This is a genomic window from Komagataeibacter sp. NFXK3, from assembly GCF_054182245.1.
Genome location: NZ_JAPIVJ010000008.1, coordinates 113995 through 170873, shown reverse-complemented (window position 1 = coordinate 170873; position 56879 = coordinate 113995). Strand labels below are relative to the sequence as shown.

The following is a 56879-nucleotide window of genomic DNA, read 5'->3' as shown; positions in this document are numbered from 1 at the left end:
CGCATCTATTCCACCAAGGCCAAGAACGCGCAGGAAGCCCATGAGGCCATCCGCCCGACCGACGTGCGCCGCACGCCAGCCGACATGGCGCGTTACCTCTCGCCCGAGCAGAAGAAGCTGTATGACCTGGTGTGGAAGCGCTCGGTCGCCAGCCAGATGCAGTCCGCCGAGCTTGACCAGGTGGCGGTTGACATCGTGGACCGGCAAAAGCGCGTGACCCTGCGCGCCACGGGTTCCATGATCGCGTTTGACGGCTTTCTCAAACTCTACAGCGAAGGCCGCGACGACTCGCCCGCCAAGGCGGAGGACGAGCAGGACCGCATGCTGCCCTCCATAAAGGAGCACGACGCCATCGGGCGCGGCGAGGTCACGGCGGACCAGCACTTCACCCAGCCGCCGCCGCGTTATTCGGAGGCCTCGCTGGTCAAGAAGATGGAAGAGATCGGCATTGGCCGCCCCTCCACCTACGCCTCCATCCTGACCGTGCTGCGCGACCGCAATTACGTGCAGCTTGAAAACCGCCGCTTCATCCCCGAGGATCGCGGGCGGCTGGTCACGGCCTTCCTCACCTCGTTCTTCGAGCGGTACGTGGACACGCAGTTCACCGCAGGGCTTGAGGAACAGCTTGATGACATTTCAGGCGGGCGGGCCAACTGGCGCGATGTGATGTCCGCCTTCTGGTCCGACTTTTCGCACGCGGTGGACCAGACGAAGGACCTCAAGATATCCGACGTCATCACGGCGCTGGACGCGGACCTTTCGCCCTATTTCTTCCCCGCGCGGGAGGACGGGCAGGATCCGCGCCTGTGCACGGCGTGCAACACCGGCAGGCTGGGGCTCAAGCTGGGGCGCTATGGCGCGTTCATCGGCTGCTCGAACTACCCCACGTGCCAGTACACCCGCAAACTCGTGGCCGACCCGAAGGAAGGCGATGACGCCGCCGCCCTGAAGGACGGCATGCGCGTGCTGGGCACGGCCCCCACGGGCGAGGACGTGACCGTGCGCCGTGGCCCGTGGGGGCTGTACGTGCAGCAGGGCGAACCCGACCCCGAGGACAAGAAGGCCAAGCCGAAACGCGCCACCATTCCGCGCGGGCTCGATGGCGACAAGATCACGCTCGAGCAGGCGGTGGGCCTGCTGTCGCTGCCGCGCATCGTGGGCATTCACCCCGAGCTGGGCGAGCCGATCGAGGCGGGGCTGGGCCGGTTTGGGCCATATGTGAAGATGGGCGCGGTCTATGGCTCGCTGGACAAGGATGACGATGTCCTGACCGTGGGGCTGAACCGCGCGGTCGATGCGCTGGCCAAGAAGCTGGCCTCGATCCGCACCATCGGCCCGCACCCCAAGGATGGCGAGCCGGTCATGGTGCGCAAGGGCCGCTTTGGCCCGTATGTCCAGCACGGCTCCATCGTGGCCACCGTGCCACGCGGGCAGGACATGAACGACGTGACCATGGAGGAAGCCCTGACGCTGCTGAGCGAAAAGGGCAAGCCGCTCAAGGCCAAGGGCAAGAAGGCCACCACCGCCCGCAAGCCCGCAGTCCGCAAGACAAAGGCCAAGGCGGCGGAAGGCGAGGAAGCAGCCCCCAAGAAGGCTGCGCCCAAGAAAAAGGCCGCTCCGAAAAAGACGGCAGCCAAGCCAGCCGCCAAAAAGACCACCACCACCCGCAAGAAGGCCGCCCCGGCCAAGACTGAAAGCGAGACGGACTGATCATGAAGCGGCAGCGTCCAGCAACTCCCGAGATGCCGGACCGCCAGCCCACGGGCACGCCGCCAGCCCGTACGGGTGGCCTGCCCGATCGTGAGCAGCTTCGTGCGTTTATCGAAGGGGCGACAGGGCGCATCGGCAAGCGCGAGATCAGCCGCGAATTCGGTCTTGGGCCGGAGCACAAGGCGGCGTTGCGCCAGATGCTGCGCGACATGGCGCTTGATGGCACGCTGGCCCCTGCTGGCGCACGGCGCTTTCGTGTATCGGACCGGCTGCCCGAATCCATGGTGGTGCAGGTCACCGGCACCGATGCCGATGGCGACCCCATCGCCCGGCCCGTACAGTGGGATGGAGAAGGCCCCTCCCCCACCGTGTTCATGCACCCCGAACTGCGCGGCCGCGCCGCCCTTGCCCCGGGCGAGCGCGTGGTGGCCCGCCTGCGCCGGGTGGGGCCAGGCAGATATGAAGGCCGCACGCTGCGCCGCGTGAGTGATGCGCCCACCCAGATCGTGGGCCTGTTCCGCACCCTGCCGCCTGATGACCCGACAGCCAGCACCCCGGCCCGATTCCGCCCCGCTGGCCGCCTCACCCCCGCTGACCGGCGCGCCAAGGCCGAATGGGTCATCCCCACGGGCGAGGATGACGGCACGCCGGATAACGAGATTGTCATCGCCACCCCCCTGCCCCAGTCCGGGCCGGGGCTGCACCCCGCGCGCATCATCGAGCGGCTTGGCCCGCAGGGCGATGCGCGCACCATCAGCATGGTGTCCGTCGCCATGCTGGGCATTCCCCACGTCTTCCCCACAGAGGCGCTGGCCCAGGCAAAGGCCGCCCGTGGCGTTGCCCCCGCAGGCCGCACCGACCTGCGCGACATGCCGCTGGTCACGATCGATGGCGCAGACGCACGCGATTTTGATGATGCCATCTACGCCGAACCCGATGGCGAAGGGTTTCGCATCACCATCGCCATTGCCGATGTGGCCTGGTACGTGCGCCCCGGCACGGCACTCGACCGCGATGCCCGGCTGCGCGGCAATTCGGTCTATTTCCCTGACCGGGTGATCCCGATGCTGCCCGAGGATCTCTCGAACGGCTGGTGCTCGCTCCGCCCCGATGAGGAGCGGGGCTGCCTGTTCGTGACCATGAACGTGGCGCCCGATGGCATGACCAGCAACGCGCGCTTTGGCCGGGGCATCATGCGCAGTGCCGGCCGCCTGACCTACGAGCAGGTACAGGCCGCGCGCGATGGCACGCCCGACACCACCATGCAGGCCCTGCCGCCGGGGCTGCTCGACAGCCTGTTTGGCGCGTGGACCTGCCTCACCCATGCCCGGCGCGCGCGCGGCACGCTGGACCTCGACCTGCCCGAGCGGCTGGTGCGGCTGGGGGATGAGGGCCAGATCACGGCCATTGCGCCGCGAATCCGCCTCGACAGCCACAGGCTGGTCGAGGAATTCATGATCGCGGCCAATGTCGCCGCCGCCCGCTGCCTTGAAGCACGGCATATTCCCTGCCTGTACCGAATCCACGCCCCGCCAACCCCCGAGCGGCTGGAAAGCCTGCGCCGCACGCTCGACCTGATGGGCCTGAAGCTGCCGCCCGTGGGCAGCCTGCGTGCCGCCGACCTGGATCGCGTGCTGGACAGCGTGCGCGACACCGATCAGGCCGCCCTGGTCAATGAACTGATCCTGCGCGCGCAGAACCAGGCGGAATACAGCCCCGAGCCGGTCGGTCATTTCGGCCTCTCGCTTGCGGCCTACGCGCATTTCACCAGCCCCATCCGCCGCTATGCCGACCTGCTGACCCACCGCGCCCTGCTCGTCGCCACCGGGCTCGAGCCCGGCCCGGCACCCGGCCACGAGGCGCTGGAAGAAGTAGGCGAGGCCATCACCCGCACCGAGCGCCGCGCGGCCCAGGCCGAGCGCGAGACGCTGGAGCGCTACGCCGCGACCTGGCTTGAGGCGCGGATCGGCACCGAGATGGACGGGCATATTTCCAGCCTGTCCCGATTCGGTATTTTTGTAGTGCTGGATGCAACAGGAACCTCCGCCCTGCTGCCCATGTCTGCCCTGCCGGAAGATCAATGGCATCACGATGAAAAAACGCAGACATTGCATGCACGCGACACGACCATGGCATTCCGCCCCGGTCAGGCTCTGCGCGTACGGATCGAAGAAGCATGCGCCATCCGGGGCACCGTCCTTCTGGCCCTGCCCGACGTGGCACCCCGCCTGCGGAAACGCAGGCCGTGAAACGCGCCCTGTTTCCCGTCATCATCGCCCGGCCCATGAAGCCGTGCGGCGACGGGACGGGCACGTGGCGGCGGCGCATGTCCACGCTGGGCCATCTCCCGCGTGATACGTTCATCCTGCTGCTCATCATTGCCCGGCTGACCACCGCCGCCTGCGCCGATGACCTGCCCGCCACCCCGCGCACGCCCACCCCGCAGCCACCGCTGCATGAGGACAGCGTGGAAAACCCGGACATGCCCGGTATGGACCTGGCCGTGCTGTCCTCCGTCATGCAGGCGAGTCTGGCCTTTTTGCAGCCCCGCACGCTCGAAAGCCACGCGATTCACGATTTTGCCCTGTGGGGGCTGAACGGGCTGAGCGCGCTCGACCCCTCGCTCAGCATTGATGAGCAGCACGGCTTCCTGCAACTTGCCGCCACCCAGAAGACCGTGCTCGCCCTGCCCGTGCCCCCGCCCGATGACGTGGCGGGATGGAGTGCTGCCATCACCCGCATCCTCGATGTGGCGTGGCGGCATTCGCCCACCATGCGCAACACCGGGCAGGACGGGGTGCTGCAGGGCTTCTTCGATGAGCTGTTCAATCATCTTGATCCCTATTCACGCTATGTCCCGCCCGGCGCCGCCGTATCGGACCGCAGCACCCGCACCGGGGGCGAGGCCACGGCGGGGCTGACGCTGGGGCTGGACCACCACACAATCAAGATCACGGCGGTCAACGCCAACGGTCCCGCCTGGCCCACCAGCCTGGCGGCGGGGCAGATCGTGCGCGCGGTCAATGGCCGCTCCACCGAGTCCCGCACGGTCGATACCGTAACCTCGTGGCTCAATGGCCCCGCTGGCAGCCTCGTGCGCATCACAGTGGAAGCGAAGGGGCGGCAGACCACGGTCACCCTGCATCGCGCCTCCACCCCGCCCGAGACGGTGTTCGCCTATACCAGCGGCAAGCATGTGGTGCTGCACATCACCGCCTTCTCCGCCAACACGGCGGAGGAAATGAGCCAGTACCTCGATGAGGCCATGAACGTGCCCGGCATTGCGGGCCTGATCCTCGACCTGCGCGGCAACAGGGGCGGCGTGCTGCAGCAGGCCGTGACCACGTCGGCCCTCATGCTCGACCACGGGGTGGCCGCCATTACGCAGGGGCGCGACCCGCAGGCCAACCATGTCTGGGCCGTGCAGGGCGGCGACATGACCAATGGCCTGCCCATTATCGTGCTGGTCGATGGCCGGACCGCGAGTGCCGCCGAGATTCTCGCCGCCGCCCTGTCGGACCAGAAGCGCGGCGTGGTGATTGGCAGCGCCACGCTGGGCAAGGGGCTGGTACAGACCATCGGCCAGATGCCCAACGGGGCCGAGCTGTTTGTTACATGGAGTCGCGTGCTCGCGCCGCTGGGCTGGCCGCTGCAGGGGCTGGGCGTCATGCCGCAGGTCTGCACCAGCCGGGGCGAAAGCGAACTCGAGCGCCAGTTGCAGAACCTGGCCGAAGGCACGGCAGACAGCGCACAGTGGGTGATGGCGGCGCGCCAGGTGCGCTCGCCTGCCGACCTGTCGCACATCCTGGCCATCCGCAAGGCCTGCCCTGCCGCCATTGGCACCGATAGCGACCTTGATGCCGCCCATTCCCTGCTCGACAACCCCGAGGAATACCGCGCCGCCCTGTCGGCCATACCGGAAGAGGACACGGCCCCCCCAAACGGGGGGTGAGCAGCCCGCGCGGGTTGAAACTGTGCTATTCCTGCATGCCACCCTCTGTTTTTATGCATTACCGGAGAGATCAGACCCCATGGAAGAACCCCGCCTGAAAACCGGCCTGTGGGTCCGGGCAATGCTGCGCCAAGCTGGACAGAAGGGAAATCCGGGCATGGTGCTGCACCATGGCGATGACGATGCGGGCGGCGTGCTGGCCGTGCTTCTGGGGCGGCAGGGGCGGATGTGCGTGCTGGCCCAGACCCGTACCCCCGATGGACGCCGGGCATGGTTCCGCGCTACAGGGGAGACGGATGGTGATCAGGCCGGTGTTGACGCCTATGTCACACGGCAGATGGAACGCGACCCTGACTTGTGGGTTGTTGAATTCGATGCCCCTGATCTGGCGCCGCCGTTTGAAGCAAGATTGATATGAAAGACGTGATTCCACGGGTTTGAAAGCAGGGAAACCGATCCGGCCAGCAAGGTGTGGCATCTGGCACACACTCAGCCATGCCAGTGGGCCACACACCCCCGAGCGGCGGGTTAAGGTGGTGGCAAGGATTGTCAGGGGCGGTTTCTTTCAGCAAAAGAATGCGGATGCTGATCAGTCCAGGGAATATGGCACGTGCACCCGACCGGGCCTGTATGCCGGAAGAGGCCCGTCGAAGGGAGAAGAAGAGTATGAATCTGCGGTACGGATTGCTTGCAGGGTCTTTATTGGCTGCCTCGGTTACCCTGGGCCCCGTGCTGATCTCCGCTCCGGTATTCGCCCAGCCTGTCCAGGGCCTGTACATGAGCGGTGAAGGTGGCGCGACCTTCAATCAGGGCCAGGTCATACGGCATTCTTCGGCACGTGATCAGTTTCGCACCGGCGCCATCGGCCTCGGCGCGATCGGCTGGGGGCTTGGCAATGGCTTCCGCGTCGAGCTTGAGGGCCATTACCGCAATAACGACCTCAAGACGGTGGGCGGCAATGCCGCCTATCATGCCCATGCCGATGGCCGGCAGCAGGAATCCGGGCTGATGGCCAATGCGCTGTTTGACCTTGATATCGGCAAAAGCTGGCTGTTCCCGTATTTTGGCGCGGGTATCGGCTATGGCTGGCAGAACATGAACACCACCATCACGGGCAACGTGAACGGGGCGAACTACAGCCAGCATGTGAGCGGCAGCTACGGCAACTTCGCCTATCAGGGCATATTCGGCCTCTCCTTCCCCATGCCGTGGGTCGTGGGCCTGTCGGCTACGGCGGAATACCGGTTCTGGACCATGCTGGGCCCGCAGTCGCACCATTCCGTGGTGACAGGCAGCGCCACCACGCTGGCCGCCATGAACAATGATTTCGGCTTCCGCAACGGCAACCGCGACAGCCGCACCGACTTCAACCATTCGCTGATGCTCGGCCTGCGCTACGAGTTCAACCCCGCCCCGCCGCCGCCGCCACCGCCTTCAACCAACGCCGTGCCCGCCCCGGCCGAGAACCGGACCTATCTCGTGTTCTTTGACTGGGACCGCAGCGACCTGACCGACCGCGCCCGCGCCATCGTGGCGGTGGCCGCGCAGGCCTCGACCAATACCCAGACCACGCGCATCGAGGTCAATGGCTATACCGACAACTCGGCGGCCCGGCCCGGCCCGCAGGGGGAAAAGTATAACCAGGCCCTCTCGCTCAAGCGCGCGCAGGTCATCAAGGCCGAACTGGTGCGTGACGGCGTGCCTGGCCCCGCCATCGACATCCACGGCTATGGCGATGCCAACCCGCTGGTGCAGACCGCCGCCAACACGCGCGAGGCCCAGAACCGCCGGGTGGAAATCATCCTGCACTGACCGCCCTTTCACATTCGGGCATGGAAAAGAAAAAAGCGGCACCGCAAGGGAGCCGCTTTTTCCATATGGAACTGTCGGGACGCCGCCTTTTTTTACACAAAGGCGGCGTCCTGAAGCGCTAGACCAGCCCGGTGAACAGGGACGTGGACAGGTAGCGCTCGGCAAAAGAGGGTGCGATGGTCACGATGGTCTTGCCTGCGTTCTCGGGCCGTCCCGCCAGCTGTATGGCAGCATGCAGCGCCGCCCCCGATGAGATGCCCACCGGCACCCCGTCCAGCCGTGCGCAGCGCCGGGCGGCAGCAATGGCCTCGCGCTCCGATACCGGCAGCACGCCCGCCAGCGCCGCAAGGTCGAGCGTGCGGGGGCAGAAGCCCGGCCCGATTCCCTGAATGCCGTGCGGCCCCGGCTCATCGCCGTTGAGAATGGCGCTTTCCATCGGCTCCACGCCATAGACCTCTATGCCCGGCTTGCGGGGCTTGAGCCCATGCGCAATGCCACTCGCCGTGCCACCCGTGCCCAGGCCCGCCACCACGATATCAACCGCGCCTGCCGTATCGACCCAGATCTCCTCCGCCGTGGTGGCGGCATGGATGGCGGGGTTGGCGGGGTTGTCGAACTGGCGCGGCATCCAGGCATTGGGGGTTTTTTGCAGGATTTCCTCGGCCCGCGCGATGGCGCCCGCCATGCCCAGGCGCGAGGGGGTTAGCTCAAGCTGCGCATCAAGCAGGCGCAGCATCTTGCGCCGCTCGATCGAGGCCCCCTCCGGCATGGTCACGATCAGCCTGTAGCCCCGTGCGGCCGCCACAAAAGCCAGCGAAATGCCGGTATTGCCCGAGGTCGGTTCCACCAGCGTGGTCTTGCCGGGATGGATCTCGCCGCGCGCCTCGGCATCCTCGATCATGGCAGCGCCAATGCGGTCCTTGACCGAGGCGAGCGGATTGAAAAACTCCAGCTTCATCAGCACGCGGGCGGCAAGGCCATCCTCGCGGGTCAGATGTGGCAGCGCCACGAGCGGCGTGCCCCCCACGGTCTCGACAATGGAGTCGTATATCCGCCCGCGCGGGGCGGCAAAACCGTACGTGCGATCGGGCGGGGTGGTTTTCGTCATCCGGTATCACTCCTTGGTGCGGCAATGGCCTATTCACGCGTGCAGTCTGACATAATCCAGCATCCTCCTGAACAGAAGCGTGGAACATTCGACCAATTACTGGTAAATGGGGGAAACCGGTTTTTTCATCCAGGCAAGGCGAGGCTGAACGATATGCTGCTGCGGCGTGACAGGACCATGATCGCCATACTGATCATGCTTGACGTGGCCTTTCACGCGGGGCGGAACGGCACCATCAGCGCTGCCGACATCGCCGAGCGCGCGGGCCTGGCCCGGCGCGGGATCGAGCCCCTGCTCCAGACCCTGTCACGCTCGGGCCTGCTTGAAAGCGTGCGCGGCCCCCGTGGCGGCTACCGCCTGGGCCGCCCGCGACGCGATATCCTGCTGGCGGATATCCTTGCGGTCATCACGGCGGAGGACAACACGGATGACGGCCCGATTGGCGGCCTGTTCCAGAAGGTTGTCGAGCCGTGCTGGCAGGAATTCGACACGATGATCGATGAACAGTGCCGCAAGATCAGCCTTGATGACCTTGTACGCCGGGCCGAGCATGCCGGCATGCGCCGCCCGCTGCCCGAGCCGATCACGTTTTCGATCTGACCTGACCCCACCTGCCAGCCCTGCCGCAGCAGGGCCGACAGGCCGCCGGGTTATTTCGCGGCGGTGACGGTGGTGGTCACGTCCATGTATTCACGCGGCTTGCCCCCACCGGGAATCAGCACGACACGGAACTTGTCCGGGCCGGAATAGGCGGTGCTGGCCGTGTACGTCACATAAGTGTGATCATTATAATTATAGATGAACACCTTGCCGTGATCGGGCGCCGGAGAGACGCCAAACGAGGCATAGGGGTGGCCTGCCGAGGCCCGCGTCTCGATGGCGCAATAGCCATCATCGCTACGCACCTGCATGGTGGTGGACTTCGTGTTCTTGCCCGCATCGGCAAGGCTGCCCACCTGACACTGGCCGGAGGCCTTCATGTAGTTGTAGGGATTGGGGGTTCCGGCAATGCCACCAAGGTTTACCGCCGGTTTGTTGTCACATCCGGCGAGCAGAATGCCCGTCGTCATCATGATTGCAGACAGTCGCAGTCGCACTCGTCAGCTCCGCTGTGTTTGATACATCACCCGTTAAGGACCATTGCGCCTGCGCCGCCCCGTAACGGTCAGGGCTGGCGCACGGGCCAACCACCGTGGCATACGCTGTAGAACAACGCACCAAGGCGGGAAAGCCCCAGCCGCCAGCTTTTGCGCAGGCATGCATGCCCTGCCCGTGTGGCATACCCGGCCCACGGGGCGCTGTCATCCCATCGTGCATTCATAACGCATCTTTTTGAACGCGGGCCTGCCGCGCGCCCTTTTGGCCACAGACTGTTTGCGCTATAGACCTGATCCGGATTTCATCGTGCCGGAATATGCGGGGTCCGTGCATTACCCCCATTGGCATCCGCCCCACTACCTCTGGAGAACCCGTCCTGATGTCCATGTCGATCTGGCGCGCTGGCGCTGCAGCTCTTGCCCTTGTGGGGCTGGTTAATGGCGGGCAGGCACTGGCTGCCGGTCCGTGCTCCCCCTCGCCCGCGCATGAGGCGTTTGACGTGCAGGGGCTGAAGAGCCAGCTCATGGTCACCGCGCTCTCCTGTGGCGTGCAGGACAAGTACAACAACTTCGTTGGCAAGTTCCGCCCCAAGCTCGCGGCCGAGGAGCATGTGCTCAACGGGTATTTCTCCTCCACCTATGGCCGCAACGCCCAGCGCCAGCATGATGACTACATCACGCAGCTCGCCAACGTGCAGTCCGAGCGCGGCCTGCAGGCGGGCACGGCATTCTGCCAGCAGCATGTCTCCATGTTCGACGAGGTGCAGGAACTCGAAAGCACCGCCGACCTGTCCGCCTACGCCCAGGCCAAGGACATCATCCAGCCTGCCTCCTACCTGACCTGCACGGCCCCCAACCGCCCGGCCGCAGCCCCCGCCCGCCCGCGCACGCCCGCACGCCGCACGGTGCGGAGCTGACCCGCGCCAGCCTGCGCAGCAGAGAGTTGAAGAAAAATCGGGGCCGGGCTTTGTCCGGCCTTTTTCATGCCTGCAAGTGCGGGCATAGTCAGCGCAAGGAGACAGGCCGCGCAGCTTGACAGGACGTGACCTGACAGAACAAAGAACGCTTCATGAACGACGATCTTTTTTCCACGCCTGCGCCGCCTGCCCGGCCCACCCCGCACAAGGTTCCCCCCGCCACCATGCCAGATCCCGCAAAAAACGGTCCCGATTCCTATGACGCCAGCGCCATCGAGGTGCTGGAAGGACTTGAGCCCGTGCGGCGGCGGCCGGGCATGTATATCGGCGGCACGGACGAGACGGCGTATCATCACCTCGCCTCCGAGATCCTCGACAACGCGATGGACGAGGCCGTGGCCGGCCACGCCACCACCATCGATGTCACCCTCGAGGCCGGGGATTACCTGACCATCCGCGACAACGGGCGCGGCATTCCGGTGGATGCGCATCCGCGCTTTCCCGACCGCTCAGCGCTGGAAGTGATCCTGACCACGCTGCATGCGGGCGGCAAGTTCTCGGGCAAGGCCTATGCCACGTCGGGCGGGCTGCACGGGGTTGGCTCATCGGTCGTCAACGCGCTGGCGTCGCGCATGGAAGTCGAGATCGCGCGCGATCGCGCCCTGTGGCGGCAGGTCTATGAGCGCGGTCGCCCGCTTTCGGGGGTGGAAAAAGTCGGCCCGGTCAACAACCGGCGCGGCACCCAGATCCGTTTCACGCCTGATCCCGAGATTTTCGGGCGGCTGCATTTCTCGCCCGCACGACTGTACCGGCTGTGCCGCTCCAAGGCGTTCCTGTTCCGTGGCGTAACCATCCGCTGGTCGTGCGATCCGGCGCTGATCAAGGACCACGACATTCCCGCCGAGGCGGTGCTGCACTTCCCCGGCGGGCTGGCTGACAGCCTGCGCGATGAACTGGGCGAGAAAGCCGCCCTGCTGACCGACCTGTGGGCCGGTGACGCCGACCTGCCCACCGGCCCCGATGGCGCGGATACGGGGCGCATGGAATGGGCCATCGCCTTCCTCGAGCAGGGGCCTGCGGCGCTGGCGTCCTACTGCAACACCATTCCCACCCCCAATGGCGGCACGCACGAGACCGGGTTCCGCAACGCACTGGTCAAGGGCCTGCGCAACTGGGGCGAGCAGCGTGCCAACAAGCGCGCGGCCAACATTACCGCCGATGACATCATGGGCTGCATCGCCGCCAAGCTCTCGGTGTTCATCCGCGACCCGCAGTTCCAGGGCCAGACCAAGGAGAAGCTGACCAGCGGCGAGGCCAGCAAGCTGGTCGAGACCGCATTGCGCGACCGCTTCGACCACTGGCTGGCAGGCAACCCGCCGCAGGCCGACAACCTGCTGGCCTTCGTGGTCGAACGCGCGGAAGAGCGCCTGCGCCGCAAGGAGCAGAAGGACACGCCGCGCAAGAGTGCGACCCGCCGCCTGCGCCTGCCCGGCAAGCTGACCGACTGCACGCGCGAGAACGCGGCCGAGACCGAGATCTTCCTTGTCGAGGGCGATTCGGCTGGCGGCTCCGCCAAGCAGGCCCGCAACCGCGAGACACAGGCCGTGCTGCCGCTACGGGGCAAGATCCTGAACGTGGCCAGCGCCTCGAATGAGAAACTGCGTGGCAACCAGGAACTGCGCGACCTGGTCGAGGCACTGGGCTGCGGCACGGGCGAGCGCTTTGATGCCAGCAAGCTGCGTTATGGCCGCATCATCATCATGACCGATGCCGATGTGGATGGCGCGCATATCGCCTCCCTGCTCATGACGTTCTTCTACCGCGAACTGCCCGGCCTGATCCGGGGCGGGCATCTGTACCTGGCCCAGCCGCCGCTCTACCGCCTGACACAGGGCAGCAAGAGCATTTACGCCATGGATGACGCCGATCGCGAGCGCAAGCTGAAGAAGGTGTTCAAGCCCAACAGCAAGGTCGAGGTCTCGCGCTTCAAGGGCCTGGGTGAAATGCCGCCTGCCGACCTCAAGCAGACCACGATGGACCCCAGACACCGCACGCTGCTCAAGGTCATCACCCCGCCCGAGGACCGGGCATTTACGCTTGAACGCGTGGAGCACCTGATGGGCCGCAAGGCGGAGCTGCGCTTCCGCTTCATTCAGGAACACGCCAATCAGGTCGATAACCTCGACGTATGAAAAAACCCGGCCTCCAGATGGAGGCCGGGCTTTAAAAGCAGAAGTTTTTGGTGAAGCTTTTTTCAAAAAGCTTCAGAAGAACGCCGCCTTGTGAAAAAGGCGGCACCCAGACCTTTTATCCCGCCACGTACGTGATCTGCGTGGGCTCGACTGCCGCCACGGTAGCCAGCGGGTGCAGCAGGTAGGTCACGGCGGGGTCGAACACGCGCAGGAAAGAGTTGGGGTGCACCCCCATCCACACCGTGACGATGGCCAGCGGCACCAGCACGGCCAGTTCCTGCCCGGTCAGGTCGCGCAGCAGGGCCACGATGCCGCCCCGATCCGCGCCAAACAGCACGCGGCGGTAAAGCACCAGCATATAGACCGCGCCCAGGATCATGCTCGTGCCGCCGAGGAAAGCCAGCCAGAACGAAACATGCAGCGCGCCGACCATGACCAGGAATTCACCCACGAAGGCCCCCGTGCCCGGCAGGCCGATATTGGCCATGACAAACAGCATGGCCAGCGTGGCCAGCACCGGCATCTTGTGGGCGACACCGGAGAATGCGCTGATCTCGCGCGTTTCCGCCCGCCACGACACGGCCGAGACACAGAAGAAAAGCGCCGCGATCACGATGCCATGCGACAGCATCTGGAAAATCGCACCATCAATCCCCTCTGGTGTCAGCGTAAACAGCCCGATGGCGATCACCCCCATATGCGAGAACGAGGAATAGGCAATCACGCGCTTCATGTCGGTCTGCGCCAGCGCGATGATGGCGGCATAGATCACCGCGATCACGCCCAGCGTCAGCACCACGGGGGCGAACAGCCGGGCCGCATCGGGGAACATCATCACGCCAAAGCGCAGCAGCCCGTACGCCCCCGCCTTTGACAGCACGCCAGACAGCATGACCGAGGCCGGGGTCGGTGCCTCCGTGTAGGCATCGGGCAGCCACGCATGCAGCGGGAAAAGCGGCAGCTTGACGCCAAAGGCAATGATGAAGCCCGCCAGCAGCCAGCACTGCATGCCATGGCCAAAGCCATGGTGCTGCAGGGCCACGATGTCGGTGGTGCCGGTGGCGTTCCACATGGCCAGCAGTGCGAGCAGCATGAACAGCGACCCGCCAAAGGTGAACAGGAAGAACTGCAGCGACGCCCACACCCGGCGCGGGCCACCCCATACACCAATCATCAGGCTGGCAGGCAGCAGTGTCGCTTCATAGAACACATAGAACAGCACCAGATCGAGTGCCGAGAACAGGCCGATCAGCGTGGTTTCCAGCACCAGCATGGCCACCATGTAGTCGCGCACCCGCCCCGTGACCTGCCGCCACCCGCCAATGATGGCCAAGGGCGTGAGGAAGGCGGAAAGCAGCACGAACATGAGGCTGATGCCATCAACCCCCACATGGTAGGAGATGCCCGCGCCACTGGCCCAGCCCACCTGCTGCTCGAACTGGATGCCGGGCTGCATGGGGTTGAACTGCGCCCACATGACAACAGCCAGCACGAACACGATGCCGCTGGTCCACAACGCCACCCAGCGCGCGGCGGTCTCGATGGTCCGGGCCGTGCCGCGCGTGAGCATGATGGCCGCTGCACCCGCAAGGGGCAGATACGTAACTAGGGAGAGCAGGATCGGATGCACATTCGGTCTCACATCATCCATGAATGATGCGCTGACCCTAGGAGCGTTGGATGAAAAGAATCCAGCCACGCCCCGCTCACATTATGCAGAGGAACCCCGGCATGCCGCAGCCATCGCACCCTGCCCCATGCCCTTGCAGCCCCCGGCGCGGGGCCTAGCGGCGGCCGAACATCCGCTCAAGATCGGCCTTTTCCAGCTTCAGCCAGGTGGGGCGGCCATGCGAGCAGGTGCCCGCGCGCGGGGTGCGTTCCATGTCGCGCAGCAGGGCGTTCATTTCCTCGTGTGTGAGCCTGCGGCCCGCCCGCACGCTGCCGTGGCAGGCCATGCGGGCAATGATCGCATCCATGCGGCTGTCCAGCGCATCGGCCTGGGCCGGGGTGGCAAGCTCGTCGGCCTCCAGTTCCTCGGCCAGGTCGCGCAGCATGGAAGCCGGGTTTTCCTTGCCCAGCAAAGCAGGCAGGGCGCGCACCAGCACGGACGTGCCGCCAAAGGGTTCGATCTCGATGCCCAGCCGCGCCAGCGCGGGCGCGAAAGGCAGCAGCACCGCCACCTGCCGGGCGGGCAGGTCCACCACCTCGGGCAGCAGGAGGCGCTGGGCGCGGATCTCGCCGTCCAGATACTGCGCGCGCAGGATCTCATGCGTCAGGCGCTCATGGGCGGCGTGCTGGTCCACCAGCACCAGCGCGCCATCCGCCGTCTGTGACAGGATATAGGTGCCCAGCACCTGCGCCACCGCAGCCCCCAGCGGGTGAGCCATGGCGGCAGCGGTATCGGCATGCTCCAGCACGGCTTCAGGCACGGCCTTGCGGGCTGCGGGCATAGCCGCGAGCGGCAGCGACGACTCGGCAAAACCGGGGGGCAGGCCCGGATCGGCTGGTGGGGCTGGCGCCAGTGGCTCTGCCATGCGGGTGGACAGGCCTGCCGCGTCATTCCCGCGCTCGGGCGGGTACCAGATGCGGGCGGAGGATGGCCCGCGCGACTGGAGCAGGTCGGGCCGCACGCCCGCCACACCGGCCCCGGTGCCAAGGGCACGGCCCAGCGCGCCAATCACCAGCGCGCGCACCGCAGCCGAGTCGGCATAGCGCAGCTCGGTCTTGGCGGGGTGCACGTTCACATCCACCTGCTCTGGCGGGATTTCAAGCGACAGCGCCACCACCGCATGTCGCCCGTGCTCCATCACGTTGCGATAGGCCACCCGCACCGCCGTGCGCAGCACGGGATCGACCACCGGCCGCCCGTTGACCAGCAGCATCTGCCCGTTGGCCGTGGCCCGGTGCACCGAGGGCGCGCAGATATAGCCACTCAGCTTCAGGTCGCCGCGCTGGCCTTCAACCAATAGCAGGCCATCGGCCTGACCGGCCTCGAGAATGGCCGCGACCCGGGCGGCCCGGTCCTGCGCGGGCAGGTCAAGGACCACGCGCTGGTCAAATTCCAGCCGGAACGCCACATGCGGGGCAGCCAGGGCCAGCCTGCGCACCACGTTCTCGGCATGGCCGGATTCAACGCGGGGGCTTTTGAGGAATTTGCGCCGCGCGGGTGTGGCAAAGAACAGGTCCTCCACCAGCACGCGGGTGCCCACAGGCCCGGCGCAGGGTTCAGGCTGCCCCACTGCGCCGCCTTCCACGCGGATGGACCACGCCGAATCCATCCCCCGCTGCCGCGACATGACCGTAAGCCGCGCCGCAGCCCCGATGGAGGGCAGCGCCTCGCCCCTGAAGCCAAGGGTGGAAATGCGCACCAGCGTCTCGTCACGCAGTTTGGAGGTGCAGTGCCGCTCGACTGCGAGGCACAGGTCATCGGGCGACATGCCGCAGCCGTCATCGGTCACCTCGATACGGTCGATCCCGCCCCGGTCGAGGCGGATACCGATGCGCCTTGCCCCCGAATCCAGCGCGTTTTCCACCAGTTCCTTCAGGGCTGCGGCCGGGCGCTCGATCACCTCGCCCGCGGCAATGCGATTGACCACCTGCTCCGACAGGCGACGGATAACCGGCTGTTCAGGCGTGGAAGACGTGTTCATGCGGATAAACCGGCGGTTGGGGCGGCAGGCTGCCGCCCATGCAGCGCCAGGCCCTTATTTGGCCGGGCCGCTTACGGTGGGCGTTGCCCCCTGGGTCAGGTTGCGGCCAAGGGCCGAATCCTCGCGCAGGCGGGCATTTTCAGCCTTGCCGTTGACCAGGTTCCCCGCCCCGCCGCCATGCCAGAACATCAGCTTGTCCACAAAGCTGGTATCGGCCCGGCCCATCTCGCCCTTGTCGGGCTCGTTCGCGGCTTCCTGCGCGGCACCCACGAGCGCGGTCTGCCCTGTGCTGCCCGGGCCATCGGCCCCCTGCAGCGCCACGTTGGGCGAGAGGGTTTCAAGCGCCTGCATGCGCGGATTGGTATCCTGCGCGCGCTGGACCGCGTTGCTGTTGGGCGCGCCGAGTTCATCCGATGGTGGCATGGACAGCGGTGCGCGGGTGGTGACGGTGTATTCGTCGGGCAGGCTGCGCTCGAGCCCGAAGGCGCGCGAAACATCGGCACCCGTGCACCCCGAGAGCATGAAGCCGCTCGAGACAAGCAATGCACACGAAAGGGGTCTGAGAGCTGAAATCGCCATATCTCGCCTATTACCGTTAGTGGAACGGTTCGGCAAGCATGTGCACGCCGCGCCTCCCCTAGTTTGCATCGCGATCACGCAGGTTGTCGATAATCAGGATCGCGACGCCACAATCTATCAGCGCATCGGCGATGTTGAACACCGGCCATGACCAGCCATGGGCATGGACATGGATGAAATCGACCACCGCGCCAAAACGCAGCCGGTCGATCACGTTGCCAATCGCGCCCCCCATGACCATGCCCAGCGCCACCGCCACCCAGTGCCGCCGGGTGCGCGCCATCCATACGCCCAGCCCCGCCACGATCAGCAGGGCTGCAACCGAGAAGATGATGCGGCCAGCAGACCCCGCGCCCCCCAGCATGCCGAAGGTGATGGCGTGGTTCCACACCATGGTCAGGTTCAGGCCCGGCAGCACCGGCACGCTTTCACGCGCCGGCAGGCCATAGATGTTGAGGATCCAGTATTTGCTGGCCTGGTCGGCCACCAGCGCGCCGAGCAGGCAGGCGGCACCCAGAACGCGGTTGTTCATCGCGGCTATGCCTTGCCCTGCACCACATCGACACAGCGCAGGCACAGCTCGGGGTGGGTGGCATCCTGCCCCACCTCCTCGAGCACCTTCCAGCAGCGCGCGCATTTATGGCCCGTGGCCACGCTGATGGTGGGAATGCCGTGGGGCGTGCCTTCCTGCGCCTCGTCCTCGCCCAGATAGATCGAGCCGCTGCCCGCCACCACGGTCACATCCGCCTGCGAGACAATGCTCAGCTCCGCCCAGTCCACACCCGCGAAGCGCGCGGCTTCCGCCTCCGACAGGGGCAGTTCAAGGGCTGCCTGCAACGAGGACTTGACCAGCCCGTCACGCCGCGCGGTCTCGATCTCGGTGGTGATGACGCGACGCACGGCGCGCAGCATGGCCCAGCGTTCGCCCAGTTCGGGGTCGTTCCACTCGGTTGGCAGGTCCGCGAAGGATTGCAGGTGCACGCTCTCGGTATTGCCGGGGCGGGCCAGCCAGGCTTCCTCCGCCGTAAACACCAGCACCGGGGCCAGCCATGCGCACAGGTTGCGGTGCAGGTGGTCGAGCACGGTGCGGGCCGCGCGGCGCTTGAGGCTGTGGGGGCCATCGCAGTAGATGGTGTCCTTGCGCACGTCGAAGTAGAAGGCCGACAGGTCGGCGGCACAGAAGCCGTGCAGCGCGGGATAGACACCCACCCATTCATGCGTTTCCACCGCGCGGGCCACGAGGCCGCCGAGTTCGGTCATGCGGTGCAGCACCCAGCGCTCCAGCTCGGGCAGCTCGGCATAAGGCACGCGCTCGGCCTCGGTAAAGCCATCCAGCGCGCCCAGCAGCCAGCGCAGCGTGTTGCGCAGGCGGCGGTACAGCTCGCCCTGCTGCTTGAGGATTTCCTTGCCGATGCGCAGGTCCTCGTTGGTGTCCGAGTTCATGACCCACAGGCGCAGGATATCGGCGCCAAGGCTGTCATTGACATCCTGCGGGGCGATGACGTTGCCCAGCGATTTCGACATCTTGCGGCCCTGATCATCGAGCACGAAGCCGTTGGTCACCAGCGCCTTGTAGGGGGCTACGCCGCGCGTGCCGACACTTTCGAGCAGCGAGGACTGGAACCAGCCGCGATGCTGGTCCGAGCCTTCAAGATACAGGTCGGCGGGGAAAGGCATGTCGCCATGGCCCAGCACGAAGGCATGGGTCGAGCCACTCTCGAACCATACATCGACAATGTCGAACACCTGCTCGTAATCATCGGGGTTGCGGCCTTCGCCAAGGAAGCGCGAGGCGGGCGAACTGTACCACGCATCCGCCCCTTCGGCGCGGAAGGCGGCAATGATGCGCTCCATCACCTCTTTATCGCGCAGCACTTCGCCGGTGCGCTTTTCCACGAACACGGCAATGGGCACGCCCCAGGCACGCTGGCGGCTGATGCACCAGTCGGGCCGGCCCGCCACCATCGAGGTCAGGCGGTTACGCGCCTGCGCGGGCACGAAGGTCACCTTCTCCAGCGCCGCGAGCGCCCGGTCGCGCAGGTGGCCCTCGCCATCCATGCGGATGAACCATTGCGGCGTGGCGCGATAGATGATCGGCGCGCGCGAGCGCCATGAATGCGGGTAGGAATGCACCAGCACCGCCCGCGCCACCAGCCCGCTGGGCGCGGTGCCCGCGCTTACCGCACGCTGCATGGCCTCAAGCAGGGCCTGGCACACCGGCTCGGCGGCCTTGAACACATGGCCACCGGCAAAAAGCGGCACATAATCGGCGTAGCGGCCATCATCCATCACCAGTTCGGTGATTTCCAGGCCATAGGCGCGGCCAAGGCTGAAGTCGTCCTCGCCATGGGCAGGGGCGGTGTGCACCAGCCCGGTGCCCGCCTCGGTGGTCACGTGGTCGCCGGGCAGCAGCGGCACGTCGAAATCATAGCCCTGCCCGCGCAGCGGATGGGCACAGATCGCACCTTCGAGCGCGCTGCCGGGCAGGGTGTAGAGAACGTGGTGGGCGGTAATGCCCGCCGCCTCGCAGAACGGCGCGATCAGGTCCTCGGCCACCAGCACCTTCGCTTCGGGCTCCAGCAGCGCGTTCTCACTCACGCCATCAACCCGCACCACGGCATAGGTGATGTCGGGACCGTACGCGATGGCGCGGTTGGCGGGGATGGTCCACGGCGTGGTGGTCCAGATCACGGCGGCCACGTCTTCAAGTGCCTTCGCTGGCGTCGGGTCGGTCACGAAGGGGAAGGCCACGTGGATGGCGGTGGATTCATGATCGCGATATTCGATCTCGGCCTCGGCCAGCGCGGTCTTTTCAACCGGGCTCCACATGACCGGACGCAGGCCACGGTACAGCAGGCCGTTGAGCAGGAACTTGCCGATCTCGCCCGCGATTGCCGCCTCCGAGGAGAAATCCATGGTGGCATAGCGGTTCGCCCATTCCGCCTGCACGCCCAGCCTGCGGAACTCGGCTGCCTGCGTGTCGAGCCATTTCTGGGCATAGGCGCGGCACTCGGCGCGGAACTGCAGCACTGGCACGCTGTCCTTGTCCTGCCCGCGCTTGCGGTATTCCTCCTCGATCTTCCATTCGATCGGCAGGCCGTGGCAGTCCCAGCCCGGCACGTAATGGATGCCGTACCCCGCCATGCGGTGGGCACGGTTGATCACGTCCTTGAGGATCTTGTTCAGCGCGTGGCCGATATGCAGGTGGCCGTTGGCGTAAGGCGGGCCGTCATGGAGCATGAACACGTCACGCCCCTTCGCCTGCTCGAACAGGCGCGCATCGAGCTTCTCGCCTTCCCACCCCGCCAGAATCTCGGGTTCCCGCCGGGGCAGGTTGCCGCGCATGGGGAAGGAGGTCGTCGGCAGGAAGACCGTCTCCCGATAGAGATCCTGTGGTTTTGACTCGGACATGGCCTGTTCTGTTCTTCTGGCAGGGGAAAGTTCAGCTGGCCCCGGAGAATGCACGCTCAGGGGGCGCAACCTTATGGGTGCGGCGGCGCGGCGCGGTCAAGCCTTGGCGGGCGGGCTTGCCGACTGGCGCGCGGCAAGCCAGGCACTGGCCTGCGCGGAATCACGCGCGATCTGCGCCTTGAGCGCATCGAGCCCGTCAAACCGGCGCTCGGCGCGCAGCAGCGTGTGCAGCGCGACCGACAGGGTCTGGCCATACAGGTCGCCATCAAAGCCAAGCAGGTGCACTTCCAACCGGCTTTCCTGCCCGTCATTGATGGTGGGCCTGCGGCCGATATTGGCAACGCCGGGGCAGACCCGGCCATCGGGCAGGCGCACGCTCACGGCATAGACCCCGCGCGCGGGCTCGAGGTGGCGGCCAAGGGCGATGTTGGCGGTGGGGAAGCCAAGCAGACGGCCGCGCTTGTCGCCATGCTGCACCACGCCGCGAATCGACCACGGGCGCCCGAGTTCCTCCGCTGCGCGCTCGGGGTAGCCATCCTGCAACAGCCTGCGGATGCGGCTTGAGGAATACGGGCCCAGCGAATCGGATAGCGGGGGCACCACCGTCAGCCCGATGCCCAGCGCCTCGGTCTGCTCGGTCAGGAAATCGACATTGCCCTGCCTGCGGTGGCCAAAGGCGAAGTCCATACCGCAGGCCACGTGGCGCAGGCCAAGCCCTTCATGCAGCACGCGGGTCACGAAATGCTCGGCCCCCATGGCGCTGAATTCGGGGTCGAACCCGATCTGGAACACATGCCTGACCCCAAGGGCGGCAAGCGCTGCAAAGCGCTCCTCGGGCAGGGTGAGGCGAAAGGGCGGATCCTGCGGGCGGAAGAGTTCGCGCGGGTGCGGCTCGAAGGTCACCACCGCCAGTTCACGCTCGGGGCGGGCGGCGTGCAGCGCATGGACCAGATGGGCATGGCCCAGATGCACGCCGTCAAAATTGCCCAGCGCCGCCACGCATCCCCGCGCGCTATCGGGGATATGCCGCCAGTCGGTATGCAGCCGGGCCTTCATGCCACCTCCGGGTGGGGCAGGCCGAAACGCTGCGCCACCTCGGCCAGCGAGCCTGCCACCGGGTGCGTGGTGCCGGGCTGCGTGCCGTCCTGCGCATGCACGATCTGGCAGGTGCGCAGGCCCGCTTCCGCCGCCGCGTCAAGCTCGGCCACCACATCGGACAGGAACAGCACGTCGCCCGCCTGCCAGCGCGCGGCATCAAGGATGTGGCGGTAGCTTTCGGCATCGCGCTTGCCGCCCATCTGCAGGTCGTAAAACCCTACGAACACGTTGCTCAGGTCGCCTTCGGTCGTGTGGCCATAGATCAGCTTCTGCGCCGCCACCGAGCCGGAGGAGTAGACTGCGAGCGACAGCCCCGCCGCCGCCCAGCAACGCAGCGCGGGCACCACGTCAGGGTAAAGGGCGGCCTTGAGCACGCCCTCGGCATAGCCCTGCGCCCAGACCATGCCCTGCAGCGCCTTGAGGGGGGCGACCTTGGCATCCGCGTCCATCCATGCCTCAAGCTGGTGCAGGGGGGGCACGCCGGGGGCAAGACGCGCGATTTCCGCGATCTGGGCCTTGACCGCGGGGTCATCCGCATGGGTGCGCAGCAGGGCGGGCAGCGCCTTGCGGGCATAGGGGAACAGGGTCGCATGGACGAAGGAAACCGGAATGGTCGTCCCCTCGATATCCAGCAGCACCGCGCGTACTGGCGGCTGCGTGGCCTGGGTCACGGTCTTGTTCTCCTTCGGTGCGGCTCAGGCTTCGGCGGGGAAGCTGGCGGCGATGTCACTGCCGGTATAGCGCGCGATCCAGCCATCGGGGTTGGTGAAGATGCGCAGCGTCACGAAATCGGGCGTCTCGCCGCCATCAAACCAGTGCGGCGTGCCCGCGGGCACCGAGATCAGGTCGCCCGCCGTGCAGCGCACGTCATACACGCGGCCCTTCACATGCAGGATGAAGTCACCCTGCCCATGCACGAAAAACCGCACCTCGTCCTCGCCATGCGTGTGCTCGGACAGGTATTTGCGCCGCGCCTCCGCCCAGCCCTGCGTATCGGGGCCCACGCGCAGCACATCGGCCGAACCCGCTCCCGTCTCGCCCATAAGCTGGTCGAGATAGGGGCGGTAGGCGGCCAGCACCTCGGCCTCGGGGGCCGCGCGGTCGGGGGTGACCGGGCTGTTCCACCGCTCGAAGCGCACGCCGATGGGCGCGAGTTCGGATGCGATGCGGGCGGGATCGGTCAGGTGGATGATGGGCGTGCCGGGATTGTTGTCGGCATAGACATTGAGGCGGCTCATGGGAGCTTCCTTTTTTCCAGTTCGCAGGCGAGCAGGAACTCGAGCCCCTCCAGCCGCGCAAGGGCCATGTCCATGTCAGCCCCCCACACATACACCCCGTGGCCACGGATGATGTAGCCCGCGCGCATGCCATCAAGGTGCGGGGCCACCACGCGCGCGAGGCGGGCGATGTCCTGGTCGTTGTCGAATATGGGCACATGTACGCGGGCGGCATGCGTGTCCTGCCCGGCGAAGACCTTCTGCACCTCGTAGCCTTCAAGCACCAGCGCGTCGCCGCCGGCCATCGACAGCACGGTGGAGGCGACGGAGTGGCCATGCAGCACGGCCCCTGCCGCCGGGTCATGCGCATAGACCTGGCAGTGCAGCAGTGTCTCGGCGCTGGGCCGGTCGCCCCGGGCAAGCGGGCGCCCCTGCGGATCGACGCAGATCACCCCGTCGGACCCAAGCAGCCCCTTGTGGCCGCCCGAGCGCGTGATGGCGAGATTGCCATCAGGCAGGCGGATGCTGATATTGCCCGCCGTGGCGGGCACCCAGCCAAAACGGTCCATGCGCTGGCCCGCGGCGATGATCCGCTCCACCGCGCGGCAATACGCCCCTGCGGGAAAAACTGCCTGCGTCATGATTTAACGTGGCCCGTACGCACGCTCGAAAAGCCGCGTCATTTCACGTTATTGGCGGAAGGCTGCGGCGCTTCGGTAAAGGAGGCGTCCTTTTCCTTGGCCGCCCCCGGGAGCTGGCCGGAGACCGCGGTTTCGTGCGGTTCCTCATCGGCCATGTTCTTCTTGAACGACTTGATCCCGCGCGCCATGTCACCCATGAGCGAACTGATCTTGCCGCCGCCGCCAAACAGTACCAGCACCACCGCCAGTACGATCAGCCAATGTCCCCAGCTCAAGCTACCCATCGCATCCCTCGATCCGCGTCCATGACGCAAAATGCCGTGTTGGCCGCCCTCCCGCATGGGAGCGGCCTGCCCTCTCCGCCTATGTGAGGGGAGAGCGCATGATATGCAAGCACCCCTGCCGCACGCCACTCAGCCCCGTGGCAGGATGAACCCATAGGCAGGATAGACGGTTTTGCCCATGCCGTGAATGGGGGACCACCATACCTTGACCTGCGACCAGTCATTGCGCCCCGATACATCGACCACCGGCTCGCCGTGGCCCACCCTTCCCGGCACCCAGTTGGCCTGGTCCACCAGCACCTCACGCGGGCTGCGCACCTGCCGCACGACCGAGACATGCCCGTCAGGCAGGCGGCCCGTGGCCCTGAACACCAGTACCGCCCCCGCATGGGGCACATGCGTGCGGGGGTAATGCCCCTGCGCCTGCCCCCACCATGAGGCCGCATCGCCGCGCAGCTGCACATGCGTGACCTCCCGCGCATAGGGCGCGCACTGCACGGCGCCATGCCAGCCCCGCCCGCTGCCCCCGGCACACGCCGCAAGCGACAGGAGCGCAAGCCCTGCCGCCCCCCGCGCCAGCACGCGCCTCACGCCATCCTCATACGCATGATCCTGTCCTCCGCCTCGTCACGCTCCATGTCCAGCGCCGCGCGCGCCGTATCGCGCGCAAAGCCCGCGCGCGCCATGGCATCCATCGCGCGGCGGTAGCGCAGGGCGGCCTCCGCCTCATCCGCATCGGCCCGCAGGAAAGGCCCCGCCCGGCGCTTGCGGATGAAGACGAGCGCCGCCGCCAGTTCGGTCTCGCGCCCCTCGCCATCACGCGCGCCCAGCGCTTCCTCCACCGCAACGCCTGCCGTTGCCTCATCCACGCCGCGCGCGCTCAGATGCGCTGCCACCATGCGGCGCGAGCGCCCGGCGCGGGCCAGCGAACGGGCCCGGAATTCGGCAAAGCGGGCATCATCGACGGCTCCCAACCCTTCCATGTCGGCCACGATGCGCCCGATCAGCGCGCGGGCGGGCTGCACGGCGCGGGCCGCCTCCTCGCCGTCCATCCCGCCATCAACCGCGCGTCGCGCCCAGCGCTCGACATGGCGGGTCAGCACCCGCGTCACCCCCGCCCGCGTGGCCGAGAAGCGGGCCAGATAGGCCAGCGCCACCGCGCGCAGCGCCGCGCCATCAGGCGCGGGCGGCAACGGGCGGGGAGCGGAACGGGAAGGACGGGCCACCATAATGTACGCAGTGTGCCACAATCAGCCCCCGCGCGCCTATGGCTGTATGGCAGGCATGGCCGGAACGCGGGGTGGAAATGGCGCTGAAGGTTGCATTTCGGCCCGGCGCGCCATATTCTTCCGCTTTTCCGGCTCCCGGCTGGCATGGGCGAAAGCCCCGCATGAGGGCCGGGAAAGGCAGGACCGAAAAGAGGCCCACCCCGAGCGGTGGGTTGTTTTCGTTTCTGGACCATCATTCTTTTTTCTTTGAACCGAAATCGCAAGGCCATTCCATGATTTCCGCCCTGATGCCGAATTACAATCGCGCCGACCTCGCTTTCGAGCGTGGCGAAGGTGCCTGGCTGTACACGGTGGACGGGCGACGATTCCTCGATTTCGGCTCCGGCATCGCCACCTCCTCGGTCGGGCACAACAATCCCCATCTGGTGCAGGCCATCGCGCAGCAGGCGCAGCGTGTCATGCATGTCTCCAACCTGTATCGCGTGCCGCAGGCAGAGCAGCTGGCCGAGCGGCTGGTGGCCAACAGCTTTGCCGACAGCGCCTTCTTCTGCAATTCGGGCGCGGAAGCCAACGAGGGCATGATCAAGATGATCCGCCGCGCGCAGGCCAAGTCCGGCCACCCCGAGCGCACGCGCATCATCTGCTTCAACGGCGCCTTTCACGGGCGCACGCTGGCAACCCTGTCGGCCACCGGCAACGCCAAATACCTCGATGGCTTCGGCCCCCGGGTGGAAGGCTTCGACCATGTGCCGCTCAACAACATGAACGCCGTGCGCGACGCCATTGGCGCCGAGACGGCAGGCATCATGATCGAGCCGGTGCAGGGCGAGAGCGGCATCCATGTGGCCGACCCGCGCTTCATGCGCGAATTGCGGGCCGCGTGCGATGAATACGGCCTGTTTCTGGGCATGGACGAGGTACAGTGCGGCATGGGCCGCACCGGCCGCCTGTTCGCCTATGAATGGTCGGACATAACCCCTGACATCCTGTCCACCGCCAAGGGCATTGCGGGCGGCTTCCCCATGGGGGCGGTGCTGACCACCGAGACCATTGCAAGGCACATGACCCCGGGCAGCCACGGCACCACCTTTGGCGGCAGCCCGCTGGCCTGCGCCGCCGCCAACGCCGTGCTCGACATCATCCTCGCCCCCGGCTTCCTTGAAGGCGTGCGTGCGCGCGCGGCACAGCTTGACGCAGGCTTTGACCAGCTGATCGCAACCCATCCCGGCATCTTCACCGCCCATCGCGGCCTCGGGCTGCTCATTGGCCTCAAGTGCAGGCCCGACGTGGCGCTGGTGCAGAATGCGGCGGTGGGCGAAGGCATGCTGTGCGTGACGGCGGGCGACAACGTGCTGCGCCTCCTCCCCCCCCTGACCGTGACCGAGGCCGACTGCGCCGAGGCCCTGTCCATGCTGGACCGGGCGGCTGCGCGCGTGCAGGCCCACCTCGCGGCCACCAATGCGGAGACCGTGGCATGAACGCGCTGCGCACCCCCACCCATGTCACGCCCCGCCATTTCCTTGACCTCAAGGAAATCGACGCCGCAACGCTGCGCGCCATCCTTGACGTGGCCAGCGGCATCAAGCGCATGCAGGACCACCGGGCGCGCCCGATGCACCCGGCCCTGCCGCTGCGTGGCCGCGCACTGGGGCTGATGCTCTCCAAGCCTTCCACGCGCACCCGCGTGTCGTTTGAAGTGGGCATGCAGCAGCTTGGCGGCAACGTGGTGCTGCTTGCGCCATCCGACATGCAGCTCGGCCGCGGCGAGAGCATTGCCGACACGGCGCGCGTGCTCTCGCGCTTTGTCGATGCCATCGTGCTGCGCACCGGCAGGACCGAGAACCTGCGCGAGCTGGCGCGGTGGAGCAGCGTGCCGGTCATCAACGGCCTGACGCCGGATTCGCACCCCGTGCAGATCATGGCCGACATCATGACGTTCGAGGAACATCGCGGCCCGATCAAAGGCCGCACGCTGGCCTGGGTGGGTGATGGCAACAATGTCGCCACCTCCTTCATCGAGGCGGCCGCCCTGTTCGGCTTCCACCTGCGGCTGGCAACGCCGCCCACCCATGCGCCCTCGGTCGCGGCAGTAGCCTGGGCACGCGAACATGGCGCCGACATCACGGTCACGACCGACCCGACTGTGGCGGTAAAAGGCGCTGATGCGATCATTACCGATACCTGGGTCAGCATGTCCGACAAGGCATCCGACCAGCGGGTGAGCGCGTTCGAGCCCTACCGGGTTGACGCGGCGCTGATGGCGCATGCCGCCCCCGATGCCCTTTTCCTGCACTGCCTGCCTGCCCATATCGGGGAGGAAGTGACCGAAGACGTGTTTGAAGGCCCCCGCTCCGTCGTGTTCGATGAGGCGGAGAACCGCCTGCACGCGCAAAAGGGCATTCTGGTCTGGGCACTGTGTGGCGCGGACTGGCAGCAATATGGAAAGGAACCCAACCCATGACCGGCCCCGCCGAACAGCCTGCCCTGCCCACCGGCACCGAAGACACGCCCGAGGTGCCCGGCTGGGCGGAAAAGAGCGCGCGCGACATTTTCGCGGCCCTGCCGGTGCATGACGCCCGGCTTGACGCCATCCGCGATGCCTATCTGGACTGCCTTGCCGGTGCGGGCCGCACGCAGGACCTGGACATGGAGCATGACCGCTGCCGCCAGCAGGCCCTCAGCGCCGTGGAAAACACGGGCCTGCTGCCTGCCGCCAGGCTTGAAGACCTCGACCAGCGCCTTGAAGCGCTGGAGGCGGATATTACCGCCAACCTCTGATTTCCCAGCGCCCCGCTGCCATGGCGGGGCGTGATGCAGCGGGTTTGTGCCATGACCTCCAATATTTCCTCCCCCGCCTTTCTCGACACCAGCCGCCCCGACACGCCCGATCTGGTCGTGCCGCAGGGCGTGGTGCCGTTCTATCTTGACAACCGGCCCGTGCGCGGCCGCCTCGTGCGGCCGGGCGTGCTGACCGATATGCTGCTGACCCGTCACGACAACCCCGACTGCGTGCTCAGGCTGGCAGGCGAGGCTCTGGCGCTGGTGGCGGCCCTGGCCTCGGCGCTCAAATTTCAGGGGTCGTTCTCGCTACAGGCCAAGGGCGATGGCCCGTTGAGCCTGCTGCTGGCCGACTGCACCGATGCAGGCGCGCTGCGCTTTCATGCCCGCTCGGATGACGAGGCGGTGGCCGAACTGCTCAAGGCCAACCCCAACCCGACAGCGAGCGACCTGCTGGGCAAGGGCTATATTGCCTTCAGCGTGGACCAGGGGCCCGATACCGACATCCATCAGGGCATTGTCGAGATCAGCGGGGAGAGCCTGTCGGAAATGGCGGCGCACTACTTCGCCACCTCCGAGCAGCATGCCTGCTGGGTCAAGCTGTTCTGTGACAAGACGGAAGCTGGCTGGCGCGCGGGCGCGCTGGTGATGGAAAAGATCGCCATGGGCGGCGGCATCGAATCCGGCGTAACGCCGGAGGAAGGCGAGGATGCGTGGGAGACCGCCATCACGCTCGCCACAACACTCACCGCGCGCGAAGTGCTCGATGACCGGTTTGGCTCGGCCGACCTGCTGTACCGCCTGTTCCATGCCGAGGGGCTGATTACGGGCCAGCCCCGCGCGCTGGCCTTTGGCTGCCGCTGCTCGCGCGCCCGCCTGTCGAGCCTGCTGGAAACCTTTTCGCTCGATGACCTCGACCATATTGCCAAGGACGGCACGATCACCATGAACTGCCAGTTCTGCAACCATGACTTCCACTTCCAGCGCAGCGAGATCAGCGGCAAGACCGCCTGACACAGCCCCCTATCCACCCGGCGCGGGACATGGCACGATCACATTCCTGATCGACCGACCGCGCCGCGTGCGCCAGCCGTTATCGGGATATATCCATGCGACCGAACCGTTCGCCGCTTAGCACCCTGTCGTTCCGCCGCAGCCTGCGCGTGGTGCTGGCCGCAGGCCTGCCCCTCATTGCGCTCACTGCGGTCAGCGCGCCCGCCTACAGCCGCCACCACCATGACGAGCCGACCACCTTCGCCGGGCCGCAATATGGCGATGAGCCGCCGCTGAGCCTGAATGTGGCCACCATATCGGTGGTGGACCGGGGCGGGCCGGGCCTGGTGCCAGGCGACCTGTCGGGCCGCGCGCCCAACCCGCCCGATGACCTGCTCAAGCAGCTGGCGCATGACCGGCTGCTGGCCGCAGGCAGCGGCGGCAGCGGCACGTTCACCATCGACCGCGTTTCCATCCTGCATGAGCCGGGCGGCATCCTTGACGGGCAGCTGAACGTGCATCTGGACGTGACCTCCGCCGATGGCCGCCGCACCGGCTATGCCGTGGCCCAGGTCACCCGCTCGTTCGACCCCAAGAAGAAGCACGGCAACAGCGACACGCCCGAGAACCTGAACACCCTGACCAACCTCATGCTGCAGGACATGAACCAGGAACTGGCAAGCCAGATCCGCACCAACCTGGGCAACTGGCTGGTCACACCGCAGGCGCCGGGCAGCGTGGCCGCCCAGCCGCTTGATGGCGATACGCCCGCCGTCACCACCTCCCCCGCCAGCCCGGCCACCGGGGCGGATACCATGACCATCGGCGGCGGCCCGACCGATGACCACCCGGAGGCCGCCACCACCCCGGCGGCAACCGCCGCACCCGCGCGGCCCAAGGCCATCCATGAGGAACCGGATGCGATTTTCCCCGAAGGGTATTCATCCGAAGGCAGCGATACCGCCGCACCAACCCCGCAGTTGCGCTCACCGCCGCCGGGCACCCTGAGCCTGCCGGGCGGCACGGGCCAGTAAGAAACGTTTCAGGGCACCGCCTTTTTTAAAAAGACGGTGTTCTTTCAAAGCTTTTTGAAAAAAGCTTTACCAAAAACTTTTCTCTGTTCTGCCTGTGCAGGTCATTTACCCGCAGGCGCAATCGTGTCCAGCACGATGGCGGGGGTGAGGATTTCGGGCAGGATCACTTCCTCCCCATGAGCCGGGTAATAGGCGTAAAACGGCACCCCATCGCGCCCGTGGGCCTGCAAAAAGGCGGTAATGGCCGCATCGCGCAGGGTCCAGTCGCCTTTCATGTAGATAATGCCGCGCTGGGCAAAGGCCTTCTGCACGCTCTGGCTCGACAGGGCCACGCGCTCATTGACCAGGCATGAAATGCACCACGCCGCCGTCATGTCCACAAAGACGGGCCGCCCCTGCCTGCGCAATTCGGCCAGGCGGGTGGGGGAATAGGCGGAACTGCCATCGGCCACCCGCGCAGTGCCCCGGTCATGCAGCGTGGCGGGCGGCAGCACCGCGCCGCCAATGAAGGCCGCCAGCAGGCTCAATGTGGCCACCGCGCGGTACAGCCCGGCCCGGCCCTCCATGGCATCACGCAGGTCCAGCCGGTTGGCGCACCGCAGGCTCCAGCAGCCAATGCCAACAAGCACCAGCCCCGCGCCCAGCAGGGTGAGGGCATCCATGCCGCCTTCCAGCTTCGCCACCCAGCCCAGCCACACGCAGGTGGCCAGCACCGGCAGGGCCAGCAGGGTGCGCACCGTTTCCATCCACCGGCCCGGCCTGGGCAGCCACGCCAGCAGGCCCGGCATGGCGGCCAGCACAAGGTAAGGTGCGGCCAGCCCCAGCCCGAGGGCGGCAAAAACCACCACGCCCACCACGGGCGAGGCCGCAAGGGCGGCAGCCACCGCCGCCCCCATGAACGGTGCCGTGCACGGCGAGGCCAGCACCACCGCCAGCACTCCGGTCAGGAAATCACCGGCATGGGCGGGCAGGCTGCTCCCCACCCCCATCAGCCGCAACCCGATGGTGAATACGCCAAGCAGGTTGAGGGCCACGGCAAACAGCAGCAGGCAGATGCCGGTCACGAACCCCACGGACTGGAACTGGAACCCCCACCCCGCCTGATGGCCCGCCACCCGCAATGCCGCAATAACGCCGCCAAGGGCCACAAAGGACACCACCACGCCCGCGCCATAGGCCGCCGCCCCCGCCAGCGCCGCGCCCCGCGCCCCGCGCGCCATGCGCTCAAGGGCGAGGATCTTCATGGCCAGCACGGGAAAGACGCAGGGCATGAGGTTCAGGATCACGCCGCCCGCAAACGCCATGAGCAGCAGCACGCCCACATTGGCGCGTGCATCTGGCACTGCCACGGGCGCGGCAAGAACGCTTACCGTTCCCGGTTCCGGCCTGACCTGCAACCCGCGCTCGCGCCCCATGCCGTCACGCAGCACCACGATGCCGGACAGGTTGGCGCCCCCATGAAATTCCGGCCCCGGATGGAGCGCAAGCTGCACCACGCCATCGCGCACCGTTACCACCTGCGCGGCGTCCTGATCGATCGCGCCCGCCACCTCGGGCATGAACCAGGCATCGCGCACGCTGTCGGGCGAAAGTTCGCGCCCGCGCAACTGCATGATCCCTTCCGGCGAGAGCCTGGCCGCAAAGGGCGAGGCCACGGGCCGGGCCGCCGCCGCCTGTGCAAAGACTGCGGCCTGCGCCGAGGGTTGGGCCGCCCCGCGCGGCAGGCTCAGGCTGAACGTGCCGTGCTCGGGCACGCAGACCTCGGCACAGACCAGCCACTCCGCCACGGCATTGAGCGTAAGCGGCCCCTCGCCTTCGCCCGCCACGGGGGTGAGCGTGACGGGCAGCAGCACGTCGCCGGTATAGGCATAGGATGTCAGCGGCCCCTCATGCAGCACGCGCGGCGTGGGCCATTCAATGGTGCTGGCCCGCCCGGTGGCCCCGCCCTGCGCGTTCACCACAAGGGTGGGCGCATCGCCCGCATCGCCGGGGTTGAGCCAGTAGGTGTGCCAGCCGGGGGCAAGCTGCAGGCGCAGCCCCACATGCAGGGCGCGGCCGGGGCTGTAGGTGTCATCATCCGTGACCAGCGTGGCGGTGGCGCGGGTCGAGGTTACGGGGTCGCTCTGGGCTGCGCGGGCAACCGGCAGGGCCGTGACCAGCATGCACAGGATCGACACAAGCCACAGAAAGGGCACGGACAGTACTCCACCAGAAAACAGGGGATAAGGAAAAACGCAGCCACACGGCACGGCAAGGATTGCCCCGCCACCATGCCCGACGCCATAAGATGAAGATATGGCTTTCGACCCGACCTTGCAAAACCGGCTGCATGCGCTTGTAGCCCAGAACGCTGCCGCCCTGCCCGTAGCCGATGCCCTGCCCGCCCTTCAGGCCGCGCTGGCGCACGCATCCAATGCCGTTCTGGTCGCCCCGCCGGGTGCGGGCAAGACCACGCTGGTGCCGCTAGCCCTGCTTGATGCGCCATGGCGTGGCGAGGGGCGCATCCTCATGCTCGAGCCGCGCAGGCTGGCCACGCGGGCGGCGGCCACCCGCATGGCGGAACTGGTGGGTGAGCCGGTTGGCGGGCTGGTGGGCTACCGCACCCGGCTTGATGGCGCGACCTCGGAGCGCACCCGCATTGAGGTGATAACCGAGGGGCTGCTGGTGCGCCGCCTGCTGTCCGACCCCACGCTTGATGGCGTGGCCTGCGTGATCTTTGATGAAATCCATGAACGCTCGGTCGATGCCGATGCAGCCCTTGCATTCTGCCTAGACCTGCAGCGCAGCCTGCGGCCGGAACTGAAGCTGGTGGCCATGTCCGCCACCATGGATGGCGCGGCGCTGGCAAAACGCATGAACGCCGGACTGGTGGAAAGCGAAGGCCGGATGTTCCCTGTGGAAATCCGCCACGCCACGCGCGACCTCGTGCACCGCCGCGACCTGCCCGATGCCATGGCCGCAGCCATCCGCACCGCCATTGCGCAGGATGAAGGCGACGTGCTGGCCTTCCTGCCCGGCGTGGCCGAGATCCACCGCGCACGCACGGCCCTTGCGGGCATCGATGCCGATGTGCTGCCGCTTTATGGCGAACTCCCCCCCGCCGAGCAGGACCTGGCGCTTACGCCCCACCCCGCCGGGCGCAGGCGGGTGATCCTGTCCACCTCCATTGCCGAGACCTCGCTCACCGTGCCGGGCGTGCGCATTGTGGTTGATGGCGGGTTCCGCCGCGTGCCCCGGCTGGACGTGGGCACGGGGCTGACGCGACTCGATACGGTGCGCATCTCGCGCGCGGCCGCCCGGCAGCGCGCGGGCCGTGCGGGCCGCGTGGCGCCCGGCATCGCCATAAGGTTGTGGACGGAAATGACCACCCGCGCCATGCCGCCGCATGACCAGCCGGAAATGATGGAGGCCGAACTGACCGGCCTGCGGCTTGATGCCGCTGCCTGGCAGGAGGCCATGGGCACCGCGCCCGCTGACCTGCCCTTTCCCGATACGCCCCCCAATGGCGCGTTCGAGGCCGGGCGCACCCTGCTTGAAGCCCTTGGCGCGCTTGATGAGGCGGGCCGGATCACGGCCGAGGGCACGCGCATGGCGGCCCTTGGCGCGCACCCCCGCCTGGCCGCGATGATGCTGGCCGCCCGCACGCCCGCCGAACGCGCCATGGCCGCCGATATCGCCGCCCTGCTGGAGGAACGCGACCCGCTGCGCCCGCGTCGCCCCGCAGGTGGCAGCCGGGGTGCGCCACCCGCAGCGCCTGCCGATATCCGCCTGCGCCTGGACCTGATCGCGGGCGGCGACCACCCCGATGCCGACCGCGCGGCTCTCTCGCGCATCCGCCACGCCGCCCGGCAGTATCGCAGGCGGCTGGGGCTGGGCCGCGACATCGAGGCGGCGGGCGATCCTGCCGCCCTGATTGCCGCCGCCTTCCCCGACCGGGTGGCGCAGGCGCGGGGTGATGTCGGCTCCTTCCGGCTGGCGGGCGGTGGCAGCGCACGGCTTGCCAAGACTGACGAACTGGCGCGCAGCACCCTGCTGGCGGTGGCGGGCATGCATGTGCGCAAGGCCGCCGAGATCTGCCTTGCCGCCCCGCTGGAGCGCGACAACCTGCCGCAAATCCTGCTGGCGCGTGCGAAGGAACAGGTGGAAACCACGCTCGACACCACCACGGGCAGCGTAATGGCGCGGCGCAGGCTGCGGCTGGGCACCCTCGTGCTGCGCGACCGCACGGTCACCGCCAGCGCCGATGAGGTCTGCGCCCTGCTGTGCGCGCAGGCAGCGCAGAACCTTGCCGCCACGCTCACATGGTCCGATGCGTGCCGCCAGCTTCAGGCGCGGGTGGAGACCGCCCGCACGCAGCTTGACCGCCCCGACCTGCCTGACCTGTCGGATGCAGCACTCGCCACCACCACCGAAACATGGCTTGCCCCGTGGCTTGCCGGGGTCAACCGCCTGTCCGCCCTGGCGGAGATGGACCTGCTGGCCATGCTGCGCGCCACCATGGACCATGCCAGCCTGAAATGGCTGGACCGCATGCTGCCCACCCATCTTGACCTGCCCGGCGGGCGCGCCGCGATCGACTACCTGCAACCCGTGCCGGTTGCCGCCGCGCGCGCCCAGACCTTCTATGGCGTGACCCAGACCCCGCGCCTGGCCGATGGCAGGCTCGACCTGCGCATCGCCCTGCTTTCACCCGCGGGCAGGCCGCAGGCGATCACGGCGGACCTTGCCGGGTTCTGGGCCGGGTCATGGGCGGACATGCGGCGCGACATGCGCGGGCGCTACCCCCGCCACGACTGGCCCGAGAACCCGGCAACAGCCAGCCCTCCGCCGCCACGCCCGCGCCGGGGAACGTAGGAACCAGATTAAAATAATAAAAGATTCCAGCTGCCGCCTTTCCCCAAGAAAGCAGTATCGTTTCAAAGCTTTTTAAAAAAATCTTCACCCCGGACGCCTTGTGGTTTTCAGCCCGTGGGGTGCGGTCTTCGCAGACAGCCCCGAAAAACGCATGCATCTGCACCTACCATGCCATGCAGACATGGCATTGCCGCTTTTTTCGGATAACATGCGTCATCATGAACGCATTCCTCCACCCACCGGCATGACATGGATCGCCACGGCCCGTCCGGCTTCACGCCTGTTCCCGGTCCTGCTGCTGGGCATGACCGGCGCGGGAACGGAGGCGCTTGCGCAGGACGTGGCGGCACCGGCACCCGCCGTGGCCGCCAATCCCTCGCTATTCGCGCCCCCCGTGCCGCCGGTGGTGCAGACCGGGCCGCTCACCTTCGCCCCCCTGGTGCGCCAGGTTGGCCCCGCCGTGGTGAACATCGCCGTATCGCAGGCGCAGGACAGCCACCAGGCCGCAACCCGCCAGCCCCTGCCACCAAGCGTGAAGGGCACGCCGTTCGAGCATAAGTTCCGCGAACGCATGCGCGCCCATGGCGAGGAAATGCTGGGCGCGGGCTCGGGCTTCCTGATCGACCCCGGCGGCGTGATCGTGACCAACGCGCATGTGGTGGGCGGCGCTGACCAGATTACCGTCTCGCTCTCCGATGGCACCGAGTTCCCCGCCCGCCTGGTGGGCAGCGACGACCTGACCGATATCGCGGTGATCCAGATCCATGCCGCCCATCCCATGCCCTTCGTGCCGTGGGGCGACAGCAGGCTGGTCAATATCGGTGACTGGATCATGGCGGCGGGCAACCCGTTCGGGCTGGGCTCGAGTGTGACCGCGGGCATCGTATCGGCGCGGGGGCGTGATATCGGCACCAGCCCCTTCGATGATTTTTTCCAGATCGACGCGCCCATCAATCCCGGCAATTCCGGCGGGCCGTCCTTCAATCTGGGCGGGCAGGTGGTGGCGGTGAACACGGCCATCGTCTCGCCCACCGGCGGCTCGGTGGGCATCGGCTTTGGCCTGCCATCGGAGATCGTGGCCCCGATTGTGGAAGAACTGCGCCATAACGGGCATATAGACCGTGGCTGGCTTGGTGTTACACTGGCCGACGGCGCGGGTCATGGCGGCGTGCAGATCGTGGGGATAGACCGCGACGGCCCGGCCATGAAGGCGCACCTGCGTATTGGCGATGTCATTACGGCGGTAAATGACGAGCCGATCGACACCGCGCGCATGCTGATCCGCTCGATCGCGGCGAAGCGGCCTGCCTCTACCGTAACACTGCACATCCGCCGCCGCCACGATACCATGAGCCTGGAGGCCTGCGTGGGCCACCGCCCCGACGAAGACATGGACGACTGACCGACCCCGCCCCAACCGACACGAGGCCGTTTTGCATATTCTTGTTGTTGAAGATGACCCCACCGTCCGCTCCTTCGTGGCCAAGGGCCTGAAGGAGGCAGGCCACCTGGTCGAAATGACCGATAACGGCAAGGACGGCCTGTTCATGGCCGTGAGCGAAAAGTTCGACCTGATCATACTCGATCGCATGCTGCCCGGCGGCATTGATGGCGTGCGCCTGCTCGAGACCATCCGCGCGCAGAACAACACCACCCCCGTGCTGCTGCTCTCGGCGCTGGCCGATGTGGATGACCGCGTGCAGGGCCTCAAGGCGGGCGGCGATGACTATGTGACCAAGCCGTTCGCCTTCAGCGAGCTGCTGGCCCGCGTCGAGGCCCTTGGCCGCCGGGGGCGCACCGAGACCGCGCCCCAGACCAAGCTGGAAGTGGCCGACCTCGAGATCGACCTGCTCTCGCGCACGGTGCGCCGGGCGGGGCAGAAGATCGACCTCCAGCCGCGTGAATTCCGCCTTTTGGAATATCTCGCCCGCCACGCAGGCCAGGTCGTGACCCGCACCATGCTGCTCGAGGGCGTGTGGGACTACCATTTCGACCCGCAGACCAACGTGATCGACGTGCATGTCTCGCGCCTGCGCCAGAAGGTGGACAAGCCCTTCGGCACCCCCCTCATCCATACCATCCGCAATGCGGGGTACATGCTGCGTGCCGAGTAACAGGCCGCACCTTCCACACCACGGGGGCAGCCGCGCGCCCTCTCAGGCGCAGGGCAGCCCGGCCCATGCCCGGTGGCACCTGCATGGGGGGGGCCTGCATGGATGCCCCCTTCACGGGTGGCCATGACAACGCCCGCCTTTTCCACCCCCACCCTGCCGCGCCGCTCGCGCTGGCGGGCGTGGCGGTCGGCCAGCCTGCGCTTTTCGCTGGCCTATGGCACGATGTTCGCGCTGTCTTCCATCCTGTTCATGTCGTTCATGTGGTGGGGCACGATCGGGTTCCTTGAGCGCCAGGTGGAAACCGCCATCAACGCCGATGCACGCGGCCTGGCCGAGCGCTGGATGATGGGCGGCCTGCCCACGCTGGCCCTGACCATCGAGGACCGGCTTGAACAGAACCTTGATGATGACGCGATCTACCTGGTCATTGACCCGCAGGGCAATTACCTGACCGGCAACGTCTCCGCCTGGCCCGCCCGGGTGGAGCATACCGACCGGTGGTACAACCTGCCCGATACCCGCGCCGGGCTGCGCGGCATGGCCCAGCTCCATGGCTATAACCTGCCCGGCACGGCGCAGACCCATACCGAAGGCCAGCTGGACAGCGGCTACCGCCTGCTGGTGGGGCGCGATGTGCGCGCGCGCGGCATCCTGCGCCACCTGCTGACCGATTCGCTGCTCTGGGCGTGGGTCATGGTCACGCTGCTGGCCATAAGTGGGGCGGTGCTGGTGCACCGCATCTTCCGCCGCATGGTCAAGACCGTGGCGCGCACCACCTCCGCCATTGCGCATGGCGACCTGAGCCGCCGCATGCCGCTAGTCGGCAATGGCGACGAGATGGACCAGGTGGCCGAGGCCATCAATGAAATGCTCGACCGGATCGTGCGCCTGATGGATGGCGTGCGGCAGGTGTCAAACGCCATTGCCCATGACTTGCGCACCCCCATCGCCCGCGCCCGCACCCAGCTTGAAGATGCCGCCCTCCATGCCAGCACGCCCGATGAACTGCGTGGCGCGATCGAGCGCGCGGTGGGCGACCTTGATAACGTGACCGCCGTGTTCGAGGCCCTGCTGCGCATTGCCCAGATCGAGGCCGGCGCGCGCCGCTCGGCGTTCATGACCTTTGACCTCGTGCCCGTGCTGCGCGACGTGGCCGACCTGTATGAAGCCGTGGCCGAGGAGCATGGCATTGCCCTCGCACTCGACCTGCCCGCCCGCCTGTTCTTTTACGGCGACCGCTCTCTGGTGCAGCAGGCGGTGGCCAACATGCTTGATAACGCCATCAAGTTCTCGCCCCCCGGCGGCACGGTCTTCGTGCGCGCGCAGTTGCGCGAGAGCGCGCCGGGGCGCCTGGCCGGCCCCACGGGCGAGGGCATGCTCGACCTTTCGGTCAGTGACGAGGGCATCGGCATGAGCGAGGCGGACATGGCGCGCGCGACCGAGCGCTTCTTCCGCGCGGAGAAGGCCCGCCACACGCCCGGCTCGGGGCTGGGGCTTTCCATGGTAAGGGCCATCGTGCAGCTGCATGGGGGGCAGATGCATCTCTCCTCACATGCGCCGGGGCTTACGGTTTCACTCGCCCTGCCCGTGGCCGCGAGCGCCCTGGCCAAAGCGGAGGAGGACCCGTCCTCATCGACGCACATACCAGACATGACTCAAACGTCACCTTTACCCCATCAGCACGACACGAACAGTAGCGTAGAGTAACACGATGAGCCTGCAATCCTCCGTGACGCCCGCCATCGTCGTGATGAGTTTCTGTCTGTGCGGCGCAGCACCCGCGCCGATCGCGCCGCCGGAGGGCACGCCCCAGATCATGACCGCGCGTGATGGCGGAAGCGACAAGCCGGTGATCATTACCAGCGACACCAAGGCCTATTGCACCCGGCTGCTCAACATCATCGATGCCTATGGCCCCGCCCTGCCGCAGGATGTGGACAGCCTGCGCATGCAGGGCGCTGACATGTGCCGCGAGGGGCATATCCGCTCGGGCATCGTACGGCTGCGTCGCGCGTTGGTTGAACTCAAGGAGACCACGCATTCATGATCAGATCGCGTTTTTCATTTCCCGCCCGCGCCAGCCAGAGGGTGGCGCTGTGCGGCCTGCTCGCGGTGGCAGGGCTGCACCCGGCAGCAGGCATGGCCCAGACCTCCGACTCCACCCGTCCCGATGGCACCGAGCTCGAACTGAGTGCCTCCGGCACCGTGCAGGCCCCGCCTGATGAACTGACCGCCACCTTCACCGCCGAGGCGCAGGCCGATACCGCCGCCGCTGCCCAGGCGCAGCTCAATGCGCTCATCAGCAAGGCCATCGCCGCCACTGCCCATACGGACGGGCTGGTGATCAATGCCGAATCCTATTTCGTGCATCATGATGAAGGCGATGTGCACCAGAACCGCAAGCCGCAATGGGTGGCACGGCAGGGCCTGCGCCTGACGGCAGCCGACGGCAAGGTGCTGCTGCCGCTCGTGGGCCGCATCCAGGCCGAGAACCTGGCGCTGACCCGGCTGGACTGGTCGCTTTCACGCACCAGGCGCGCGGAACTGACCCGCAAGGCCGAAACGCTGGCGCTGGAAGACATGCAGGCCCGCGCGCAGGCGGCGGCGGCGACGCTGAAGCTCAGGGTGGCCTCCATCCGTTCGGTCGCGCTGGAGGAGCAGAACTTCCCCCGCCCCATGCCCATGATGATGATGGCCCGCATGGTCCCGGCCGATGCAGCCGCCCCCGAAGCCCCCACCGGCCAGCAGGATGTCACCGCGACAGTGCGGGCGACGGTGATCCTGAAGCCCTGAAAAGTTTTGGGTGCCGCCCTTTTTTCAAGAAGGCGGCATTCTTCTGAAGCTTTTATCCATAAAAAAAAGCCCGGAGGGTGATCCCTCCGGGCTTTTGCGTCCTGCACCCCTGAAGGGGGATCAACGCGGTGCCAGCACCATGATCATCTGGCGGTTTTCAAGCTTGGGCATATGCTCAACCTTGGCCAGTTCATCCATCTCGGCGCGGATACGTTCGAGAACCTTCACACCCAGATCCTGATGCGCCATTTCGCGGCCACGGAAGCGAAGGGTCACCTTCACCTTGTCGCCCTCGCCGATGAAGGTCTTCATCGCGCGCATTTTCACCTGATAGTCATTTTCATCAATGTTCGGGCGAACCTTGACTTCCTTGATTTCAATGACTTTCTGCTTCTTGCGCGCTTCGTTGCGCTTCTTCTGCTGCTCGTATTTGAACTTGCCGTAATCGAGCACCTTGGCCACCGGCGGCTCGGCGTTCGGGCTGATTTCAAGCAGGTCAAGACCGGCGGCATAGGCGCGTGCCAGCGCATCACGCGTGGACATGATGCCGAGCATCTCGCCCTCTTCATCGATCAGACGCACCTGCGGCACGCGGATCTCTTCATTGACGCGGGGGCCCTCTCGATTTGGCGGAGTGGGCATCGGGGGTCTGGCTATGGTCAGCTCCTGTAACTGTTGCATTCAAACGGCAGGCAAGGCCATTCCCGCTGCCTACGCGCCGTGGGCAAAGCCACGAAAAAACACGCGGGCAAGGAATGACCTTACATTATGGAAAGATATGTGACGCAAAGACGCGCCCCAGATCAAGTACTGTCTTGTCCCGTGCCCGCGAAAACAGCCATGCAGTTCCGGCACGGGACAGGGATAATCAGCCGCGCTTGCGACGGATATCGGGTGGCAGGACCTCATATGCAAGGGCCGAGACCGCTTCTTCCAGCGGCAGCACCTCCTGCGTCTTGCCGCCAAGGCGGCGCATGGCCACGGTGTTTTCCTCCGCCTCCTTGCGGCCCACCACCAGGATGACCGGCACGCGCGCCAGGCTGTGCTCGCGAATCTTGGCGTTGATCTTCTCGTTGCGCAGGTCGGCTTCCACCACCAGCCCCGCCGCCCGCAGGCTGTCGGTCACGTGCTGGGCATAATCGGCCGCATCGGTCACGATCGAGGCCACGACCACCTGGGTCGGCGCCAGCCAAAGCGGGAAGCGCCCGGCATGCTGCTCGATCAGGATGCCAAGGAATCGCTCGAACGAGCCCAGGATGGCCCGGTGCAGCATGACAGGGCGATGGCGCGCGCTGTCCTCGCCCACATAGGAGGCATCGAGCCGCTCGGGCAGCACGTAATCGACCTGCAGCGTGCCGCACTGCCAGTCACGGCCAATGGCATCACGCAGCACGAATTCCAGCTTGGGGCCATAGAAGGCCCCTTCGCCCGGATTGTGCTCGTAGGTGACGCCCGCCATGTCGCAGGCCACTTTCAGGGCGTTCTCGGCACGGTCCCATGTCGCGTCATCGCCCGCGCGCTGCTCGGGGCGATCGGCGAATTTGACCCGGAAATGCTCGAAGCCAAGGTCCTGGTACACATCGGCCAGCATCCGCACGAAACGCGCGGTCTCATCGGCGATCTGGTCCTCGGTGCAGAAGATATGCGCGTCATCCTGCGTAAAGCCGCGCACGCGCATGATGCCGTGCAGCGCACCCGAGGGTTCATAACGGTGGCAGGCCCCAAATTCCGCCATGCGCAGCGGCAGTTCACGATACGAGCGCAGCCCGTGGCGGAAGATCTGCACATGGCACGGGCAGTTCATCGGCTTGAGGGCGAGGGTCTTGTCCTCGTCCTCCACGGTGGCGATGAACATGTGCTCGCGGTATTTGTCCCAGTGGCCGGATGCCTCCCACAGGGCGCGGTCAACGAGCTGGGGGGTGCGGACTTCCTGGTAGCCGTTGCCGTCCTGCGCACGGCGCATGTAGTCCTGCAGCACGGTGTACAGCCGCCAGCCCTTGGGGTGCCAGAAGATCTGGCCCACGGCTTCTTCCTGAATGTGGAACAGGTCCATCTCGCGGCCAATGCGGCGGTGGTCGCGGCGCTCGGCTTCCTCAAGCTGGTGCAGGTGGGCCTCAAGCTCCTTGCGGTCGCGCCAGGCGGTGCCGTAGATGCGCGTGAGCATGGGGTTGCGGTGGTCGCCGCGCCAGTAGGCGCCCGCCACCTTCATCAGCTTGAAGGCATGGCCCACATCGGCCGTGCCGCGCAAATGCGGGCCACGGCACAGGTCCAGCCATTCGCCCTGGCGGTAGATCGAGATTTCCTCATCCGCCGGCAGGTCGCGGATCAGCTCGGCCTTGAAGCGCTCGCCCTTGTTCTCGAAGAATTCGATGGCCTTTTCCCGCGGCCAGGCCTCGCGCACGAAGGGCTCGTTGGCGGCCACGATCTCGCCCATGCGCTTTTCGATGGCGGCGAAATCCTCCGGGCTGAACGGCTCGTTGCGGTAGAAATCGTAATAGAAGCCATTCTCGATCGACGGGCCGATGGTGACCTGCGTACCGGGAAAGAGCGACTGCACGGCCTCGGCCAGAACGTGGGCGGCGTCGTGGCGGATCATTTCCAGCGCCTCGGGGTCCTTGCGCGTGATGAAGCGCAGGCTGGCGTCATGGTCGATCTCGCGGCCGATATCCATGAGCTTGCCATCCACTTCCATGGCAAGGGCGGCGCGCGCAAGACCGGCGCCGATGGACTGCGCCACGGTAGTGCCCGTCACTGCCCCGTCAAAGCGGCGAACGGATCCGTCAGGCAGGGTTATGGCAGGCATGGTTTATTGCTCCGGTAAGAAGATACTGCGCTGTAATGGCGTCACGCGCGCGTTGCCGCAACCCTGTCAACGCGCACGGTGGCCAGATCACGCACATAAATCACCTGCACCTGCCCTGCCCGCCCCCCCACCGGGGCGGTGAGTGCCGGGTTGCTGTCGGCGGAAAACAACACGGTACACTTCACCCCAAGGGCTGCGGCCATGTGCATGGGGCCGGTATCATTGCCCACGGCCCAGGCCGCGCGCGCCAGCACGCCGCCGAGTTCGAGCAAGGTGGTGCGCCCGGTCAGGTCCACCGCATCGGGACAGGTGTTGCGGATGGTGCGGGCCAGCCCGGTCTCGCCCTTCCCGCCCACGATCACGGGCAGCAGCCCCTGCGCGTGCAGGCGCACGGCAAGGGCGGCGTATCGCTCCACCGGCCAGCGCTTGGCCGGGCGGTGGGCGGCAGCACCGGGCACGAGCACCGCGTAGGGCGATGGCAGCACGGGACCGCCACGGGCCAGCCATGACAGGTCGGGCACGGGCAGATGGTCGAGTCCCGCCCGCCTGAGCTGGTCGCGCTGGCGCGTGCGGGTGTGCATGAAGCGCCGCTGGGGGTTGTCATGAACCGCCTGCGCGCCGCGCCCGATTCCCGACCACGCCCTGTGCCCCGAGAGGTGAAAATAGCGCGTGCTGCGCCCCGAGGTCTGGAGGTCGTAGATAAAGTCATACCCGCGCAGCATGCGCCGCAGCGCCATGATGGCGGCAATATCGCGCCACGGCGGCCTGTAGTCGAGCAGCACATGGTCGAACCACGGGCAGGCACGCCCGAGCTCGGCAAGGGGGGGCTGGGTCAGCAGGTCCACCTCATCATGGGCATGATGGGCGCGGATGGCGGCGAAAGGGGCAAAGGACTGTACGAAATCGCCCAGGGCCCCCAGGCGGATGACAAGAATGCGGGCCATCGGTCAGGGTGCCTCGGGGTCGGTTTCCAGCAGGGCAAGGTCCTGGCGGGCAAGGTCGGCCTCATCCGAGTCCGGGGCCTGCTTCACGACATCGAGCCAGTCGGCGCGGGCCTGTTCCATCTGGCCCTGGCGCTGGTACAGGATGCCACGCTCGAGCAGGGCCGCACCGTTATGGGGCATGTCATGCAGGGCGGCATTGATGTCGGCCATGCCCTGATCGATGCGCCCGAGCTTGCGCCACGCCCCCGCGCGCGCCACCAGCGCCTCGTCACGCGCGGCAGGCGTGGATGGCAGCGGCGTAAGCATATCGATGGCGCGCTGGGGCTGGCCAAGCTCCACCGCCACCCGCGCATAGACCAGCTTCAGCGCTGGATCATCAGGGGCCAGTGTCAGGCCATAGGTGGCGCTGTCAAAGGCCTGTTTCGGGCTGTCATCAGCCTGCCAGGCGCGGGCCGCCGCCTCCGCCACGCTAGCGCGGCGCAGGCGGGAGGCGGGTGTTTCGGCCACGCTCTCCCTGCCGCCGCGCCGGCCTGCGGGCGGGCCAGCCGGCCAGTCGGGCACGCGGGCCAGGCGGTCGAGCGCCGTGGCGGCGGTGGCGACATCGCCAAGTTCCATCTGGGCCAGGGCGGCGCATTGCTCGGCCTCGAGGCCGCCGCCATGGCTGCGCCAGTCCTCGGCATAATCGCGGGCGCCATCGGGGTCATCGGCCAGGGTGGCGGTGCAGTGGCTGAAATCCCAGCCCTGCGGTGCAGCGGGCGCGGTGGATGAGGGCGTGCCGATGGGCGGCGGTGCCTCCTTTGCCGGGGCCGGTTCATCAGCCCGGACGCGCCCGCACGCAAGGCCCGCGGCCAGCACGAGGCCAAAAGCCATGAAACCCGTGCGCCGGGAACAGGAAAACACCGGCACCGGCCTTGCGGCGGGCCTGCGCCATGCGGCAGGCGCGCAAAAGAATGGCTGGGCGGAAGATCTCATTAGCGCATTCGTCGCCCTGCCTGCAGCCAAGGTCAAGGCCAAAGCCCCATTGATCCACAGACCGTGCAGTTCCATTGCGTTCGTGGTATGGTGAAATGTGATGCAAACCGTTACTGACCGACCCGTCATCCTGCAGGTGCTGCCTGCGCTCGAATCCGGCGGGATAGAACATGGCACGCTCGAAATGGCTCAGGCCATCGTACAGGCTGGCGGCACGGCGCTGGTGGCCAGTGCGGGCGGGCGCCTTGTGCCACGCCTGAAATATATCGGCGCAACCCCCATCGCGCTCGAACTGGGCGCCAAGAACCCCTTCTCCATCATGCGCAATGCCAGCAGGCTGCGCCATGTCATGGCCGAGCATGGCGTCAACCTGGTGCATGCCCGCTCGCGCGCGCCTGCCTGGGCAGCGTCGCTTGCATGCCGCCGGGCGGGCGTGCCGCTGGTCACCACGTGGCATGGGGTGCATGCGGCCAACCTGCCGGGCAAGAAACGCTATAACAGCGTGCTGGCCTCGGGCGCGCGGGTCATTGCCATCAGCCAGTACATCGCCACCCGCCTGCGCGATGAATACAAGGTGAGCGACGACCGCCTGCGCCTGATCCCGCGCGGGGCGGACATGCTGCGTTTCGACCCGCATAACGTGCGCGGCAACCGCGTGCAGAAGCTGCTGGGGCTATGGCAGATCCCCGATGGGGCCACGGTCATCATGCTGCCCGCGCGCGTGACCGCGTGGAAAGGCCATGCCGTGCTGATCGAGGCGCTGGCCCACCTCACCCGCACGGAAGGCTTCAGCCGCGACTGGGTGTGCATTTTCGTAGGCGAGGCCAACGCGAAGGAAGGCCGCGCGCTCGTGGCCCAGGCCGAGCGCAGCGGCATTGCAGCCCACCTGCGCTTTGCCGGCCACTGTGCCGACATGCCCGCCGCCATGATGCTGGCCGACATGATCGTGGTGCCCTCACGCAGGCCCGAGCCGTTTGGCCGCGTGGTGGTGGAGGCCCAGGCCATGGGCCGCCCCGTGATCGTGGCCGCCCATGGCGCGGCGCTGGAAACGGTGGAGAATGGCGTGACCGGCTTTGCCTTCCCCCCCGATGACACGCAGGCGCTGGCCGCGTGCATCCGCCACGTGGCCGGGCTGTCGGCAGACGAACGCGCGGAGCTGGCCGTGTGTGCACGCGAAAACGTGCTGCTGCATTATTCCACCCAGGCCATGCAGTACGCGACCCTGTGCGTTTATGATGAACTCCTGCACACCCGGCTTGCGGACACATTCTATCACGCCACCATGGGCGGCGCGGAATGGGATGAGGAAGCCCTGCCCCAGGCGGGCTGAGGGGCACTGCGCCGTAATTATGTCATATACGGTGCAACAATGCCTTGATCTGCCTCATGGCCACCCGAAAACGGTGGCCGAGCATCCAGCCCGGAGCATGGGCCATATGCAAGGGGCTGTTTTACGGTCGACAACCCGGCTGAAATTCTTCACCCATGCACATTCTGATTCCTGGCGGACGGGGATGCCCGCTGACCGCCGTTTAACGTGAACACTTCGGGACTGCACCACATGAACCAGATTTCCCCCGTCCAGACAGACACCGCCGCCACGCCCGGCCAGCACGACCTGCGGCGGGTCAATTCCAACCCGGATTTCTGGTATCCGGTGGCGTGGTCGGCCGACCTGCGCAAAAACAAGACGCTGGCCGTAAGCTTCGCGGGCATTCCCATGGTGCTCGTCCGCCCCGAGGAAGGCACCGTCTTCGCCCTGTTCGACCGCTGCCCCCACCGCCAGGTGCCGCTGAGCAAGGGCACCGTCAATGGCCAGACCGTGCGCTGCTGCTATCATGGCTGGGCGTTTGGCCGCTCGGGCCGCTGCATCGACGTGCCCTATCTGGGCAAGGGCAAGATGCCCAACGGCGTGCGCACCTTCCCCGTGCGCGAGGCGGGCGGGCTGATCTTCGTCTTTCCCGGTGATGCGGCCAAGGCCGAGAGCACGCCTTTCCCCAAGCTCGCGCAGACCGACAACCCCAAATACAAGACCAAGCATTTCAGCCCGCGCGTGAACTGCCACTACACCTTCATGCACGAGAACCTGATGGACATGAACCATCAGTTCCTGCACCGCCGCCAGATGGGCCAGATCAAGGCGCGCTTCCTTGGCCAGGACAAGGGCGAGGACTTCATCGAGGCCCGCTACAGCTTCATGCGCTGCGCAGGCCAGCAGCCCCTGGCCGAGCGCCTGATCTTTGGCAAGCACAAGGACCTCAACGGCCGCGAACAGCCCGTTGAGGAAGTGGTGACCATCCGCACCGAATACCCGTACCAGACCCTGCGCATCACCGACAAGGACGGTGACCTGATCATGGACCTGTGGACGGCCTACGTGCCGGTGGACAAGGACGAGCGCATTACGCAGTCCTTCGGGCTGCTGTCCATCCTGCGCCCGCAGACCCCGCTGCTGATCGACCTGATCTGGCCCGCGCTGGGCTGGTTCACCAACCGCATCTTCCTTGAAGACAAGGAAATCGTGGAACTGGAGCAGGCGGCCTGGAACGAGGTTGGCTACGACCGCAATGTCGAGATCTTCCCCGTGGTCAAGGCGCTGCGCGAGCTGCTCACGCGCTGCGGCATCCCGCAGGATGCCACGCAGCTCGGTGAAGTCGCGCCTGTGGCCCCGCCTGCCGCCTGCGCCGCCGAGCCCGAAACCACGGCCTGAGTGCCCCGCGCCATCCGCCCTGTGCCGGGGCGGATGGCCCTGCCCCTGAACGAAACACCGCCATGACCGACCGGCCCGACACCCCCCGCCTGACCGACCGGGCGGAAGCCGCCCGCCTTGCCCGCCTCGAGCGCGAGGCCGAAGCCCTGCGCGCCAACCTGCGGCGGCGCAAGCAGCAGAGCCGTGCGCGCACCACGCCGCCCGCGGCCGCGCCGCAGGACACATCCGGCAACGAAGCGTGATTTTGCCGGTTGCGGTTGGCCGATCACTTCGTTAGTGGTCGCGCAAGCTGCAGGGCACGCCCTGCGCGCAATCCATGCCTGAGGAACGGACACCATGCCCATAATGCCTGATACGTGGATTCGCCGCATGGCCACGGAACACGGCATGATCGAGCCTTTCGTGGAAAAACAGAGCCGTGAGGGCGTGATTTCCTTCGGTCTGTCCTCCTATGGCTACGATGCCCGCATCGCCAATGAATTCAAGATTTTCACCGACGTGGACAACGCGGTGGTCGACCCCAAGAACTTTGCCGAGAACAGCTTCGTCACCCGCCATGGCGACTGCTGCACCATTCCGCCCCACAGCTTCGTGCTGGCGCATACGGTCGAATATTTCCGCATACCGCGCGATACGCTGGTGGTGTGCCTGGGCAAGTCCACCTATGCGCGCTGCGGCATCATCGTCAACGTGACCCCGCTGGAGCCGGAATGGGAAGGGCAGGTCACGATCGAGATCAGCAACACCACGCCGCTGCCCGCGCGCATCTATGCCAATGAGGGCATCTGCCAGTTCCTGTTCTTTCAGGGGGCCAGCCCGTGCGAGGTCAGCTACGCCGACCGCAAGGGCAAATACATGGGGCAGGTCGGCGTCGCCCCACCGCGCATGTAAGCAGGAACCGCAAGCCTATGGACCGTTTCATCATCCACGGCGGCCACCCGCTGCGTGGCGACATCGTTATTGGCGGGGCCAAGAACTCCGCCCTCAAGCTGCTGGTGGCGGGGCTGCTCACGCCCGAAAAGCTGGTGCTGGAAAACGTGCCCCGCATTGCCGATATCCGCACCATGCGCCGCCTGCTCGAGCAGCATGGCCTGAACGTGGAAGACGTGAGCGGCGATGGCGGCACGCTTTCGGTCGGCGGCGAGATCACCAATACGGAAGCACCGTACGACATCGTCTCCATGATGCGCGCCTCGATCCTGGTGCTCGGCCCGCTGCTGGCGCGCTGTGGCGAAGCCCGCGTGTCGCTGCCCGGCGGCTGCGCCATCGGCACCCGCCCCGTTGACCTGCACCTCAAGGCGCTGGAAACGCTGGGCGCGAAGATCACGCTCGAGAACGGCTACATCCATGCCGAGGCCCCGAACGGGCTGAAGGGCGAGCGGGTCATCCTGCCGTTTGCCTCGGTGGGAGCGACCGAGAACCTGCTCATGGCAGCCTCGCTTGCCAAGGGCCGCACCGAGATCATCAACGCGGCCCGCGAGCCCGAGATTGGCGATCTGGTCGGCTGCCTCAACGCCATGGGCGCCCGCATTACCGGCACCGGCACCGGCAAGCTGGTGATTGACGGGGTGGACGGGCTGCATGGCGCGCGCTACCGCGTCATGCCCGACCGCATCGAATGCGGCACCTATGCCTGTGCGGCCGCCATTACCGGGGGCGAGCTGCGCCTTGTGGGCGGCCAGGTCGAGCATCTCGGCGCCGTGGTGCGCGCGCTGGAGGAAGCAGGCGTGGAAATGGTGCAGGAGGACGGGGCCGTGCGCGTGCAGCGTACCGGGGCGCTACGCGGGGTCGATATCATGACCGAGCCCTATCCCGGCTTTCCCACCGACATGCAGGCGCAGTTCATGGCGCTGCTCTCGGTGGCGGAAGGGGCGTCGATGGTGACCGAGACCATCTTCGAGAACCGCTTCATGCATGTGCCCGAGCTCAACCGCATGGGCGCGCGCATCAACGTGCATGGCTCGTCGGCCATCATCCGCGGCGTGCATTCGCTCTCGGGCGCGCCGGTCATGGCAACCGACCTGCGGGCCTCGTTCTCGCTCATCCTGGCCGGGCTTGCCGCCCATGGCGAGACGATCCTGAGCCGGGTCTATCACCTTGACCGTGGCTATGAGGCGGTCGAGCGCAAGCTTGCGCAGGTTGGCGCGCATATCGAGCGCGTTTCAGGCTGAGGCCCCTGCCCTGACAAAAGGGCGCTTCCTGCATGATGGCTGAATGTGGTATGCGCGCATGTCACTCAGGGCCGCCCGTGCCATGCACGGCCGGCCTGCCTTCACGCGCGGAGAATGCATTGACCGTCCTGTCACCGGCCCAGAACGCCATTCCGGAAACGGATAGCCCGCTGGTACTCGCCCTGCCAAAGGGCCGTATCCTCAAAGCCGCGGCACCGCTTCTGCATATGGCGGGCATCGTGCCCGGCCCGGACTTCAGTGACGACAAAAGCCGCCTCCTGCGTTTTGAAACCAATGACCCCGGCATTGACGTGGTGCGCGTGCGCTCGTTCGATGTCGCGACCTTCGTGGCCTTTGGCGGAGCGCAGATCGGCATCTGCGGCGCCGATGTGCTGATGGAGTTCGACTACCCCGAAATCTATGCCCCGCTTGACCTGGGCATTGGCGGCTGCCGCATCTCCATCGCCCAGCCGAAGGACCGCAGCAGGCAAGAAGACAACCCCAACCGCCTCTCGCAGGTGCGGGTGGCCACCAAGTATCCCTCGCTCACGCGGCGGCATTTCGCGGCGCGCGGCATCAATGCCGCCATCGTGCACCTGCATGGCGCAATGGAACTGGCCCCGGTGCTGGACCTGTCGCACCTGATTGTCGATCTGGTTGACACCGGCTCCACGCTGCGCGCCAACGGGCTGGAGGAAACCCAGACCATCGCCCACATCACCAGCCGCCTGATCGTCAACCGCACGGCGCTGAAAACCCAGCCCGAGCGCATCAGCGCGATCATCAACCGTTTCCGCACGGCGCTGGCCAAGGAGCACGAGGCATGAAGCGCCTTACAAGCACCCAGGCGGATTTCCGCGCCGAATTCAAACGCCTGCTGGCCGAGCGTGACAGCGATACCGCCCGCGTCGATGGCCCCGTGACCGAGATCCTCGCCGCCGTGCGCAAGCGCGGGGATGAGGCCCTGTGCGAATTCACCAACCGCTTCGACCGCACCAGTGTCACCCCCGCTACCCTGCGCATCACGCCCGAAGAGGTCGCGGCCGCCTGCGCCGATGTCAGCCCCGCCCTGCTCGAGGCGCTGGAAGTCGCCGCCACCCGCATCGAATCCTTCCACAAGGCGCAGATGCCCACCGACATGAAATATGTCGATGCCGCAGGCGTGACACTGGGCATGCGCTGGACGGCGCTGGACTCGGTGGGGCTGTACGTGCCCGGCGGCAAGGCGGCGTATCCTTCCTCCGTGCTGATGAACGCCATCCCCGCCCATGTGGCGGGGGTCGGGCGCATTGCCATGTGCGTGCCCACGCCCGATGGCGTGCTCAACCCGCTCGTGCTCGCCGCCGCCCGCCGCGCGGGCGTGACCGAGATCTATCGCGTGGGCGGGGCGCAGGCCGTGGGTGCGATGGCCTACGGCACCGCCAGCATTGCCTCGGTTGACCGCGTGGTGGGGCCGGGCAACGCCTATGTGGCCGAAGCCAAGCGGCAGGTATTCGGCACGGTGGGCATCGACAGCATTGCGGGCCCGTCGGAAGTGGTGGTGATTGCCGATGGCAACAACGACCCCCGCGCCATCGCCCTTGACCTGCTGGCCCAGGCCGAGCACGACCCCATGGCCCAGTCCATCCTGATCACGCCCGATGCCGGCATGGCGGACAAGGTGGCGCAGGCGGTGGCGACCGAGCTGGAAACCCTGCCGCGCGCGGCAATCGCCCGCGCCAGCTGGGATGCGCATGGCGCGATCATTACCGTGCGCGACCTTGATGAAGCGGCTGACCTTGTAAACGAGATCGCGCCGGAGCATCTGGAACTCATGATCGACAACCCGCAGCCGGTGTTTGACCGCGTGCGGCATGCGGGTGCGATCTTCGTGGGGCGCTACTGCCCCGAGGCGATCGGCGATTACGTGGGCGGGCCGAACCATGTGCTGCCCACCAGCCGCACGGCGCGGTTCTCATCGGGGCTTTCGGTGTTCGACTTCATCAAGCGCACCACGTTCATCGAAGCACAGGCCGAGTCGCTGCGTGAAATCGGGCCTGCCGCCGTCAGCCTTGCCGAGGCCGAAGGGCTTGATGCCCATGCCCTGAGTGTAGCGGTACGGCTGGCAAAGCTGGACGGCGCACGATAACGGAGCTTGACCCCGGCGGCGAGTCTCCCCACATAAACCAACCGTACTGCGCCGCGGGCCCGCGGCAGGACGGCACTTTTGATGATTGAAGGACACGATGTCTAAAGAAGACATGATCGAATTCAGCGGCACGGTTACCGAACTGCTGCCCAATGCCATGTTCCGCGTTACACTGGACAACGAGCACACCATCCTCGCGCATACCAGCGGCAAGATGCGCAAGAACCGCATCCGCGTGCTCGCCGGTGACCGCGTGAATGTGGAAATGACGCCTTATGACCTGACAAAGGGTCGCATCACCTTCCGCTTCAAGTAAGCCGCCCTTTGTCGGTCATGACCGGAACCACCGCGCCCGCTGGCGCGGAGGCGGAGGTGCGGCTTGTCCTTGCCTCGGCTTCACCCCGCAGGCTTGACCTGCTGCGCCAGATCGGGCTTGTGCCCGGTCAGGTCCTTCCTGCCAATATCAATGAAACGCCCGGCCGTGATGAACTGCCCCGCCCCTATGCCCAGCGCCTCGCCGCTGAAAAGGCGGCGCATGTGGCAGGCCAGGTCGAAGGCCCCGCACTCATACTGGCAGCCGATACGGTCGTGGCCCTTGGCCGCCGCATCCTGCCCAAGGCGGAAGATGAACAGACGGCGCGCGCCTGCCTCGAGCAGCTTTCGGGCCGGCGCCATACCGTCTTTACCGCCATTGCCCTGCGCCCTACGCCTGCATGGGCGCAAGGCCGCGCAAGCAACCGCGTTGTTGCCAGCACGGTCACGTTCTCGCGCCTGACACCTGCGCAGATCGATGCGCTCATTGCCGCAGGCGACTGGCAGGGCAAGGCGGGCGGCTATGCCATACAGGGCCATGCGGCGGCGTTCGTGCGCTTCATGTCAGGTAGCTACACCGGCATTGTGGGCCTGCCCCTGTTCGAGACGGCCCAGCTGCTGCGCGGGCAGAAGGGAAGCTGGCTTTCGTGAGCGCGCGCATCTGCGCAAGCAGCAGCCCCGGTGAAATCCGCATTGCCGTAACCCTTGATGGCCTGATGCAGGAATTCGCCCTGTGGCGGCCAGACATGCCCGATGGGGTGGGCGATATCTACCGTGCCCGCGTCAGCGCGCATGCGCCGGCACTCGGCGGCACGTTCGTGACCCTGCCGGGACAGGACCAGGCGGGCTTCCTGCCCGATTCGGAAGGGCTGGGCCCACTGACCCAGGGGCAGACGGTGCTTGTCACCGTCACCCGCAGCGCACAGGGCGGCAAGGGCGTGCGGCTTGGCGCGCGCAACCTGCCCCCCGACCTGCCCGGCGGCGCCGACCCCCGGCTGCTGCGGCGCGGCCTCACTCCGTTGGAACGGCTGGCCGCGCGCTACCCTGAGGCGCCCATCGTCATTGATGACGCGGCCATTGCCACGCTTCTGCCTGCCAGCCTGCACCCGCGCCTGTCCCGCGCCAGTTCCGCCTTTGACAGCGACCTGCGCGCCCAGGCCGATGCGCTGGAGGAGGCCACCGTGTCCCTGCCCGGCGGCATGTCGGCCAGCATTACGCCCACCCCGGCCCTGGTTGCGATCGACATGGATGGCGGGGCTGCCACCAGCATGGACCGCCGCCCCAAGCAGACCGCTCAGTTTGCCGCCAACCGCGATGCCCTGCCCGACCTGATGCGCCAGTTGCGGCTGCGCAACCTGTCGGGGGCGATTGTGGTTGACGTGGCGGGGCTTGCCATCCGCAAGCGCCGCGCGCTGGGCGATACGATCGAGACCGTGCTGCGCGATGACCCGCTGCGCCCGCGCTTTATGGGCTTTACGGCGCTGGGCCTGGCCGAGATCGTGCGCCCGCGCGTGCACCCACCGCTACATGAGCTGTTTCATTCACGCGAGGGCCGTATGCTGCATGCCCTGCGCGGGCAGATGCAGGCCTATCGCGGCATGCCGCCCAACGGGCAGCCCGTGCGGCTGGCCTGCGGTCGTGGCATAGTGCAGATGATGCAGGACCATCCGGGCTGGGTGGAGGACTTCATGCGCCTGACCGGTCGCGTGCTCCACCCCGTTGCCGACCCGGCCCTGCCCGCCCATGGCTGGAGATTTGAACCATGATCGCGCAGCCGCCGCCCAAAGCCGCCCCCTGCCCCATCTGTGGCCAGCCTGCCAGCCCGCGCTACCGGCCGTTCTGCTCGCGGCGTTGCGCGGATGTGGACCTTGGCCGCTGGTTCTCGGGACAGTATCGCGTGCCCTCGACTGAAATTCCTTCCGAAATGGATGAAAAATACACAAGACGGGTTGATCCCGATGATGAGGTGGAGTAAACGCTTGTCCAACGTCATGACGGCTCAGCCCCATGACCTAGCCGGACCAACGGCCCGGTGCCCAAGTAGCTCAGTTGGTAGAGCATGCGACTGAAAATCGCAGTGTCACTGGTTCGATCCCGGTCTTGGGCACCATTCAATCCAATAAATCTGTCATAGCAAGCTGATAACCAACTGCATATGCAGAGTGGATGCCATTTTGTGCGTCCGCAATTGGCTGTCATCTGGCCTGATGCAGGCCCACCCTGCGGTTTGCCACAAAAAGGGCAATCCATGCACTGACCCCATATCCCCACAGCAGCCATGCCGCGCCAAGACGTGCAGTCCGTTCATCGGTTGTATAGACTGCATGAAACCAGCGTAGTGCGATGCCATCAATGAGCATGGCATCGGCCAGTATGAGCAGGCAGCCTGCAACGATCTGCTGCGGCGCGAGCCTGGCGAGGCGGATGGTCAGCCAGATACAGAGCCAGCAGACCGGAATGCTGGTAATGAACCCGATATTCCCCCGCAGGGGATCAGTCACAAACACGGGCATGAAACGAATATAGAGTGTCGCCAGCAACCAGAAGGAAACGGCAAGCGATGTGCAGATTACGATCTGCCTTGGGCGCAACATCATGGTTCGTCCTTTCATATGTAGCACCCACTACATATCAGAACCATGTAGCACTCGCTACATTTTCTGCATGAAACCGTCAGCAGACCGCACGCGTACCGCCCGGGGCGACAAAGCGGCCCGCCATGCGGCCCTGACTGCCGAGATCGCGACGATTGTCCTGCATGAAGGGCTGGGGGATATGAGCGTGCGCGCGCTGGCGGCCCGGCTCGGCACAAGCGACCGCATGCTGCTTTATTATTTCACGACCCGTGAGCAGATGATCCTGGCCGTGCTGCAGGAAATCAGTGCTCGCCTGAGCCACCTGCTGGCGGGGCATAGTACGGGGCCACGCCTGTCGCCGGGGCAGTTTCTGACGCGCGTGCTCGCGCTTGCCCATGAGGCGGACGTTGCCCCCTTCATGAAGGTATGGACCGATGTCATCGCCCGTGGCGCCAGAGGGATGCAACCCTATGACAGCGTCGCGCGCGAGGTGGTCCGGGCCTGGATGGCATGGATCGATTCACGCCTGACCGCACCGCCCACGGGTGCCCAGCCAGGCCGGGCGGCTGCCATCCTTTCCATCGTGGAGGGCATAAGCCTGCTGGAAGCCGCCAGCCCGGGCAGCACAACGGGGGTCGCGGCCTATCTGGCTGCGCTGTCAGACCCCGCACCGCCCGGGCCAGACAGCCCGTAACGGACACCTTATCCGTGCTGTCAGGCGTGCCTTGGGCATGTTGCCTGAACATGCGCGAAAAACAGCCTTTCCATGCAATGGACCTGCAAAGCATAAGGCTGTTTTGGGGTGCCTCCTTTTTTTCAAAAGGGCGGTGTTCTTTGAAGCTTTTTGAAAAAAGCTTCGCCAAAAGCTTTCTTATGATTGCAGGATGTTTTCTGAGCTAACTTTTCAAACAGTCTCTTAAAAATAACGCTGCTTTCCTCAAGATAAAGCGGCGTCCGGATTTTTTGATTACATGGCGCAAAAGCGGTCTTGTCAGATCACCGCATTCAGGCGGTCAGCGGGCGGTCCGTGGCTTCAAACAATAACGGCTCACCCTGCGCGGTAGGCGCGATCTGGTTTTCCCACATGACCACGTTGCCGCGGATGATGGTGCCCATGGGGCGACCGGTCAGTTCATCGCCCACAAACGGCGACCAGCCACATTTGGAGGCCAGCCATTCCTGCTGCACCGTCCAGCGCGCGCCAAGATCGACCACCGAGAAATCCGCGTCATACCCCACCGCGATGCGCCCCTTGCGCACCAGCCCGAACAGGCGCTGCGGGCCAGCCGATGTCATGTCCACCAGGCGGCGCAGCGACAGCCGGCCCTGCGCCACATGGTTGAGCATGAGCGGTAGCAGGGTCTGCACGCCCGGCATGCCCGATGGGGTATCGGGATACGCGCGCTGCTTAGCCGCGAGCGGATGGGGCGCATGGTCGGAGCCGATGATGTCGGGCACGCCCTGGCCCATCCAGTACCACAGCCCGTCGCGATATTTCTGGCCACGGATGGGCGGGTTCATCTGCGCCAGCGTGCCCAGCCGGGCATAGGCGTCCTCGCCTGCCAGCGTCAGGTGCTGGGGCGTTACCTCGCAGCTGGCAATGTCCTTGTGGCCGGACAGGAACTCGAGTTCGGCCGGCGTGGTCACATGCAGCACATGGATGCGCCGCCCCGTGCGCCGCGCCAGCTGCACGATACGCTGCGTGGCGCGCAGGGCCGTTTCCTCATCACGCCAGACCGGGTGGCTCGACGGGTCGCCCGCCTTGCGCTCGTTCAGGCGCTCATGCAGGCGGGTCTCGTCCTCGGCATGGATCGCGACGCGGCGGCGGCCCGAGCGCAGCACCCGCTCAAGCACCGCATCATCGGACACCAGCAGGCTGCCGGTGGAAGACCCCATGAAAATCTTGATCCCCGCCGTGCCCGGCAGCATTTCCAGCTCGGCGCAGCGATCGGCGTTATCGGTCGTGGCCCCGACGTAAAAGGCATGGTCGCACCACATGCGCCCGCGCGCGTGCTCGAGCTTGGCCACCACCGCCTCGGGGCAGTCGGTGGGCGGCTTGGTGTTGGGCATTTCAAACACGGCGGTCACGCCCCCCATCACGGCGGCAAGGCTGCCGGTGGCAAGGTCTTCCGCAGCCGTCAGCCCCGGCTCGCGAAAATGGACCTGCGTGTCGATCACGCCCGGCAGCACGGTCAGACCCGTGCAGTCAATGACCCGGCCCGCGTCACCCTGGCCGCCAATGCGGGCAATCCGCCCGTCACGCACGTAAACATCGGTCACGACCGTGGCGTCAGGCAGGACAACGCTGCCATTTTTCAGACAGAGATCAAAAATGGGTAGGGTCATGGAATTATCCTGTGGCCAGAACCCGCAACCGGCGGCATGCGGCAGGCGGGCGCAGGGGTTGCTGATCGTGTTTGTATGGCATGCGTCCGGCGCCATGCAAACCGCCCATACAAAGACACCCCGGTCCTTGCGGGCCGGGGTGCGGGTCATGAATGCCGATGCAGGCGGGTGCCTTATTCGTTGATGGCGGCGCGGTTTTCCTTGGCTTCCTTCAGCACGGCGGAGAGACGGTCATCACGCAGCCATTCCTCCAGCTTTTCCGGCGTCATGGGGCGGGCGAACAGATAGCCCTGCACCACATCGCACCCAAGCTGGCACAGCAGGTCAAGCTGGCGCACGGTTTCCACGCCTTCGGTCACCACCGTCATGCCAAGACGGCCGCCAATGCCAATCACCGCCGTGGTCACGGCCTGGGCGTTGGCATCGTGCTCAAGGTTCATGATGAAGCTGCGGT

At 66.5% G+C, this 56879-nt stretch carries 55 protein-coding genes and 1 tRNA gene (2 of these 56 only partly in view); 33 read left to right on the top strand and 23 right to left on the bottom strand.

Features of this window, described 5'->3' with window-relative positions; all coding sequences use genetic code 11:
• From topA to OQZ28_RS10580, 5 genes are all read left to right on the top strand, one after another.
• A protein-coding gene (gene topA, locus OQZ28_RS10600) for a type I DNA topoisomerase (RefSeq protein WP_458136066.1) crosses the window boundary here: on the top strand, nt 1–1710 show its 3' portion. It extends 1011 nt beyond the left edge of the window; the window shows 1710 of its 2721 coding nt (coding positions 1012–2721); its start codon lies off the left edge, out of view; its stop codon occupies nt 1708–1710.
• A 32-nt stretch (nt 1711–1742) separates the two neighbouring features.
• On the top strand, nt 1743–3959 hold the full coding sequence (locus OQZ28_RS10595; protein WP_458136081.1) for a ribonuclease R family protein: 2217 nt from the start codon (nt 1743–1745) through the stop codon (nt 3957–3959).
• Nucleotides 3956–5662, top strand: a complete 1707-nt coding sequence (locus tag OQZ28_RS10590; protein WP_458136065.1) for a S41 family peptidase — start codon at nt 3956–3958, stop codon at nt 5660–5662. Before OQZ28_RS10595 ends, OQZ28_RS10590 begins: the two co-directional genes overlap by 4 nt.
• A 79-nt stretch (nt 5663–5741) precedes the next feature.
• Nucleotides 5742–6080 carry a DUF1491 family protein gene (locus OQZ28_RS10585; protein WP_458136064.1) on the top strand — a complete coding sequence of 113 codons (339 nt, stop codon included), beginning with the start codon at nt 5742–5744 and terminating at the stop codon, nt 6078–6080.
• 248 nt (nt 6081–6328) lie between these two features.
• Nucleotides 6329–7474, top strand: a complete 1146-nt coding sequence (locus OQZ28_RS10580; RefSeq protein ID WP_165399099.1) for an OmpA family protein — start codon at nt 6329–6331, stop codon at nt 7472–7474.
• 118 nt (nt 7475–7592) lie between these two features.
• Here OQZ28_RS10580 and cysK read toward each other — a convergent pair whose 3' ends face one another.
• Complete coding sequence (gene cysK / locus OQZ28_RS10575) at nt 7593–8582, bottom strand: cysteine synthase A (RefSeq protein ID WP_110568944.1); 990 nt, start codon at nt 8580–8582, stop codon at nt 7593–7595.
• 153 nt (nt 8583–8735) lie between these two features.
• Here cysK and OQZ28_RS10570 point away from each other — a divergent pair, with 153 nt between their 5' ends.
• Complete coding sequence (locus OQZ28_RS10570; protein WP_130730627.1) at nt 8736–9182, top strand: RrF2 family transcriptional regulator; 447 nt, start codon at nt 8736–8738, stop codon at nt 9180–9182.
• Between the two features lie 50 nt (nt 9183–9232).
• Here the strand turns inward: OQZ28_RS10570 and OQZ28_RS10565 are convergent, their stop codons facing one another.
• The gene (locus tag OQZ28_RS10565; RefSeq protein ID WP_130730628.1) at nt 9233–9655 is read right to left on the bottom strand and encodes a hypothetical protein; all 423 of its coding nucleotides are present in this window, start codon (nt 9653–9655) and stop codon (nt 9233–9235) included.
• A gap of 92 nt (nt 9656–9747) precedes the next feature.
• Nucleotides 9748–9903 (bottom strand): hypothetical protein, encoded by a 156-nt coding sequence (locus OQZ28_RS10560; protein ID WP_165399100.1) that lies wholly within the window; start codon nt 9901–9903, stop codon nt 9748–9750.
• A gap of 156 nt (nt 9904–10059) precedes the next feature.
• Between OQZ28_RS10560 and OQZ28_RS10555 the strand changes: the two genes are divergently transcribed.
• Together OQZ28_RS10555 and parE are read left to right on the top strand one after the other, a co-directional pair.
• The gene (locus tag OQZ28_RS10555) at nt 10060–10596 is read left to right on the top strand and encodes a hypothetical protein (protein WP_130730629.1); all 537 of its coding nucleotides are present in this window, start codon (nt 10060–10062) and stop codon (nt 10594–10596) included.
• Nucleotides 10597–10748: 152 nt separating this feature from the next.
• Nucleotides 10749–12788, top strand: coding sequence for a DNA topoisomerase IV subunit B (gene parE, locus OQZ28_RS10550; protein WP_130730630.1), 2040 nt, complete (start codon nt 10749–10751; stop codon nt 12786–12788).
• Nucleotides 12789–12903: 115 nt separating this feature from the next.
• Here the strand turns inward: parE and OQZ28_RS10545 are convergent, their stop codons facing one another.
• The 12 genes from OQZ28_RS10545 to OQZ28_RS10490 all read right to left on the bottom strand — a co-directional run bounded on the left by OQZ28_RS10545 (nt 12904) and on the right by OQZ28_RS10490 (nt 24897).
• On the bottom strand, nt 12904–14439 hold the full coding sequence (locus OQZ28_RS10545; RefSeq protein WP_458136063.1) for an NADH-quinone oxidoreductase subunit M: 1536 nt from the start codon (nt 14437–14439) through the stop codon (nt 12904–12906).
• A 133-nt stretch (nt 14440–14572) separates the two neighbouring features.
• Complete coding sequence (gene mutL / locus OQZ28_RS10540) at nt 14573–16438, bottom strand: DNA mismatch repair endonuclease MutL (protein ID WP_458136062.1); 1866 nt, start codon at nt 16436–16438, stop codon at nt 14573–14575.
• A 54-nt stretch (nt 16439–16492) separates the two neighbouring features.
• A complete protein-coding gene (locus OQZ28_RS10535; RefSeq protein WP_130730747.1) occupies nt 16493–16981 on the bottom strand; it encodes a DUF3035 domain-containing protein in 489 nt (162 codons plus the stop codon).
• 94 nt (nt 16982–17075) lie between these two features.
• Nucleotides 17076–17549, bottom strand: a complete 474-nt coding sequence (gene lspA / locus OQZ28_RS10530) for a signal peptidase II (protein WP_130730633.1) — start codon at nt 17547–17549, stop codon at nt 17076–17078.
• A gap of 5 nt (nt 17550–17554) precedes the next feature.
• Nucleotides 17555–20428, bottom strand: a complete 2874-nt coding sequence (gene ileS, locus OQZ28_RS10525; protein WP_130730634.1) for an isoleucine--tRNA ligase — start codon at nt 20426–20428, stop codon at nt 17555–17557.
• Nucleotides 20429–20524: 96 nt separating this feature from the next.
• Nucleotides 20525–21484, bottom strand: a complete 960-nt coding sequence (locus tag OQZ28_RS10520) for a bifunctional riboflavin kinase/FAD synthetase (RefSeq protein ID WP_458136061.1) — start codon at nt 21482–21484, stop codon at nt 20525–20527.
• Nucleotides 21481–22197, bottom strand: coding sequence for an acireductone synthase (gene mtnC / locus OQZ28_RS10515; protein ID WP_130730636.1), 717 nt, complete (start codon nt 22195–22197; stop codon nt 21481–21483). Before mtnC ends, OQZ28_RS10520 begins: the two co-directional genes overlap by 4 nt.
• 24 nt (nt 22198–22221) lie before the next feature.
• Complete coding sequence (locus OQZ28_RS10510) at nt 22222–22764, bottom strand: 1,2-dihydroxy-3-keto-5-methylthiopentene dioxygenase (RefSeq protein WP_130730637.1); 543 nt, start codon at nt 22762–22764, stop codon at nt 22222–22224.
• Nucleotides 22761–23384, bottom strand: a complete 624-nt coding sequence (locus tag OQZ28_RS10505) for a methylthioribulose 1-phosphate dehydratase (RefSeq protein WP_458136060.1) — start codon at nt 23382–23384, stop codon at nt 22761–22763. The genes OQZ28_RS10510 and OQZ28_RS10505 overlap by 4 nt, the downstream gene beginning before the upstream one ends.
• Before the next feature lie 38 nt (nt 23385–23422).
• Nucleotides 23423–23668 (bottom strand): twin-arginine translocase TatA/TatE family subunit, encoded by a 246-nt coding sequence (locus tag OQZ28_RS10500; RefSeq protein WP_130730639.1) that lies wholly within the window; start codon nt 23666–23668, stop codon nt 23423–23425.
• A 129-nt stretch (nt 23669–23797) separates the two neighbouring features.
• Nucleotides 23798–24259 (bottom strand): CHAP domain-containing protein, encoded by a 462-nt coding sequence (locus tag OQZ28_RS10495; protein ID WP_130730640.1) that lies wholly within the window; start codon nt 24257–24259, stop codon nt 23798–23800.
• The gene (locus OQZ28_RS10490; protein ID WP_130730641.1) at nt 24256–24897 is read right to left on the bottom strand and encodes a regulatory protein RecX; all 642 of its coding nucleotides are present in this window, start codon (nt 24895–24897) and stop codon (nt 24256–24258) included. The genes OQZ28_RS10495 and OQZ28_RS10490 overlap by 4 nt, the downstream gene beginning before the upstream one ends.
• Nucleotides 24898–25169: 272 nt before the next feature.
• Between OQZ28_RS10490 and OQZ28_RS10485 the strand changes: the two genes are divergently transcribed.
• The 5 genes from OQZ28_RS10485 (at nt 25170) to OQZ28_RS10465 (ending at nt 29702) form a co-directional block, all read left to right on the top strand.
• On the top strand, nt 25170–26375 hold the full coding sequence (locus OQZ28_RS10485) for an acetylornithine transaminase (RefSeq protein WP_458136059.1): 1206 nt from the start codon (nt 25170–25172) through the stop codon (nt 26373–26375).
• Nucleotides 26372–27358, top strand: coding sequence for an ornithine carbamoyltransferase (gene argF, locus OQZ28_RS10480; protein WP_458136058.1), 987 nt, complete (start codon nt 26372–26374; stop codon nt 27356–27358). The genes OQZ28_RS10485 and argF overlap by 4 nt, the downstream gene beginning before the upstream one ends.
• On the top strand, nt 27355–27675 hold the full coding sequence (locus OQZ28_RS10475; protein ID WP_458136057.1) for a hypothetical protein: 321 nt from the start codon (nt 27355–27357) through the stop codon (nt 27673–27675). The genes argF and OQZ28_RS10475 overlap by 4 nt, the downstream gene beginning before the upstream one ends.
• 33 nt (nt 27676–27708) lie before the next feature.
• Nucleotides 27709–28689 carry an Hsp33 family molecular chaperone HslO gene (gene hslO, locus OQZ28_RS10470; protein ID WP_458136056.1) on the top strand — a complete coding sequence of 327 codons (981 nt, stop codon included), beginning with the start codon at nt 27709–27711 and terminating at the stop codon, nt 28687–28689.
• Nucleotides 28690–28784: 95 nt separating this feature from the next.
• Nucleotides 28785–29702 (top strand): hypothetical protein, encoded by a 918-nt coding sequence (locus tag OQZ28_RS10465; RefSeq protein WP_458136055.1) that lies wholly within the window; start codon nt 28785–28787, stop codon nt 29700–29702.
• 101 nt (nt 29703–29803) lie between these two features.
• Here the strand turns inward: OQZ28_RS10465 and OQZ28_RS10460 are convergent, their stop codons facing one another.
• Complete coding sequence (locus tag OQZ28_RS10460) at nt 29804–31903, bottom strand: protein-disulfide reductase DsbD family protein (protein WP_458136080.1); 2100 nt, start codon at nt 31901–31903, stop codon at nt 29804–29806.
• A gap of 94 nt (nt 31904–31997) precedes the next feature.
• Between OQZ28_RS10460 and hrpB the strand changes: the two genes are divergently transcribed.
• The 6 genes from hrpB to OQZ28_RS10430 all read left to right on the top strand — a co-directional run bounded on the left by hrpB (nt 31998) and on the right by OQZ28_RS10430 (nt 39463).
• Nucleotides 31998–34556, top strand: coding sequence for an ATP-dependent helicase HrpB (hrpB, locus tag OQZ28_RS10455; RefSeq protein ID WP_458136054.1), 2559 nt, complete (start codon nt 31998–32000; stop codon nt 34554–34556).
• A gap of 181 nt (nt 34557–34737) precedes the next feature.
• Nucleotides 34738–35958, top strand: coding sequence for a S1C family serine protease (locus OQZ28_RS10450; RefSeq protein WP_130730647.1), 1221 nt, complete (start codon nt 34738–34740; stop codon nt 35956–35958).
• A gap of 31 nt (nt 35959–35989) precedes the next feature.
• On the top strand, nt 35990–36670 hold the full coding sequence (locus OQZ28_RS10445) for a response regulator transcription factor (protein WP_130730648.1): 681 nt from the start codon (nt 35990–35992) through the stop codon (nt 36668–36670).
• A 102-nt stretch (nt 36671–36772) separates the two neighbouring features.
• A complete protein-coding gene (locus OQZ28_RS10440; RefSeq protein ID WP_458136053.1) occupies nt 36773–38377 on the top strand; it encodes a sensor histidine kinase in 1605 nt (534 codons plus the stop codon).
• A gap of 4 nt (nt 38378–38381) precedes the next feature.
• Complete coding sequence (locus OQZ28_RS10435; protein WP_130730649.1) at nt 38382–38717, top strand: hypothetical protein; 336 nt, start codon at nt 38382–38384, stop codon at nt 38715–38717.
• On the top strand, nt 38714–39463 hold the full coding sequence (locus tag OQZ28_RS10430; RefSeq protein ID WP_458136052.1) for an SIMPL domain-containing protein: 750 nt from the start codon (nt 38714–38716) through the stop codon (nt 39461–39463). Before OQZ28_RS10435 ends, OQZ28_RS10430 begins: the two co-directional genes overlap by 4 nt.
• 120 nt (nt 39464–39583) lie before the next feature.
• On the opposite strand, the gene infC is transcribed toward OQZ28_RS10430, so the two are convergent.
• The 4 genes from infC to OQZ28_RS10410 all read right to left on the bottom strand — a co-directional run bounded on the left by infC (nt 39584) and on the right by OQZ28_RS10410 (nt 44080).
• Nucleotides 39584–40105, bottom strand: coding sequence for a translation initiation factor IF-3 (infC, locus tag OQZ28_RS10425; RefSeq protein ID WP_061273391.1), 522 nt, complete (start codon nt 40103–40105; stop codon nt 39584–39586).
• A gap of 226 nt (nt 40106–40331) precedes the next feature.
• Entirely contained in the window at nt 40332–42266 is a 1935-nt protein-coding gene (thrS, locus tag OQZ28_RS10420; RefSeq protein WP_458136051.1) for a threonine--tRNA ligase, read from the bottom strand.
• A gap of 41 nt (nt 42267–42307) precedes the next feature.
• Nucleotides 42308–43210 (bottom strand): glycosyltransferase family 9 protein, encoded by a 903-nt coding sequence (locus OQZ28_RS10415; protein WP_458136050.1) that lies wholly within the window; start codon nt 43208–43210, stop codon nt 42308–42310.
• A gap of 3 nt (nt 43211–43213) precedes the next feature.
• On the bottom strand, nt 43214–44080 hold the full coding sequence (locus OQZ28_RS10410) for a tetratricopeptide repeat protein (protein ID WP_130730653.1): 867 nt from the start codon (nt 44078–44080) through the stop codon (nt 43214–43216).
• On the opposite strand from OQZ28_RS10410, the gene OQZ28_RS10405 reads away from it, so the two are divergent.
• The 13 genes from OQZ28_RS10405 to OQZ28_RS10345 all read left to right on the top strand — a co-directional run bounded on the left by OQZ28_RS10405 (nt 44079) and on the right by OQZ28_RS10345 (nt 53613).
• Nucleotides 44079–44276, top strand: a complete 198-nt coding sequence (locus OQZ28_RS10405; RefSeq protein WP_130730654.1) for a hypothetical protein — start codon at nt 44079–44081, stop codon at nt 44274–44276. The two genes, OQZ28_RS10410 and OQZ28_RS10405, sit on opposite strands and share 2 nt — an antisense overlap.
• A gap of 6 nt (nt 44277–44282) precedes the next feature.
• Nucleotides 44283–45512: a glycosyltransferase family 4 protein gene (locus OQZ28_RS10400; RefSeq protein WP_458136049.1), complete on the top strand. Its 1230-nt coding sequence runs from the start codon at nt 44283–44285 to the stop codon at nt 45510–45512.
• 231 nt (nt 45513–45743) lie between these two features.
• Nucleotides 45744–46892: a Rieske 2Fe-2S domain-containing protein gene (locus OQZ28_RS10395; protein ID WP_458136048.1), complete on the top strand. Its 1149-nt coding sequence runs from the start codon at nt 45744–45746 to the stop codon at nt 46890–46892.
• 62 nt (nt 46893–46954) lie between these two features.
• Nucleotides 46955–47134, top strand: a complete 180-nt coding sequence (locus tag OQZ28_RS10390; protein ID WP_130730657.1) for a hypothetical protein — start codon at nt 46955–46957, stop codon at nt 47132–47134.
• 94 nt (nt 47135–47228) lie between these two features.
• Complete coding sequence (dcd, locus tag OQZ28_RS10385) at nt 47229–47783, top strand: dCTP deaminase (protein ID WP_061273403.1); 555 nt, start codon at nt 47229–47231, stop codon at nt 47781–47783.
• 17 nt (nt 47784–47800) lie between these two features.
• A complete protein-coding gene (gene murA, locus OQZ28_RS10380; RefSeq protein WP_130730658.1) occupies nt 47801–49063 on the top strand; it encodes a UDP-N-acetylglucosamine 1-carboxyvinyltransferase in 1263 nt (420 codons plus the stop codon).
• A 119-nt stretch (nt 49064–49182) separates the two neighbouring features.
• Complete coding sequence (gene hisG, locus OQZ28_RS10375; protein WP_207303408.1) at nt 49183–49890, top strand: ATP phosphoribosyltransferase; 708 nt, start codon at nt 49183–49185, stop codon at nt 49888–49890.
• Nucleotides 49887–51191 carry a histidinol dehydrogenase gene (gene hisD, locus OQZ28_RS10370; RefSeq protein WP_458136047.1) on the top strand — a complete coding sequence of 435 codons (1305 nt, stop codon included), beginning with the start codon at nt 49887–49889 and terminating at the stop codon, nt 51189–51191. Before hisG ends, hisD begins: the two co-directional genes overlap by 4 nt.
• 97 nt (nt 51192–51288) lie before the next feature.
• A complete protein-coding gene (infA, locus tag OQZ28_RS10365; protein WP_010508114.1) occupies nt 51289–51507 on the top strand; it encodes a translation initiation factor IF-1 in 219 nt (72 codons plus the stop codon).
• A gap of 17 nt (nt 51508–51524) precedes the next feature.
• Nucleotides 51525–52154, top strand: coding sequence for a Maf family protein (locus tag OQZ28_RS10360; protein ID WP_458136046.1), 630 nt, complete (start codon nt 51525–51527; stop codon nt 52152–52154).
• Nucleotides 52151–53269: a ribonuclease E/G gene (locus OQZ28_RS10355; RefSeq protein ID WP_207303409.1), complete on the top strand. Its 1119-nt coding sequence runs from the start codon at nt 52151–52153 to the stop codon at nt 53267–53269. The genes OQZ28_RS10360 and OQZ28_RS10355 overlap by 4 nt, the downstream gene beginning before the upstream one ends.
• Nucleotides 53266–53478 (top strand): DNA gyrase inhibitor YacG, encoded by a 213-nt coding sequence (locus OQZ28_RS10350; protein WP_458136045.1) that lies wholly within the window; start codon nt 53266–53268, stop codon nt 53476–53478. Before OQZ28_RS10355 ends, OQZ28_RS10350 begins: the two co-directional genes overlap by 4 nt.
• Nucleotides 53479–53537: 59 nt before the next feature.
• A tRNA-Phe gene (locus OQZ28_RS10345) sits at nt 53538–53613 on the top strand.
• Nucleotides 53614–53698: 85 nt separating this feature from the next.
• Here the strand turns inward: OQZ28_RS10345 and OQZ28_RS10340 are convergent.
• The gene (locus OQZ28_RS10340; RefSeq protein ID WP_458136044.1) at nt 53699–54100 is read right to left on the bottom strand and encodes a DUF5367 family protein; all 402 of its coding nucleotides are present in this window, start codon (nt 54098–54100) and stop codon (nt 53699–53701) included.
• A gap of 67 nt (nt 54101–54167) precedes the next feature.
• Between OQZ28_RS10340 and OQZ28_RS10335 the strand changes: the two genes are divergently transcribed.
• On the top strand, nt 54168–54773 hold the full coding sequence (locus OQZ28_RS10335; RefSeq protein WP_458136043.1) for a TetR/AcrR family transcriptional regulator: 606 nt from the start codon (nt 54168–54170) through the stop codon (nt 54771–54773).
• Between the two features lie 311 nt (nt 54774–55084).
• Here the strand turns inward: OQZ28_RS10335 and OQZ28_RS10330 are convergent, their stop codons facing one another.
• Nucleotides 55085–56425 (bottom strand): dihydroorotase, encoded by a 1341-nt coding sequence (locus OQZ28_RS10330; RefSeq protein WP_130730664.1) that lies wholly within the window; start codon nt 56423–56425, stop codon nt 55085–55087.
• A gap of 173 nt (nt 56426–56598) precedes the next feature.
• Nucleotides 56599–56879: the end of an EAL domain-containing protein gene (locus OQZ28_RS10325; RefSeq protein WP_458136042.1), read on the bottom strand. The gene runs 1942 nt beyond the window's last position; 281 of the gene's 2223 nt are visible here — the last part of the coding sequence; its start codon lies beyond the right edge, outside the window — the gene reads right to left on this strand; the stop codon is at nt 56599–56601.

Excerpts from the sequence above, each read along its gene's own strand:
- OQZ28_RS10595 (WP_458136081.1), top strand. The coding sequence starts at position 1,743 with ATGCCGGACCGCCAGCCCACGGGCACGCCGCCAGCCCGTACGGGTGGC.
- OQZ28_RS10585 (WP_458136064.1), top strand. The coding sequence starts at position 5,742 with ATGGAAGAACCCCGCCTGAAAACCGGCCTGTGGGTCCGGGCAATGCTG.
- OQZ28_RS10580 (WP_165399099.1), top strand. The coding sequence starts at position 6,329 with ATGAATCTGCGGTACGGATTGCTTGCAGGGTCTTTATTGGCTGCCTCG.
- cysK (WP_110568944.1), bottom strand. The coding sequence starts at position 8,582 with ATGACGAAAACCACCCCGCCCGATCGCACGTACGGTTTTGCCGCCCCG.
- OQZ28_RS10570 (WP_130730627.1), top strand. The coding sequence starts at position 8,736 with ATGCTGCTGCGGCGTGACAGGACCATGATCGCCATACTGATCATGCTT.
- OQZ28_RS10565 (WP_130730628.1), bottom strand. The coding sequence starts at position 9,655 with ATGATGACGACGGGCATTCTGCTCGCCGGATGTGACAACAAACCGGCG.
- OQZ28_RS10560 (WP_165399100.1), bottom strand. The coding sequence starts at position 9,903 with ATGAATGCACGATGGGATGACAGCGCCCCGTGGGCCGGGTATGCCACA.
- OQZ28_RS10555 (WP_130730629.1), top strand. The coding sequence starts at position 10,060 with ATGTCCATGTCGATCTGGCGCGCTGGCGCTGCAGCTCTTGCCCTTGTG.
- parE (WP_130730630.1), top strand. The coding sequence starts at position 10,749 with ATGAACGACGATCTTTTTTCCACGCCTGCGCCGCCTGCCCGGCCCACC.
- OQZ28_RS10545 (WP_458136063.1), bottom strand. The coding sequence starts at position 14,439 with ATGGATGATGTGAGACCGAATGTGCATCCGATCCTGCTCTCCCTAGTT.
- mutL (WP_458136062.1), bottom strand. The coding sequence starts at position 16,438 with ATGAACACGTCTTCCACGCCTGAACAGCCGGTTATCCGTCGCCTGTCG.
- lspA (WP_130730633.1), bottom strand. The coding sequence starts at position 17,549 with ATGAACAACCGCGTTCTGGGTGCCGCCTGCCTGCTCGGCGCGCTGGTG.
- ileS (WP_130730634.1), bottom strand. The coding sequence starts at position 20,428 with ATGTCCGAGTCAAAACCACAGGATCTCTATCGGGAGACGGTCTTCCTG.
- OQZ28_RS10520 (WP_458136061.1), bottom strand. The coding sequence starts at position 21,484 with ATGAAGGCCCGGCTGCATACCGACTGGCGGCATATCCCCGATAGCGCG.
- OQZ28_RS10510 (WP_130730637.1), bottom strand. The coding sequence starts at position 22,764 with ATGAGCCGCCTCAATGTCTATGCCGACAACAATCCCGGCACGCCCATC.
- OQZ28_RS10505 (WP_458136060.1), bottom strand. The coding sequence starts at position 23,384 with ATGACGCAGGCAGTTTTTCCCGCAGGGGCGTATTGCCGCGCGGTGGAG.
- OQZ28_RS10500 (WP_130730639.1), bottom strand. The coding sequence starts at position 23,668 with ATGGGTAGCTTGAGCTGGGGACATTGGCTGATCGTACTGGCGGTGGTG.
- OQZ28_RS10490 (WP_130730641.1), bottom strand. The coding sequence starts at position 24,897 with ATGGTGGCCCGTCCTTCCCGTTCCGCTCCCCGCCCGTTGCCGCCCGCG.
- OQZ28_RS10485 (WP_458136059.1), top strand. The coding sequence starts at position 25,170 with ATGATTTCCGCCCTGATGCCGAATTACAATCGCGCCGACCTCGCTTTC.
- argF (WP_458136058.1), top strand. The coding sequence starts at position 26,372 with ATGAACGCGCTGCGCACCCCCACCCATGTCACGCCCCGCCATTTCCTT.
- OQZ28_RS10475 (WP_458136057.1), top strand. The coding sequence starts at position 27,355 with ATGACCGGCCCCGCCGAACAGCCTGCCCTGCCCACCGGCACCGAAGAC.
- hslO (WP_458136056.1), top strand. The coding sequence starts at position 27,709 with ATGCAGCGGGTTTGTGCCATGACCTCCAATATTTCCTCCCCCGCCTTT.
- OQZ28_RS10465 (WP_458136055.1), top strand. The coding sequence starts at position 28,785 with ATGCGACCGAACCGTTCGCCGCTTAGCACCCTGTCGTTCCGCCGCAGC.
- hrpB (WP_458136054.1), top strand. The coding sequence starts at position 31,998 with ATGGCTTTCGACCCGACCTTGCAAAACCGGCTGCATGCGCTTGTAGCC.
- OQZ28_RS10450 (WP_130730647.1), top strand. The coding sequence starts at position 34,738 with ATGGCATTGCCGCTTTTTTCGGATAACATGCGTCATCATGAACGCATT.
- OQZ28_RS10440 (WP_458136053.1), top strand. The coding sequence starts at position 36,773 with ATGCCCCCTTCACGGGTGGCCATGACAACGCCCGCCTTTTCCACCCCC.
- OQZ28_RS10435 (WP_130730649.1), top strand. The coding sequence starts at position 38,382 with ATGAGCCTGCAATCCTCCGTGACGCCCGCCATCGTCGTGATGAGTTTC.
- OQZ28_RS10430 (WP_458136052.1), top strand. The coding sequence starts at position 38,714 with ATGATCAGATCGCGTTTTTCATTTCCCGCCCGCGCCAGCCAGAGGGTG.
- infC (WP_061273391.1), bottom strand. The coding sequence starts at position 40,105 with ATGCCCACTCCGCCAAATCGAGAGGGCCCCCGCGTCAATGAAGAGATC.
- thrS (WP_458136051.1), bottom strand. The coding sequence starts at position 42,266 with ATGCCTGCCATAACCCTGCCTGACGGATCCGTTCGCCGCTTTGACGGG.
- OQZ28_RS10415 (WP_458136050.1), bottom strand. The coding sequence starts at position 43,210 with ATGGCCCGCATTCTTGTCATCCGCCTGGGGGCCCTGGGCGATTTCGTA.
- OQZ28_RS10405 (WP_130730654.1), top strand. The coding sequence starts at position 44,079 with ATGAAACCCGTGCGCCGGGAACAGGAAAACACCGGCACCGGCCTTGCG.
- OQZ28_RS10410 (WP_130730653.1), bottom strand. The coding sequence starts at position 44,080 with ATGGCTTTTGGCCTCGTGCTGGCCGCGGGCCTTGCGTGCGGGCGCGTC.
- OQZ28_RS10400 (WP_458136049.1), top strand. The coding sequence starts at position 44,283 with ATGCAAACCGTTACTGACCGACCCGTCATCCTGCAGGTGCTGCCTGCG.
- OQZ28_RS10395 (WP_458136048.1), top strand. The coding sequence starts at position 45,744 with ATGAACCAGATTTCCCCCGTCCAGACAGACACCGCCGCCACGCCCGGC.
- OQZ28_RS10390 (WP_130730657.1), top strand. The coding sequence starts at position 46,955 with ATGACCGACCGGCCCGACACCCCCCGCCTGACCGACCGGGCGGAAGCC.
- dcd (WP_061273403.1), top strand. The coding sequence starts at position 47,229 with ATGCCCATAATGCCTGATACGTGGATTCGCCGCATGGCCACGGAACAC.
- murA (WP_130730658.1), top strand. The coding sequence starts at position 47,801 with ATGGACCGTTTCATCATCCACGGCGGCCACCCGCTGCGTGGCGACATC.
- hisD (WP_458136047.1), top strand. The coding sequence starts at position 49,887 with ATGAAGCGCCTTACAAGCACCCAGGCGGATTTCCGCGCCGAATTCAAA.
- infA (WP_010508114.1), top strand. The coding sequence starts at position 51,289 with ATGTCTAAAGAAGACATGATCGAATTCAGCGGCACGGTTACCGAACTG.
- OQZ28_RS10360 (WP_458136046.1), top strand. The coding sequence starts at position 51,525 with ATGACCGGAACCACCGCGCCCGCTGGCGCGGAGGCGGAGGTGCGGCTT.
- OQZ28_RS10350 (WP_458136045.1), top strand. The coding sequence starts at position 53,266 with ATGATCGCGCAGCCGCCGCCCAAAGCCGCCCCCTGCCCCATCTGTGGC.
- OQZ28_RS10340 (WP_458136044.1), bottom strand. The coding sequence starts at position 54,100 with ATGATGTTGCGCCCAAGGCAGATCGTAATCTGCACATCGCTTGCCGTT.
- OQZ28_RS10335 (WP_458136043.1), top strand. The coding sequence starts at position 54,168 with ATGAAACCGTCAGCAGACCGCACGCGTACCGCCCGGGGCGACAAAGCG.
- OQZ28_RS10330 (WP_130730664.1), bottom strand. The coding sequence starts at position 56,425 with ATGACCCTACCCATTTTTGATCTCTGTCTGAAAAATGGCAGCGTTGTC.